The sequence below is a fragment of the Chlorobium ferrooxidans DSM 13031 genome (genome assembly GCF_000168715.1).
GTDB classification, from domain to species: domain Bacteria; phylum Bacteroidota; class Chlorobiia; order Chlorobiales; family Chlorobiaceae; genus Chlorobium; species Chlorobium ferrooxidans.
The window spans coordinates 57672-115342 of record NZ_AASE01000007.1 but is presented as its reverse complement, the minus strand read 5'-3'; the positions used below and the strand labels follow the sequence as shown (position 1 = coordinate 115342).

The following is a 57671-nucleotide window of genomic DNA, read 5'->3' as shown; positions in this document are numbered from 1 at the left end:
TGCCGTCAATTTTCTCCCCTCTGTCCGGTAGTTGCCGAAATTAATTATCGTTATAAACCGAAAGGTTTTAATGAAATGAACGTCAAACCGGAAAGAGGTGTTAAGAGTTACAGATTTCACCGATAACGCAAGCAACAGAAGCAGGCTGCAATGAGAGCGAAAATTTATCATTTTCTGATAGTCGTGCTGGTTTTTGGCGCATCTCCGCTTCAGGCAGCAGAAACGTTGACATGGCAGCAGTGTGTGAGTGAAGCCCGGTCGGCTCATCCCGACCTCTATTCCGCTCTTGCAGTTATCCAGCAGGCTGAAGCTGACAGGCGTATTACCGCCGGTGCTCTCTTTCCCCAGCTCAATGTTACCCTAAGCTCCCAGGAGAGAACCGGCACAGCAAAAGCATCACGCTCCTCTTCATCATTCAGCTACTCTCTGGCTGCACAGCAGTTGCTTTTCGACGGCAACAAAACATCGAAACAGATCAGGAGTGCTCTTGAATCGATCAATGCGGCAAAATACAATTACCGTTCCGTGTCGGCCGATCTGCGCTTTGCTCTCCGGTCTGCCTATACTGAACTGCTCAAAGCGCAGGATTTTGTTGCTCTTGCCCGGGAGATAGCCGAGAGGCGCCGCAATAATGTCCGGTTAATCAATTTGCGTTATCAGGGCGGCAGGGAACATATCGGATCGTTTCGACAAGCTGAAGCTGATCTGGCACAGGCAAATTTTGAGGTATCCCAGTCAGAACGGGCGCTTCTTGTCGCCCAGGTAAAACTCGCTTCTGCGCTTGGACGGGATCAGCATAATCCGATCAGGGTTGTGGGGGCATTTACCGTTCCGCTCTCATCTCTCGGAAAACCGGACATGGCCATCCTGGCCAGAAACAATCCGCAATTCCAGCAGCTTGATGCCCAAAGCAAGGCTGCCCGTTATGATCTTGATGCCGCCCGAAGTGTTTTTCTTCCGCAAATCTATCTCACCTCAACCATAGGACGCAGTGCCACTGACCGGCTGCCGATGGATGCGGTAGACTGGAATTCCGGTCTCACGGTTTCCGTGCCGATCTATGAGGGCGGAAGTGGCCGGGCGAGAGTCTCTCGTGCAATGGCAGTGGTGAGTGAGCACAATGCGGCACAGAAAAGCGGGTATCTGCAGCTTTACGACACCCTTGAAGAGAGCTGGAAGAGCTTTCAGGATGCGCGCCAACTGGTTACCGTACGCAAGAAGTTTCTTGATGCGGCAATGGAGCGCTCCTCTATTGCCAATGCGCAGTACTCGAATGGTCTGGTGACCTTCAACGAGTGGGTGATTATTGAAAACAATCTTGTCAGTGCAAAAAAAGAGTTTCTTAATGCCGGGGCAGATCTCCTGATTGCCGAGGCTAAATGGATACAGGCAAAAGGGGGAGGAGTTGATGGTGAAGAGAAATAAGATCATGGCAGCGGTTCTTGCTGTTATTATTGTTGCCGGGGTCACCGGGTTTCTGCTGTTCAGGGGCGCCAAAAGTTCCGGTCAGCGATTTGAGGAGATCCGTCCCGCACGAGGCAGCATAAGTTCATCGGTATCGACTACCGGTGCGGTTGAGCCCGAGAACCGGGTTAAAATCAAGTCTTCGGTCGGCGGAAGAGTCGAGGAGGTTCTTGTTGATGAAGGTCAACTTGTCAGCAAAGGGACGGTCCTTGCCATGCTCAGTTCAACCGAGAGGGCCGCTCTGCTCGATGCCGCCAGGCTTCAGGGAAAAAGCGAGCAGAGTTACTGGAACAATGTCTATAAAAAAACTGCCGTTATAGCTCCGATGGATGGTCAGGTCATTGTGCGGAGCGTCAATCCCGGACAGACCGTTACAACAAGTGACTCGTTGTTTGTGCTCTCCGACCATCTTATTGTCAAAGCCTATGTTGATGAAACCGATATCGGACGGGTAAAAACAGGCCAGAAGGCGGTTATCGGCCTGGATGCCTATCCTGAAATCCGGGTGAACGGGGTGGTTGAACACATCTACTATGAGTCCCGCCTGCAGAACAATGTGAGTATCTACAATGTTGATGTGATTCCGGATCGTATACCGGAAGTGTTCCGTTCCGGCATGAGCGCCAACATCAGGATTATTGTGCAGGAGAACAGTCGTGCGCTGCTCTTGCCCCTGAGGGCGGTGCAGAGCAGGAACGGCAGTCAGGTGGTCATGCAGAAAAAAAGAGGCAAGGATGGCGGGCAACGCTATACAAGGGTGAAAACCGGTTTGCAGGATGACGGCAAAATAGAGATTCTTTCCGGCATTACAGACAGCTCTGTTGTTCTTCTGCCGGACTCTTCGTTTGTTCTGCCGAAAAACAACGGCGGGACCAATCCCTTTACCCCGCAAAGGAGCCGGAGGTGAGCGTGCAACATCTGCTTGAGCTTGTTGATGTTCACCGGACCTACCAGATCGGGGAGAGCACCGTTCAGGCACTGCGCGGAGTATCAGTGACCATAGAGCAGGGTGAGTTTGTTGCCATTATGGGCGCTTCCGGATCGGGCAAATCCTCCCTCATGCAGATACTTGGTCTGCTTGACACTCCCGACAAGGGCGACTACCTGCTGCTCGGCCAGAATGTCAATACCCTGAGTGAAGATGAACTTTCAGGGCTCCGCAACAATGTTGCCGGGTTTGTTTTTCAGCAGTTTCACCTGCTCAAGCGCATGAGTATTGTGGAGAATGTGCGCCTGCCGCACATCTACAGCGGCATAAAAGGGGATTTCCGCAAGGAGGCCTTAGAGCGGTTGCGCCAGGTTGGTCTTGCGGAGCGAGTTGATCACACACCCAATCAGCTCTCCGGCGGTGAGCAGCAGAGGGTAGCTATTGCACGGGCGCTGGTGCGCGATCCATTGATTATTTTTGCTGACGAGCCGACCGGAAATCTTGACACGAAAAACTCGGCCGAGATCATGAAGATCTTTAAAGGACTTCATGAAGAGGGTAAAACCATTGTAATGGTGACCCATGAAAAAGAGATTGCCGACTATGCCGGGCGGGTCATCACCATGAGAGATGGGGTTATCATATCCGATGAACAGCGTACAGGTAGTGTTCCGGCACGCTCTGCTGAACCTCTCGCGGGCTTTGAAATCCATGGGCCTGCAAAGGTCTCGTTATGGCAGGACGGACGCTTTATCGGTTTTATGGCACAGGCTTTCCAGGCGATTCTTGCCAACAAGATGCGCTCATTTCTTTCGGTACTCGGAATATTTGTCGGGGTAGCCTCAGTGATTGCCATGATGGCACTTGGCGAGGGAGCCAAGGCAGCCATGCAGGAGCAGCTCAAATCCATGGGCTCCAACATGCTCTCTATAAGGGGTGGATCGGCCAAGATCCGCGGCGCTGCCCAGGGCGCAGGCGCTGTTGCCCGTTTTACCGCCATTGATGTGGAAGATATTGCCGAGCTTACCACGCTGGTAAAAAATGCCACAGGGGTCGTCAACGGCAGCGCACGAATGGTCTACGGCAACAAAAACTGGAGTTCAAGCCTGACCGGTGTCGGCTATGATTACGGAACCATGCGGGCCTCAACGCCAACTGTTGGCAGGTGGTTTACCCGTGAGGAGATACAGAAGCGTGACAAGGTTGCCATTATCGGTGTTACGGTGGTCAAGGAGCTTTTCGGAAACACCAACCCGATAGGAGGTACCATAAAGATTAACAGGATTAATTTTACGGTAATAGGGATCGCTCCGGCAAAAGGGTTTTCAGGTCCGCAGGATGAGGATGATGTGGTGCTTATTCCAGTGACGACGGCCATGTACCGGGTGCTCGGCAAGGATTATCTCAGCGGTATTTTTGTTGAAGTTACCTCTCCGGCCCTGATTGAGCAGGCGAAGAGTACGATCAGTGAACTTATCCGGAAAAGGCACCGGCTTCAAGCCGATGACGACTCCTTCAATATCCGGGATATGACCGAGATCCAGAAGATGCTCAGCAGCACGACCCAGACCATGAGTGTTCTGCTCGGTTCCATAGCTGCTATTTCGCTTGTCGTAGGCGGTATCGGCATCATGAATATCATGCTGGTCTCGGTAACCGAGCGCACACGGGAGATCGGGTTGCGCAAGGCGATCGGAGCACGAAAGGGAGACATCATGCTGCAGTTTCTCGTAGAGTCTGTCGGGCTCACCATCAGCGGAGGTTTGATCGGAATAATTGCCGGTATCGGAGTCTCTTTTATGCTTGCCATTTTTGCCGGATGGGCTGTTAAAACCTCGGTTGTTTCGGTTGTTGTAGCTACGGTATTCTCTGCCCTTATCGGTATTTTTTTCGGTCTCTGGCCCGCCCGCAAAGCTGCGGAACTCAAGCCGCTCGAAGCTCTCCGTTACGAGTAGAACTTGCCCGGGATGCATGTATTGTTACAAGTTTTTTCTGATGCTTGAATTTGCTTGACATTATTTTGTGCAGGATTCTGCATCAAAGCGCGTCATACTTTGTGAGGGGAGCTACCTGGCTCTCCGGAATGATTTCAACAACAGGTCCGCTCTTGAGTTAGTTGACTGATGATGATGATGCAGGAACGCAAAGATGAGTGATGATTGAGATGACAGGGACGGGCAGGTTGTTGCTTTGGACAGCGGAGGGGAAGTTGTTTCTCTTCGCTGTTTTTTTTTCGGGTTTCAGGGTTCAAGGCCGTACTCCTCAAGAATGGTGTATACATGGGGGGGAACCAGCCGTTCAAGGTGCTGTGGATAGTTGAATTTTACAAAGTAGTAGTGTTTTATAAGGTGATGGTCCACAGAAAAATGTGCGAATCCAACGCCCCTGGGTCCTGTACGGAACAGGAACTCCGAGATCAGGTGGCCTGCCGCAACCGGGATTTTACGGGTTGTGCGGAACTCTTTTTTTTGGCATTTCATACTTTCGGCAGAGCTTTTTGCCGAAGCCGCTACAAATTTAAAGCACTCCCACTCTCCTGATTCCGGAAAGGTTTCCAGTTCATCAGCGATCAGATTGTTCAGCACAGAGCCTTTTTCGGTGCGGACCAGTACCCACTGTAACTTGCTTCTGTTTTTGAACGGCGCGGCCAGATATCCCACCGTTATATCAGCAAGTCCATTCAGGTAATCGAAACAGCTCAGGCATGAGTGTGGAAAGATTTCCGGGTTGGTCAACTCTTCCGGCAGGCTGAAAAAAGGGATTTTCTCAATGTGACCGTCGAGATGTTTGACGTGTACCCGGTAGTCCGGCATGAATTCAATATGGCGTGCTGTTGCAGGTGATTTTGAAATTCTTTCCAGAATCCACGGCCACTTTTTTTCGTTTGCATTATCGACGCAGGGAATGCCAATGGTATAGATTTCCATATTGCGCAGATAGTCGAATCGCCGATGAAAGTCACGCAGAGCATGAATATGACATGCGGCCCCTATAACGAGGAGCCGTTTCAGCCCTTTGGAGTGAGCCTCTTCAAGGGAGCGGAGCACGGGCGAAAGTACGGGAATACTTCCCTTTGCCTTCAGTATATCTTTTTCGGACCCGGCAAGTACTGGTATTGGATGGAAAAAATCCTCTTCATGACGGTGCAGGGTTACCACACCCTCAACAAGTTTGCTGTTTAAAGCTTTTTCAGCTAATCGGGTTATGATGCCAGACCATTGGGCGTCAGGAACGGCTGTCCGGAGCCGGGCTACAAAGCGTGAACTGGTAATTCCAAAGCGTGACTCCTCCGGATCGAGAGGGTCTCTTTCGCGCCCGAAAAGGGCGGTTTCATGCTCTCCGAGCCATCCGGTATTGAAAACACAGCTTTGCAGGCTTTCTGTGGAGGGCCATTTTTTTATTGAGCAGAGCCCGCATGAGCTGCAAAGAGGTTTCGGCATAGATGTGCTCAAAAAAAAACACCCCGCAGATTGATTGTGCGGGGTGAATGGTTTATACCTTACAGTGAGCTTTTCATGAGTCAGGCCATGGAGAGTGCCTTGTTGACCTTCTGGGCCGCATCGCGAAGGCCGTTGGCTGAAATGAGATTCAGCCCTGAGTCATCCAGCATTTTCTGGGCTATTGGGGCGTTGGTGCCCTCAAGGCGCACAATGACCGGCAGATGCAGGCCGATTTTTGTAGCAGCTTCAATAATGCCGCCCGCTACACGGTCGCAACGGACAATTCCGCCGAAAATATTAACGAGTATTGCTTTGACATTTTTGTCGCTGAGAATGATCTTGAACCCCTCCTCTACCGTCTGGGGGCTCGCCGAACCACCTACATCAAGGAAGTTGGCAGGTTTTCCTCCGGCAAGCTGGATCATGTCCATGGTTGCCATGGCAAGGCCTGCGCCGTTGACCATACAGCCTACATTGCCGTCAAGGCGTACATAGTTGAGATTGGATTTTGAAGCTTCAACTTCAAACGGATCCTCTTCGCTGATATCGCGCAGTTCAATAAACTCTTTATGGCGGTAGAGTGCATTGTCATCAAAATTGATCTTTGCGTCAAGGGCGAGTACCTTGCCCTCTTTGGTAACAACGAGCGGGTTGATTTCAGCAATCGCCGCATCAATCGAGGTGTAGGCCTTGTAGAGTGCCGATATAAAGTTGACCGCATTGCGGAACTGCTCACCTTCAAGTCCAAGGAAAAATGCAGCCTCACGTGCCTGGAATCCCTGCATGCCGTAAAGCGGGTCAATCTGGATTTTCAGGAGTTTTTCCGGGGTCTCTTCGGCAACTTTCTCGATCTCCATACCACCCTCGGTCGAAACCATCAGAACATTTTGCGATGTCGAGCGGTCAAGGGTAATACCGACATAAAACTCCTTTTCAATATTCATACCCTCTTCAACAAGCAGCCTTCTGACCTCTTTTCCCTCCGGTCCGGTCTGATGGGTGACAAGTGTCAGTCCGATCAGCTGCTGGGCAATTTCAAATGCCTCTTCTGCTGACTTGGCAAGTTTGACTCCTCCGGCTTTACCTCTGCCACCTGCATGAATCTGTGCTTTTACAACAACCACCGGACAACTCAACTCCTCAAAGAGCTGCTCGGCAGCGGTTTTTGCTTCCTCCGGGGAATAGGCAACAATTCCTTTCGGTACGGCAACCCCGAATTTTCTCAGGATATCCTTGCCTTGATATTCATGAATGTTCATATTTTTAGGTCTTGGGTTACGGACAATAGTTCACACGAGTAATGCAGGGAAATCGAAAATTGCGCAAAGAGCAATAGTATAACGAAAATTACGTTTACGGTAAAACCTGTGAACGCTCAACACATCAATATTTACACAAATAGTATGCTCGATTTTACCTGGTGTATGGAACTTGCGTTCCGTGAGGCGATCAAAGCGTTTGAAAAGAAGGAAGTTCCTGTCGGAGCGGTGATCGTTGACAGTAACGGTCATGTTATCGGAAGGGGATACAATCAGGTGGAATCACTTTGTGATGCAACCGCGCATGCTGAAATGATTGCCCTGACCTCGGCAATGGCTACGATAGGAAACAAGTACCTTGAAGATTGTACTCTGGCCGTTACCATGGAGCCCTGCCCCATGTGTGCGGGAGCTATTGTCAATGCAAAGGTGGGGAGAGTTGTTTTCGGGGCCTATGACCCGAAAATGGGTGCATCGGGTACGGTCATGAATATAACAGGATGTCAGCAGCTTAATCATCAACCGGAAGTTTACGGAGGGATTATGGAGAACAAGTGCCGAACCCTCCTTCAGGATTTTTTCAGGGAGCTGCGTAAAAAGCCCTAATCATCATCATGATCCTGCGAAATATTCTCCCTGATAATGTTTTTCAGGGAGCTTGCAAGGTGGGAAACGATATCCTGGGCTATACCACTTCCGCTTGATGGCTGAACGGTGTCAAGGCTTTCGATCCCTGCCTGTTTGACCGCTTTGCTGATGGTAACCGATAAAAGGGGGTTGCACTCCCTGACGATCTCCTTGAGCATGAATGAAGCCTCAAACATGCTCTGCTGAATAACCTCTTTTTCGTCTTCTTCAGTTATAACCTGACAATGACGGGTGGCGATGATTCCTGCAAGGCAGGTAAGGTAGGTGTTGGTTGCACCGGCCAGGAAAAGGTTCATAAAAAAAGGGGTCAGCAGGTTGCCTGCAGGCAGCAGTGAAGAGAGGGTGTTGCTGAACGCTGACTGGATAATCGGTTTGATATGGGCAGGTATCTCCTCCTTTTTAAAGTCGGCAAGCGGAAGATACTCATAGACGGAACGGACCAGCAGGATAAACTCTCTGAGATGCTGTTCGCGGTTGTGAATAAGATAAATGGCCCAGACCATTTTAATGTTATTCAAAAGGGTGGTCGTTGTGCCGTAAGAGGTGTTCTGGGCGAGGGCGCCTACAAAAAAATTTTTGGTCGCAAACTGCTTGATATCGTTGAGCGAGTCGACTTCGAGGAATTTGAGATTGGTGCGGACCCATCGAAGGTCTTTCAGCTTCCTGGACGCATCAGGATGCTTTGAGTGAACAGGCATCCGTTTTGCCAGATAACCGGAATAGGCGTCCATCTGCCTGGAATTTTCATTATCCGGCAGATCGGGTTTGATTGGAAGCGAAAAGAGCCGGACCCCGCTGTAGAGCGTCGTGGCGAGAAGCGCACAGCTGAAAAGAAGAAAAAGTGTTCCCGTATTGGGGTAGAGCGCATCGAGAAGCTTTGCCGCACTGCTCAACTGATTGACCGTAAAGACAACCAGAAGGAGTATGACCGCAAGAAGGGCGGTAAAGAAAAAAAATGAGGCTTTTCTTTTCATGGCAGCTGCATGTTCTACTCTTATTCAGGCCTTCGCAGGAAATTGTGATCGCACTGGATGCGGCCCTCTTTTTGCAACAGCTTCTTTATGCCAAAGGTTCCGGTTCCGGCAGCCTTATGGCGTGGTCACGACTGAACTGATAGTCAAGAAAAATATCCTCAGCTTTTGGAATCTGCCACTTGCCATTATCGAGGCGGTTTGTTGTCTCCTTCAGCCGGTAGGTGGTGTGCCCGCAGGTCCAGCAGTCATAGTTGGCCATTCCGGTACAGAGGCAGGTCTTTTCTTTGACAACTATCGGTTCGCCGGGCTTTCTTTCTGCAAGAGCGCTGTAGTATGCATCGATATAGCTGCATTTCCCGCCGTTTTCAAGCAGGTATCCGAGTCCCTCGCAGTTCGGTTTTATGGCATAGCGAAGGGTTGGAGAGTTAATGAGCATCCTCATCGGATAGCCTGTGGTTGAGGCCATATTGATGACAATATCCTCTTCTCGCGCGTTGAGATAGTGTTGCTTTACCTCATTTGGCAGGCCGGACTCTTTGGTGATGGTAAATCGTGTGGCAACCTGTACGGCTCCGGCACCCATCCTGAGGTAATCGACGGCATCGGTACCGGTAAAGATCCCTCCGGCAGGGATAACCGGAATGTTCAGCGCCTCTTTTTTCATGAAGTCGAGTACTTCAATGAAAATTGTCTTGAGATCAAAGGTATGCCAGTCATCGGGTCCAAAGCCGAGGTGACCTCCGGCAAGCGGACCTTCAACAATAATATAGTCCGGCAGTCGGTTAAGGCGTACCGCCCGTTTCAGGAAAATGGAGAGCGCCCTTACCGAGGAGATGATCAGGCCGATTTTTACATCCCGGAACCGGGGATGATCCTGGATCAGATCAAGCGTGCGGAGGTTGAGGCCCGCAGCGAGAGTGAGTCCGTCAATACCGGCATCCATGGCAGCCGAAAGTCTGACCTTCAGTGTCTCGGAGGCGTTGTTCATGGTCAGCTTTTCCATGCAATTAAGAAAAATCGCCCCATTGCCGGTTTTTTTTGAGACCGTATGTTCTATATATAATTTTTGTGCTTTGGCTACCTCTTCAAGATCGAAGAGGACTTCCGATTTGTCGGGATTATTGATGAATCTGGCGTATTTTTTGCGTTTCTGACTGACAAATGAAGTTTTCAATATCCTGTCGCAGACATAGCCGTTTTCGGCATCGGAAATATGTCCGATTCCGCCGAGTTTCTCAGCCACAAGCGCAAGTTCGGTTGTGGAAATATTGACCCCCATGCCACCGATAATGATTGGCACATACTCTTTTCCGCCTAACTGTAATCTGAAATTGTCTACGTTCATTGTCTTTTTATCGGTATAAATAGCATTTACAGATCCTCTTTGCCCCTGAGGTCAGGGTGTCGGCAATACGAAACCCACAAACAGCCGCAAAAATTAAAATTATTTAAGATATCATATTTCGTTTTATAAATCTACTGACAATTCTCTAAATCACCCCTTCTCCGGTAACTATCATACGCCTTCCCTGCTATTCTTTCCTTCCCGGAGAGGATGAAGTTTGAGAAAAGAGGTGGAGAATATTAAATTGCAGGCCATAACAGAGAGCATCTCGGATTTCCGGCATCAAAAATATTCTGAAAGGGGGAAAGAGCAATATGATTAAACTCGTCTTGTTACGTCATGGTGAGAGCCAGTGGAACCGTGAAAATCGCTTTACCGGCTGGTATGATATTGATCTTTCCGAACAGGGAAGAAAAGAGGCGGCCAATGCCGGCAAATTGCTCCGGGAAGCAGGATTTGTTTTTGATGTTGCCTATACCTCTGTCTTGAAACGTGCCATAAGGACGCTCTGGACAGTACTTGATGAGATGGATCTGATGTGGATTCCTGTCTTCAAGAGCTGGAGGCTCAACGAACGGCACTACGGCGCCCTGCAGGGTCTTAACAAGTCGGAGACCTCCCAGAAGTATGGTGATGAACAGGTTCTTGTATGGCGTCGGAGCTATGATACCCCTCCTCCTGTGCTTGAAAAAAGTGATGAGCGTTATCCTGGATCAGATCCCCGTTATGCAGCGCTTGCTGAAGAACAGATTCCTTTGAGTGAGTGTCTGAAGGATACGGTGGAGAGGTTTCTGCCGTTGTGGCATGAAACCATAGCGCCTGAAATTCGCAAAGGGAAAAACGTTATCATTGCAGCGCATGGAAACTCCCTGCGAGCCCTGGTCAAATACCTTGACCACATCTCCGAAGAGGATATTGTCGGCTTGAATATTCCGACCGGGATTCCTCTGGTCTACGAACTCGATGATGAGCTCAAGCCCCTGAAAAGCTACTATCTCGGTGATCAGGAGGCCTTGAAGAAGGCTGTAGCAGCAGTTGCCGGTCAGGCAAAAGCATAGCCTTTCCGGGAGTGATGCGATCGTGGAATATTTTGTTAAATAACTTATATTCTGCACTCTGAATTGTTGATCGCCTTTTTTTTGAAACTATTTGAAAAGTTGTGCCTGAAAATATGAATGTTACAAGAAAAGCGGGGCTCTATGATCCTCAGTTTGAGCATGACGCCTGCGGTGTTGGATTTGTTGCCAACATCAAGGGTGTCAAGTCCCATAATATTGTAGAGCAGGGACTGCAAATCAACGAGAATCTGAAACATCGCGGAGCATGCGGGTGTGAAAAGAATACCGGTGATGGCGCAGGAATTCTTATCCAGGTTCCCGACAAGTTTCTGCGCAGGGTCTGTGCGGAAAAAAATATTGAACTTCCGGCGGCAAGCCAGTACGGAGTGGGGATGGTATTTCTTCCTCCGGATATATCGCAGCGTCGTGCTATAGAAGATATCTGTCGTTTGATGATACAGGCTGAAGGGCAGAAGTTTCTTGGTTTCAGAAAAGTCCCGACCGTCAATGATACGCTCGGCGCGACCGCCCGCTCTGAAGAGCCTGTGGTCAAGCAGCTTTTTGTCGGCTGGGGCAAGGATATCACCACCGAGCTTGAATTCGAGAGAAAGCTCTATATCATCCGCCGCCGCATTACCAAAAGGGTTAAATACACCGCAGGGCTTCTCGGCAGCAGTTATTTCTATATATCAAGTCTCTCCTGCCGCACGATGGTCTACAAGGGGATGCTGCTTCCCGAGCAGGTCGGGGAGTTCTATCCCGAGTTGCACGACCCCGACATGGAGAGCGCTATCGCAATGGTACACTCCCGTTTCAGCACCAATACCTTCCCGAGCTGGGATCGCGCGCATCCTTACCGCTATCTGAGTCATAATGGCGAAATCAATACGCTCAAAGGCAACGTCAACTGGATGAAGGCCAGGGAGAAGAATGTACAGTCACAGGTGTTTGGTGATGCCCTTGAAGATATAAAGCCGGTTATTCTTGAGGACGGCAGCGACTCTGCCATTCTTGATAATTCATTTGAGTTTCTTGTGCTTTCAGGCCGTTCGCTTGCCCATGCAGCGATGATGTTCATTCCTGAACCATGGTCAGGAAACCAGAGCATGTCTGAAGAGAAAAAAGCATTCTACGAATACCACAGCTGCCTTATGGAGCCGTGGGACGGGCCAGCGTCGGTAACCTTCACCGACGGTGTGCAGATCGGTGCGGTACTTGATCGTAACGGACTTCGCCCGTCACGCTACTATATTACCAGGGATGACCTTGTTATCATGGCTTCCGAGGTCGGTGTGCTTGATATCGCGCCGGATCGTATTCTCAGGAAAGACCGGCTCCAGCCTGGCCGCATGTTCCTTGTTGATACCGCCCAGGGCCGCATTATTTCCGATGAAGAGATCAAGAGTACGGTTGCTTCCGAGCACCCTTATGGCGAGTGGATTGAGCGGAATGTTATTGATCTTGATGCCCTTCCGGATCATCCCCAGTTGAAAAATCCCGATGAAGAGAAGTACAGTCTTACCGCCCGTCAGAAGGTTTTCGGCTATACCCAGGAGGATATCGCCCTTCAGATAAAGGCGATGAGTGAAAAAGGGGTGGAGCTTGTCGGATCAATGGGTAACGATACCCCGCTTGCTGCGCTTTCCAATAAGCCGAAGATGCTCTATGACTATTTCAAGCAGCTCTTTGCCCAGGTGACCAATCCTCCTATTGACTCGCTCAGGGAGGAGCTTATCACCTCGACAACGGTCATGCTTGGAACCGAAGGAGACCTGCTTGAGCCAACTGAGGTTAATTGCCGTCGAATAAGGCTGCCGCATCCTATCCTGACCAATCAGGCTCTCGAAAAGATCCGTGGTATTGATAAGCCGGGTTTCCGTGCCATTACGCTCCCTATTTTTTACAATGTAGAGCGTGGAGGAAAGGGTATAGAGTCGGCCATGCAGGATATCTACCGTCAGGCTGAAAAGGCTGCCGGCAAGGGCGTCAATATTATTATTCTCTCCGACAAGGGTGAGATTGAGCAGAACCGCGCACCGATTCCGGCACTTCTTGCCGTTTCAGGTCTGCACAACTTTCTGATCAATGCCGGTATAAGAACAAATATCGGCCTGGTTCTTGAATCAGCCGAGCCGAGAGCCGTTCATCATTTTGCCATGCTTATCAGTTATGGCGCCGGAGCCATCAACCCCTACATGGTTTTTGAAACGATTCGTTCAGAGGTTTCGATGGGCCATATCAAACTGGAGGAGAAGGTTGCGGCCAAAAACTATGTCAAGGCGGCCGTCAAGGGCGTGGTGAAGACCATGGCTAAGATGGGTATCTCCACTATTCAGAGCTATCGTGGCGCCCAGATATTTGAAGCGGTCGGTCTCAATACCCAGCTTGTTGATGCCTATTTTACCCGTACACCTACCCGAATTGAGGGTATCGGGCTTGATACGGTTGCCGAAGAGGTCCGCAGGCGTCATGAAACGGTTTTTCCGCCAACCGGAAACAAGGTTGATCGTGGTCTCGAAGCCGGAGGAGAGCGGAAATGGCGTTATAACGGGGAGTATCACCTGTTCAGTCCCGAAGCGATCCATGTCCTGCAGCACTCCTGCAGGACGGGAAACTATGAGCTCTTTAAAAAATACGAAAACCTTATTGACGACCAGAGCGAGCATCTTTGCACGATCCGGAGTCTGATGGATATCCGCTTCAGCAAGCAGCCTGTGCCGCTTGATGAGGTCGAACCGGTTGAAGCCATACTCAAAAGGTTCAAGACCGGCGCCATGTCCTTCGGCTCTATCAGTCAGGAGGCTCATGAAACCCTTGCCATTGCCATGAACAGGCTGGGAGGCAGAAGCAACACCGGTGAGGGCGGAGAAGATCCTCTGCGTTTTAAAAAGGATGCAAATGGCGACTCAAGAATGTCCGCTATCAAGCAGGTGGCTTCCGGAAGGTTTGGTGTTACCAGTGAGTATCTTGCCAGTGCCAATGAGATCCAGATCAAGATGGCGCAGGGAGCAAAGCCCGGAGAGGGCGGCCAGCTTCCCGGTTCTAAAGTCTATCCCTGGGTGGCAAAGGTTCGTCACTCAACCCCCGGCGTCGGTCTTATCTCCCCGCCGCCCCATCATGATATCTACTCGATCGAGGATCTTGCCCAGCTTATCCATGACCTGAAAAATGCCAATCCCGAGGCGCGTATCAATGTCAAGCTGGTTTCAACCGTAGGTGTTGGCACGATTGCTGCAGGTGTTGCAAAGGCTCATGCCGATGTGGTGCTCATCAGCGGTCACGATGGAGGAACCGGTGCCTCGCCTGTTTCAAGCATCATGCATGCAGGTATGCCCTGGGAGCTCGGTCTGGCTGAGGCCCATCAGACCCTTGTACTCAACAACCTGCGAAGCCGTATTGTTGTTGAGACAGACGGCCAGCTGAAAACCGCAAGGGATATTGTTATTGCCGCCATGCTTGGCGCAGAGGAGTTCGGTTTTGCCACAACCACGCTTGTGGTGATGGGGTGTATTATGATGCGCTGCTGTCAGGATGACTCCTGTCCGGTTGGTGTTGCCACCCAGAACCCTGAACTTCGCAAGCATTTCACGGGCAAGCCGGAGCATGTTGAAAACTTTATGCGTTTCCTTGCCGAGGGAGTACGGGAGTATATGTCGCGTCTCGGTGTACGCACCCTTAATGAGCTTGTCGGACGCACCGAACTGCTCAGCATGAATAAAACGGTCGATCACTGGAAAGCACAGGGTATTGATCTGTCCAGGATGTTCTATCAGGCAGAGATCGGCGAGAATGAAACCCGCTACTGCACCATCGATCAGGAGCACGGCCTTGATGAGAGTCTTGACCGGACCACCCTGCTCTCGCTTTGCGAACCGGCGATCAAACGAAAGGAGAAGGTCTCTGCTGTGCTGCCGATCCGCAACACCAACAGGGTTGTCGGCACCATTGTCGGTTATGAAGTGACGAAAGCCTATGGCTCAAAGGGTCTTCCTGACGATACGATTCACTTGAAATTCACCGGATCCGCAGGCCAGAGTCTTGGTGCATTCATCCCCAACGGAATCACCATTGAGCTTGAAGGCGATGCCAATGACTACGTTGGAAAGGGTCTCTCGGGCGGTCGTATTGTGGTTTATCCGTCAAAAGGATCAACGTTTGTTCCGGAAGAGAATATCATTATCGGTAACGTAGGCTTTTACGGGGCGACCTCCGGAGAGGCATTTATCCGGGGTATGGCCGGAGAGCGGTTCTGTGTTCGTAACAGCGGACTGAATGCGGTTGTTGAAGCAATCGGTGATCATGGTTGTGAATATATGACCGGCGGAGCTGTGGTTATTCTCGGAAAAACCGGACGAAACTTTGCCGCAGGAATGTCGGGCGGTCTGGCCTATGTTTATGACGCTGACAATACTTTTGCTGAAAACTGCAATCATGAGATGGTCGGACTCTCCACGGTTGATGACCTGATGGAGCTTGCGGCTCTTCAGAGCATGATTGAGAGGCATGTCGAGTACACGGGCAGCGACCTGGGTCAGTCGATTCTTGATGACTGGGAGACCAGCCGCCAGCGCTTTGTCAAAGTCATGCCGCATGATTACCTGCGGGCGATGGAGGCAATGAAAGAGGTTGAGGCGGCCGGCATTACAGGCGATGCGGCGGTTATGGCGGCATTTGAAAAAAATATTCATGATCCATCGCGCGTTTCAGGCAATTAACAGCGGAAAACGGCGGAACTTGAAAAGTTTAAACTATCGATATGGGTAAAGTTAAAGGTTTTATGGAGTACCAGAGAGCGTTGCCTGCCGACAGGGCGCCTCTGGAGAGAATAAAAGACTGGCAGGAGTTTCACAAGGAGATGCCGGACGTGGAGCTGCAGAAGCAGGGCGCACGCTGTATGGATTGCGGTACCCCTTATTGCCATACCGGAATCATGCTGAGCGGGATGGCGTCAGGATGCCCCATACATAATCTTATCCCCGAGTGGAATGATTATATCTATAACGGTTTCTGGCATGATGCCTATGACCGGCTGATGAAAACCAACAACTTTCCCGAGTTTACCGGAAGAGTCTGTCCGGCTCCCTGTGAAGGCTCCTGTGTGCTTGGCCTTATCGAGCCGCCGGTAACCATCAAGAACAATGAGTATGCAATTATAGAGCATGCATTTGCCGAAGGGTGGGTAGAGCCGAAGAAAATTGCTCACAGAACCGGTAAACGGGTTGCGGTTGTCGGATCAGGCCCTGCCGGACTTGCCTGTGCTGACCAGCTCAACAAGGCAGGTCACAGCGTTACGGTTTTCGAGCGTGACGACCGGTTCGGAGGCCTTATGATGTACGGAATTCCCAATATGAAGCTCGACAAGAAACTTGTTGTTGAGCGTCGTATTGATCTTATGAAGGCTGAGGGGATAGCATTCATGGAGAGTACCGAAGTCGGTGTTGATTATCCTGCTGACAAGCTGCTTGAAGAGTTTGACTCCGTCGTACTCTGCACAGGAGCAACAAAACCCCGTGATCTGAATGTAGAGGGGCGCGAATGTAGCGGTATTCATTTTGCCATGGATTTTCTTCGTTCAAGCACCAAAGCCGTGCTTGACGGCAGCGCGCCAACCCTTTCGGCGGCAGGCAAAAATGTTGTTGTTATCGGCGGCGGTGATACGGGCACGGACTGTGTTGCCACCTCACTGCGTCAGGGTTGCAAGAGTGTTATTCAGCTTGAGATCATGCCGAAGCCGCCGCTTGAGCGTCAGCCTGACAATCCGTGGCCGGAGTGGCCCAAAACCTTCAAGGTGGATTACGGTCAGGAGGAGGCTGCAATGGTTCAGGGTGAGGATCCGAGAAAATATGCAATAATGACCAAGAAGTTTCTCTCCGGAGATGGCGGAGCACTCAAAGCCGTTGAAGTATCCCGGGTTGAGTGGGTAAAGCAGGAGGGCCGATTTGTACCGCTGCCGGTTTCGGGAACGGAGCAGATTATTCCCGCCGAGCTGGTACTGCTTGCAATGGGCTTCGTCGGACCTGAAGAGCACCTGCTCCAGCAGCTGCAGGTTGCTCGCGATGAGCGCACAAACATCAGGGCCAGTGAAAAAACATTTCTGACCAATCGGGAGGGGATTTTTGCTGCAGGTGATGCCCGTCGCGGCCAGAGCCTTGTTGTCTGGGCTATTTATGAAGGAAGGGCTGCTGCGCGTGCATGTGATCGTTTTCTGATGGGTACCACAAGCCTGCCGTAAACGATCGGGCGGCTTCCGGTGTTGTATGTGTCATTCCTCTACTGGATTTAACAAATGTTTTAACGGCTCAGCGATATGGAACAGCAAAAACTCAGGGATCTGCTTGAAACGCTTCATCGTGAACTTGAAGGGGTGGACTCTGTTGATGAGACAACACTGAACGTGCTTTCAAATCTCAGGGAGGATATCGGAAAGCTTGTAGATGAAAATGGATCAATCCGGGAGTCTGAATCCCGGGCGGATCGCATGAATGAAGCAATAGAGCATTTCGAAGCCGACCATCCCAAACTGAGTATGACGATTCAGCATGTGCTTGACAGTCTGGCCCGAATGGGATTTTAAAGCACAACCTTATTAATATTCTTGACGGCGCAACTATTCCATGACCAGAGAAAAAGAACCGGGTAGAGGGAAGCCGAGAGGCGGAAACGGTGAGGGTGAAGTGTTATGTTCATTCTGTGGCCGGAGTGCGCATGAGGCAAACAGCATGGTTGCCGGTCCGAGAGCATTCATCTGCGATCGCTGCATAAAAACATCCTATGAGATCCTCCGCAAGGAGCTGAGTGCCATTCAGCAGAGTGAACGGGTGGCGGAGCAGCCCTTCCAGCCCCGTCTGGTCAGCCCGAAAGCCATCATGGACTCTCTTGACAAGTATGTTGTCGGGCAGGAGATCGCCAAAAAATCGCTCTCTGTTGCGGTATACAACCACTACAAGAGGATTGAGTCACAGGAGTGGATGCATGATGAGGATGATGAGGTTGTCATCGAGAAAAGCAATATTCTGCTCATTGGTCCGACCGGTACAGGAAAAACGCTGCTTGCCCAGACGCTGGCCAACATGCTTGAAGTGCCGTTTTCAATTGTTGATGCCACTTCGCTTACCGAAGCCGGATATGTTGGCGACGACGTGGAGACCATCCTTGCCCGACTGCTTCATGCTTCGGATTTTAATCTCGAACGCGCAGAGCGGGGCATTATCTATGTTGACGAAATCGATAAAATAGCCCGCAAATCAGCCAACGTCTCCATCACCCGCGATGTTTCGGGTGAAGGGGTTCAGCAGGCTCTGCTGAAGATTCTCGAAGGGGCTGTTGTGGGTGTTCCGCCAAAGGGCGGCCGCAAGCATCCTGAACAGCAGCTGATCAATATCAATACCAAGAACATCCTCTTTATCTGCGGTGGCGCGTTTGAAGGACTCGACCGGCTGATTGCCAAACGGGTCTCGAAGTCCTCGATGGGGTTCGGCTCCAAGGTCAAGAGCAAGCAGACCGGTTACGACCCGGAAATTCTCCGCTACGTCACCCAGGATGATCTGCATGAGTATGGCCTGATTCCTGAATTTATCGGCCGACTGCCGGTGATCTCAACACTCGACCTGCTGGATGAGAAGGCGTTGCGCAACATTCTTGTTGAACCAAAGAATGCCATTGTCAAGCAGTACAAAAAGCTCTTTGAAATGGACGGCGTTGAGCTTGAATTTACCGAAGAGGCGCTTGACAAGGTGGTCTCCATTGCCATTGAACGTGGAACCGGAGCCAGGGCCCTGCGTTCGGTGCTTGAGAACGTCATGATCGATATCATGTTCGAGCTCCCTTCAATGAAAAATACCCATAGATGTCTCATTACGGCTGACACCATAGAGAACAAGGGCGCGCCGGAGTATTTTTCGGATGACAAAAAACAGAAAAAAATCGCCTGAAATGAGAGAACGGGCTTTCATTCCCTTTGCAATTGATGAATGAAAGCCTATATTTACAACCTTTCAAAGAGGACGATTAGCTCAGTTGGTTAGAGCGCTACATTGACACTGTAGAGGTCAGAAGTTCGAATCTTCTATCGTCCACATATCCCATCCTCAAAGCCTGCACTTCGCAGGCTTTTTATTTTCCTGCGACACATCCCGCGTTACCCTGGGAGCCGGGAACGCCGAGCTCCAGCTCGGCATTTCGTTTTTAAGTCCCGTAGGGACGAAACCTTGGTAGCCAAAAAGCGCATACCCCACCCCCATCTTTTTTCTGGTTTTCCACGCAAAGTGTTCCGAGAAAAGTGATGTCGTCTGAGCATAAGCAGCTTAGAAATCAGGAGGAAAACCGTCGTCATTCACTGTGCCACTGAGTTTTACTGGTACCTAAATCAGAAAGGTTGAGCAGTTGGTAATGCTTGAGGGATTTTTCGAATGCGTTGCAGGCCTTCATCTGCTCAATCACCCGATCCAGGTCGCTGTAGTCGAACGCGGCGGTCCATTGCTGGATTTTCTGCATGGCGGAAATGAATGGTTCTGGTTTTCCTTGCCGCGACAGCACGCGCAGGCAGTCCAGATATTCCTCTCTGAATAACGTTGGGACAATTATTTTGCATGCATTGACTACAGACAATTCAGCGTTCATGACGAGGCGTGCCAGTCGGCCATTTCCATCAATGAAGGGATGGACTTCCGAGACGATGAACATTGCAAGCAATGCCCTTGCCATGCCGGGTTGAACCGATGGCAGGATCTTGCTGCCTTCAATCAGTGTTCCGCGTACGTTTCCCGGTGAAACGAACGTGGTGTTTTCTGCAAAATTCTCACGGTCTTTGAAATCACCGGGAGCCGCTTCCGGACGTTCTTTCATCAGATCAGCATGGCGTTGCCGCAACTGATGCAAGACAGCTTCTCCTGGTGCCATCGATTGGTTTGACCATCCGGGATCGATAGCTTGCCGGAATACACCGAGAATATCGTGAGAGTCTTTCGGGCGTTGGTCGATAATTTTCCCTTCAAGTACAATTCGCCGAGCTTCAGAGAGATCGAATTCCGTACCCTCGATGAAGTTGCTGAAATAGGATTCCAGAAACGCAAAATTGAAGCGCGCGCTTCCGGTTGTGGTTGGTGATGGTTTTTGCATGAGAGGCATTGCTCGCAATGTGGCGGCCAACGTTTCAAAAAGGGCCAAACGACGAGCGTCAAAAGGTGTACCTGCGGCCAGTGCTTGTCCTGCTGCAGTGGCGAGTCGGGCACTTTTGGTACCGAGAATGCTTCCGATGAGGTCATGCAACACGCTGAATTCCTTCTCAAACTCCAGGGTGGCTGCATTAGTGCGAGCTTCTTCCCTGATGCGGTTGAGAGCTTCAGGGCCTCTTGATTCGTAAATACTGATCAGTCGTTCTTCGACGGCAACACGACCCATGGCTTTTCTGATCGCTCCACGACTCTGGGTGAGGTTTTCCATCAACATGCGTGCTTGAGAGGGAAAAAATATGTTTCGTCCGGACATTGGCTGGTCACCTTGAACGTTACCGTGTCCCTTGACCAGAAAGACTTGTAATCCCGGCAAATCGACAACCCTATTGTAGCTGTAGCTGAGGTGCATCACGCCATCGACGGGCATACCTCCACTGAAGGCACTTCGATAGCCGATTACCGCACCAGGGAAAAGAGCAGCGAGGAGTCGTATTCTGTGCAAAGCAATAATTGCCGGCCACTCCTTTTCAGGGCTGGCGCTGAGAACGCCAGAGACAATTCGCTTAAACCGGCCGGTTTTCAGGTGCCGTTGTGCAGCTCTTATCTCAGCATCATTGAGTTCTGCATAAAGGATCAGAGAGTCATCGACTGTCGTGTTTTTTCGCGATCCCTTCATTATTTTGTTCGGAATGTCGTGTTATTCGTCCTAATGTGTCGGATTTGTCGCAAATATTAACTTAAATAAATCCTTGAGAAATGGCAAATGTGTCTTGCTACATTCGAGAGGCTGTAGATGCAAGTGTAATAAACCCGTTCGATGAAGACTCTGCCCGGAAGCTGATGAAGTATGTTCCTTTCCGGGCTGGATTTGTTGCCTGTTTTATCAAGCATTATTGACGGCCTTGCCCTGTCATTTTATAGTTGAAAGGCACTCATTCCCATGAATATTGGTAAGTCGATTGAGAGCAGGGCGAACATCGTCTGTGCTATCCATACAATGCATCAATTGTATTAAGTAACGAATAGTGTTGCTTTATTCGATTGAATCATGTAATTACCGGTATGTTTATTTCGGACTACATTGACGCTTTGCAAGCCAAAGGCGTATTCTGTTTCAGTGGCGTTGAAGCTTCTGACGCGCTGGGATCAGGCGTTATCTCTACCCGTGCGGCCTTGCGTCGTCTGCGGCATAAGGGTGAAGTTGCCATGCCGTACCGGGGATTTTATGTTATCGTTCCCCCGGAATACCGGAAGACGGGATGCTTGCCCGCAAACCAGTTTATTCCATTTTTGATGGAACACCTGAAAGAACCCTATTATGCAGGCATGCTTACCGCTGCCGAACACTACGGTGCAGCTCATCAACGCCCTCAGGCTTTTCAGGTTCTCCTGCAACATGCTCGACCGGATATCAGTTGTGGGGATGTGAGGATTGATTTCATCATACGCAAGAACGCAGCGCTTATGCCTGTGCAGGATTTCAAGACACCTCGCGGTTATGTTAAAGTATCGACCCCTGAGGTCACAGCATTTGATCTAACCGGGTATCCGCATCATGCAGGGGGTCTGGACAATACGGCAACTGTTTTATCTGAACTTGCAGAATATCTTGACGGCGGGAAGTTGGCTGAAATAGCAGCACTCTCTCCAATAGCATGGTCTCAGCGATTGGGTTACTTGCTGGATTTGATTGGTGAAGCCGGATTAGCCGATGGATTGGCTGAATATGTTGCAGGTCGCAAACCTGTGCCGACTCCGCTCTCCCCGTCACAACCTTACAGTGGCGTTCGAATGGTGGCTCGCTGGAGGCTAATGCCAAATGAAAAGGTAGAACCGGAAATATGATCCCTCTTGATTATATAACCGCATGGCGAGTCAATGCTCCATGGCCTCAGTTATCTCAGATTGAGCAGGATCTGATTATCTGTCGTGCCCTGGTTGAACTTTACACACACCCGATTGTAGCGAAAAATCTGGCTTTTCGTGGTGGAACTGCCTTGTTCAAGCTTCATCTACCGCCAGCGAGATATTCAGAGGATATTGATCTGGTGCAAATGCAAGCGGGGCCAATCGGTCCGATCATGGATGCTGTACAAGAAAAGATCAATCCCTGGTTGGGTATTCCTAAGCGGAAACAGTCAGAAGGAAGGGTAACGCTGATCTGGCGTGTGGAATCAGAAGAAGGATTGCCATTACGGCTCAAAGTGGAAATAAACTCAAGGGAACACTTCACGGTACTTGGATATCAACAGTTTGAATTCAGAATGGCATCCCGCTGGCATACCGGCTCAGCATTAATCTCAAGCTATCGTATCGATGAATTGCTCGGTACCAAGCTGCGGGCGCTCTATCAGCGAAAAAAAGGGAGAGATTTGTTTGACTTGTGGCAAACAGCCAAAACCCTTGCAGTTAATCCTGAAACGGTTGTCTCCTGTTTTTTGCAGTACATGGAGTATGAAGAACATCAGATATCCAGGGCTGAATTTGAGATGAATCTGTTCGAAAAGCTTGATGACTCTCGTTTTCTTGATGATATCTCACCCCTGCTGACAACAGGGAACTCATGGGATTCCAGGGCGGCGGCACGGTATGTTCTGGATTCTCTCGCACCTTTAATGCCGGGGGATGCATGGCAGAAGACAAAAGAAAAGATGATTATCCTATAAAAGAGGGGTTGATGACTGATCCTGCCATGACTGATGCTGTGGTCCCACAACAGCATATTATGCGAATACAGTCATCGTATTAGATTGAGTACTATACCACAGGGGGCAAAACAGGAGGGCAGGGAAGTAATTGTTTTTTATTTTTATTCATAGATTTTGATAAAAAATCTGCGACGCAGATGCGACATGAAAATTTATTTAACCCTGTAACTCCTTTTATATAAATGCTATATAGCCACAGTATGATATTTACACTGTAGAGGTCAGAAGTTCGAATCTTCTATCGTCCACATCCCTTCCTCAAAGCCTGCCAACCCGCAGGCTTTTTTTATCCCCCCGCAAGAGTTCTTTTCCCGATCGCTTAGGCAAGCGGAAATCCAACAGTTTATTACTGGAGCTTTCATGGAATGAGTTGCTTGAATCAACCTCGCCGCCATTGCGATGAAGTATGTAAAACCTCAGCCAAGATCGAATCGATCAAGCTGCATGACCTTGTTCCACGCTGCCAGAAAGTCGTGTACAAACTTTTCCCGGGAGTCGTCACTTGCGTAAACTTCCGCCAGTGCCCTGAGCTGGGAGTTCGAACCAAAAACCAGGTCTACACGAGTGGCGGTCCACCTGAGTTCCCCTGTTTTGCGGTCACGACCTTCAAATATGTCATGGGCTTCAGAGACCGCCTTCCACATCGTGCTCATATCGAGCAGATTGACAAAAAAGTCGTTGGTGAGCGTTTCTGTCCGTTTTGTGAAGACGCCATGCGGTGACTGCATGAAGTTGGCATTCAGGACGCGCATTCCTCCAACGAGCACGGTCATCTCGGGAGCGGTCAGCGTCAGCAGTTGCGCCTTGTCAATCAGAAGCTCCTCTGCCGATAATGAAAAGCTGGTTTTCAGGTAGTTGCGGAACCCGTCTGCAGCTGGTTCGAGTACGCCGAAAGAGTCTACATCGGTCTGTTCCTGTGACGCATCCGTGCGCCCGGGTATGAACGGTACGATCACCTTGTATCCGGCATTTTTTGCGGCTTTTTCAATACCTGCACATCCACCCAGGACAATCAGGTCAGCGAGCGAAACCTTTTTCCTCCCTGATTGAGCATTGTTGAACTCATTGCGGATTTCTTCAAGTATCTGCAGCACATTCTGCAGTCTGAGAGGCTGATTAACTTCCCATTCCTTCTGCGGGGCGAGCCGGATGCGTGCACCATTGGCTCCTCCGCGCTTGTCGGAGCCGCGGAACGTTGACGCCGATGCCCATGCTGTCGAGACCAGTTCCGAAATCGAAAGACCAGATGCAAGAATCCTCTTCTTGAGATCGATGATCTCCTCCGCATCTATCAACTCATGATTGACAGCAGGCACAGGATCCTGCCAGATCAGATCTTCCTCCGGGACCTCTATACCGAGATAACGGGAGCGTGGGCCCATGTCGCGGTGCGTCAACTTGAACCATGCCCGAGCGAAAGCGTCAGCAAACTCGTCGGGATGTTCATGGTAACGTCTTGCGATTGGTTCGTAAATCGGGTCCATGCGCATCGCCATGTCTGCAGTGGACATCATGGTCTTGACCCGTCTTGAAGGATCGTGTGCGGCTGGCGCGAGTTCTATATCGACCAGATTTTTCGGCGTCCACTGCCATGCGCCTGCAGGGCTTTTCGTGAGTTCCCATTCGTGGTTGAACAGCATATCGAGATAGCCCGTGTCCCAGTGGGTCGGGTTTGTCGTCCAGGACCCTTCCAGACCGCTGGTCATTGTTTCGTCCCCCTTGCCGCTGCCGAACCTGCTGATCCACCCAAGGCCCTGTTCTTCGATGCCGGCACCCTCTGGTTCGGGTCCCATAAGCTTCGGATCACCTACGCCATGACATTTTCCAAACGTATGTCCGCCGGCGATGAGCGCTACCGTCTCCTCGTCGTTCATTGCCATGCGTGCGAAAGTTTCGCGAATGTCCCTGCCTGAAGCGACCGGATCGGGTTTGCCTTCCGGTCCTTCCGGGTTGACATAGATCAGGCCCATCTGCACTGCTGCGAGGGGTTTTTCGAGTTCCCGGCCGCCGGAATAACGTTTGTCGCCAAGCCATTCGGCCTCTGAGCCCCAGTAAATGTCTTCTTCGGGCTCCCAGACGTCCTCACGGCCGCCACCGAAACCGAAGGTCTTGAATCCCATCGACTCCAGCGCGCAATTACCAGCCATGATCATGAGGTCGGCCCATGAGATTTTCCTGCCGTACTTCTGCTTGATAGACCAAAGAAGTCTGCGTGCCTTGTCGAGGTTGGCATTGTCGGGCCAGCTGTTGAGGGGGGCGAAGCGTTGTGAGCCGGACCCTGCGCCGCCCCTGCCGTCGCCTGTACGATACGTGCCGGCACTGTGCCACGCCATACGGATAAAGAGTCCGCCATAGTGACCATAGTCAGCCGGCCACCAATCCTGCGAATCGGTCATCAGCGCATAGAGATCTTTCTTCAGTGCTCCCAGGTCCAGTTCCCTGAATTTCTCGGCGTAATTGAACCCTTCATCCATCGGATTGCTCAGGGAAGAGTGCTGATGAAGCATTTTGAGGTTCAACTGGTTTGGCCACCACTCCCGGTTTGTCTTGCTGCCTGTGGTAGCGATTCTGCCCGTTTTACCTGTTACCGGGCACTTGCTGTGTTCATTCATAATGGATCTCCCATTGGTAGTGTGGAGTAATGATCAATGCATCTCTTATGGAATAGTTTTCCGCTACCCATTCTGCTGATCAGGTGAACGTGTTGCAGCTTTCGCCTCATTTTTAAGTGTACTACTTCTGTAACGCTGCGAAAAGCCTGTTAGTGCCGAAACGTCCAAGGTGATGTCGCAATTAAAAAGATAAAAACAGAATAAAAGAAGTTGGATTGTAGACGGTTCAGTTTTCAATTATTGACACTTCTTTCATGACATTCAGTTCTACGGTAAATAGCTTTTTTGAGTCAATGGGACATGACTTCGGAAAACCAGATCCATCTGCTTCTTGAAAAAAAGTTTTGCTGCGCCTAACTCATTAATGCCTGGCACCCGCAGGCTTTTTTTATTTCCCATTGAAACAGAAGCAGCAAGAAGGGAGGCCTGGAATCAGTAACACGAAATTCGTTGAGTAAGGGGCAACTCAGATGGCTGGCGGTCATTGGTGCATTGATGACCTTGTGCAGGACACCATAGCCGCTGAAGATGAGCTGCATCAGGCGGTCAGCAACAGTGAAGATTGATACAACTCAAGTAAGTTTGCTGAATATGACGTATATTTGCCGATGCTCTAACAATTTAGGAACTTATAGAACTATGGGTTGTAAAGAGCGGTCTTATGCCGATCCATCTAATTATTAGTTATGCATTTCCGGAGATCATATGATGAGCCTTTCGTATCTCGAATATAGAATTGAAGAGATTGTTAGAAAAACGGTTGCAGGGTCTTTTCCTCTCGATTGGAAAGAAGATCCGATCACCCATCAAATTCTGAAAGAATTCCGGAGCAGTTTTCATTCATTGTCTATTTCAGAGGGGCGAATTCCAACCAATATCAATTGGGAAGTCTACAAATTTCATGGGAAACGGGAAACCGCCCACGGCGACATTGGCTTACTTTTTCAGTTTCATCTTCCTCAGGGTGGATTTATCGAGGGTGCTGGATTTATTGAGGCAAAGTTGAGGGGCAGGGAGACATCGAAATTTTTGCAGGTGCGGCATGAGCAGGTAACGCGAATTTTGGCAAGATCACCGCATAGTATGTTGATGCTTTATGACTACAACCCTGTCGCTGTCGTTGATAACACAACGGCCTTTGATGATGATATTGAATACTACATGCTCAAACGGCATGGTTTCCGATCACGCGCATCTGTGACCCATGCTCCAGTTTTACCGCTCTCCGTTGCCAGTGCTATCAACCACTACGATGACTCATTGTATCAATTTTGTAATTCACTGTCGAGTCAGATAACAAGACGGTATTTCCAGATGCGTGATCTTGATTTTTCGAGTTCTGCGGTTAAGGCCGTCAAGGGATTTCCTTCAGATATTGGCAGTCCAAATTATGTGATGGTGATAAGAGTAATGCCTCAAAATCTTGGTAAAATAGATGGGGAAAACTCTGAAGGTTTGATTAACACCAATATGTATTTCAGAATTGAGTAGGCATAGAATAACCTGTCATTCGAAAGGGAAAGCCCAGAAGCGGGCGGCCCCTCAATTTTTACATTATGTGTAATAAATTGAACAGATAGATAAAATGAAATTCGCACTTATAAATGGTGATAAAGCTGAAGCTACAAAAGGAGCAAAGGGATTCTGTCCGAGTTGTGGTGCAGAATTAATTGCTAAATGTGGAGAGGTTAAAGTTAATCATTGGGCACATAAGGGGGGGCGTAGCTGTGATCCATGGTGGGAAAATGAAACCAACTGGCACCGCTCATGGAAAGGAAATTTTCCTGTAGATTGGCAAGAAGTAATACATTGTGACGGTAGCGGTGAAAAGCACATCGCAGATGTAAAAACACAAACCGGATATGTGCTGGAATTTCAACACTCCTATCTAAATCCAGAAGAACGCCGTTCACGTAATGCATTTTATTCTAAACTTGTTTGGATCGTTGATGGGACTAGACGAAAAACGGACAAACTACAGTTTGAAAAAGCAATAAAAGAAGAAAGCGTTGCTGTATTTAAAGAACCACTTATATTACGAGTACACTTTCCAGAGGAATGCAGGTTATTGAAAGAATGGCATGATAGCAACGCGCTTGTATTTTTTGATTTTCAAGAAACGAAAGAAATAAATCAGTCAAAGCTATGGTTTCTATTTCCTGAGATAGCAACTAGCGAAGCCTATATATCGCCATTTTCGAAGCAAATATTTATAGAAATGCATAACGAAAATAAATTCGAAGAAATGGTAATAAATATAATTTTGCCGATTCGCAAAGAACTGATGAACGCTATGCAAATTAGGCGCAAAAATATTGAATATGGTCATCCAAGTAGTGTGTCTGGATTTGAGCGGTATAAGGCAAATAAGCAACGAGGGCGAGGACGTTTATAGATAAATTAATGTAAAAAATAAAACACAACAAGGCGCCAAAACCGACGCAAAAAATCTGTGCGGTTGAACTTAATCGTTATATAACAGAGGATAAACAATATGAGTAACAAAATACTATATTTTCCGTATATCAACGTTCCCGATACAGCGTGGTTTAGTCGAATGCTTTTATACTGGGACGAAGTTGGGGCTATCATCCCTTATGATTTTATTGATAATCCAGAAAAATTAAATTGTCATACGAGAAGTTTGGTTACAGAAGAATTAATTCAGCAAATCATTCCCAGTCAATATCTATGGAAAATTCCAAACTTCCGTAATGCATTCACTCATTACCTTACACAATTTGATGCAAGTATTCTTGATAAAAGAAGGAGCGCTTTTATTGATCAACGAATGTTTAAAATTCATATTGAAAAAATGGAAGGCATTGAAAGCGATTTGGTCGACCTTAAGTTAGCCAAACGAATTGATTATGCTTGGTATTACGTGGAAAAAGATACAGCAATTGAATTTATGTCTTATCTTGCAGCTACTCTTGGTAAAATTAGTGAGTTAGATTTTGCCCCAACAACAGACGATATAAGTTATTTGAATAAATTTCTTTCATCTAGCGGAAGCGTAATTGCTACGGAAAGAATATTAGAAAAATTGCGATTAGAAGTTTTGAGCGATATTCTTCCAGCCCCTACTCGTAGGCTTTCGGCATTTGAAATAAAAAATTTTAAAGATTCACATCATAATGACTTGAAATCTTTTAGAAATAATGTTGAAAGAGAGCTTATTACAATAGCCGATATAAACGACCCGGAATTAAAAAAACGTAGAATTGAATTATTTAAGGAAGAATCTGCTGACCAAATTGAATTGATTATTGATGCAATGAAAAAGAGTGGATTTGGGAATATAGGATTAAGTAAAGTAGGTGCAATAGTTTCTGCAGTCCCTGGTGTAAGTTCATTAGTTGGATTAGCAAATGCAGTTCTTGATGCTTTTAGAAAAGAAGATATTTCAAGAATAAATCCAAATTTTTTGTATGCAGCATTTGCACAAAAAGAATTATTAGTAAAAAGTTAGCTGTTGTATAACAAGTTCTTCAAGCCGACAGTTTTGACCGTAGCGGTCTTTGTATGTTTATAAAGTTGCATTATAAAAACAAGTTACTCTTTGAGTATGGTTAATATGATGAATTAATAAATAATTATCGACATTCGTTATCATAGCTGCATTGCTGTGTTGGGCGACTGCTTAAAAAAAACGTCGTTACCCATCAATCACGAAGGACAACACTGTATGCCAGACCTAAAGCATACAGATTAATCAATTTTCACTCAAAGACTTACGAGAATGCTTTTGAAGGCAGTTCTTGCGAGGGCTAGGCCGTCATGCAACCCAGCTTGAACTTGATATCAATTCAATGACAGAAGCGTTTGCTGTTTTTGTGCAGCTCTGGTTTGCCCATACCCCGAGTATCGGCGAGAATGAAAAAGATGCAGCAAGAAGGGAGGCCTGGAATCAGTAACAGAAATTCGTTGAGTATGTGGCAACTCAGATGGCTGGCGGTCACCGGTTTATCGATGATCTGGTGCAGGACACCATAGCCGATGAAGATGAGCTGCATCAGGCGGTCAGCAACAGTGAAGATTGATACAACTCAAGTAAGTTTGCTGAATATGACGTATATTTACAGACATTCGAGCTATTCAAGAACTTTTGGAGTTACGGGTTGTAAGCAGCGTTTTTATACCGATCCATATAAGACCCTGAAATAAAAAGAGATTTATGGTATAAGCGGCTTAAAATATAGAAATTAACGGTGTTTTATATGGTTTTGAATTTGCGGGTTATATGAGTTAGAATTAACAAATTTGCAGTATAGGCGAATCCATCTAATTATTGTTAGGGCCCACATGAAAGCGGCTGCGGAGCACACAAGGCTTCTTGAGGTAATGGAGTGGATAGACGTGCGCACGACGAACTTGTCGCTGCCTGCCGATGAGCGATCCTTGGTTGCCGTCGGTTGCTTTGACGTCGCAATTGAACATCAGGCCGCGATTGCGCTCCTGCATTCGTCGGAACTCCATGGCTCAGAAATGGCGCTTCTTCGGGTGCTCGCCGAGTCCCTCGTTCGCGGAATGTGGCTTCTCCAATGTGCCACTGACAAAGAGTTGCAGAAGTTCAAGAAGGGGAAACTCGATAAGAGCTTCGCTGAACTTATTGGAGAGATTGAAGGCAAGATCGGTACACCCAACGGTGTTCTGTCACGTTTCAAGGAAACGGCGTGGTCCGCCCTGAACGGCTTTACGCATACGGGATTCCATCAGGTATCACGTCGGCACTCGGGAGGGAGAGTCGAGGGAAATTATTCCGAGGAAGATCTTGCTAATGCTCTCGATGTGGCGGGAGCGCTTGGGCTCATTGCAGGAGGTCAAGTCATTGGCATGTCCGGCCGACAGGAACTTCTGCCCGAATACTTTACGCGTTTGGAAGCTTATGCGAAGCGTGAGCCCTAACCCTACAGTTGAGCGGACCTGCGCAAAACGCCGCGCAGACCGCTCACTTTCACGTTATGCATCACAAAAAAGGAGGATATATGTCTGGAAATCCAATCGACAAACTAAATGTCGCGTTTGACAAATACGATCAGAAACAAACTGAAATCAAAAATGAGGTCGAAAGGAAAAAAACTGAGCATGAAATATATTTAGAAAATTTCAAGCAAAAGTGTGCAGACGTCATCAGGCCAACCATGGAGGAAATGGGCAATATTATCAAAGGAAGAGGTCATCGGTTTGAAATAAAACAGAATGACGAAAGTATCGATCATGATAAAAAAACAACAGCTGCAAGGATAGATCTTGAAATATATCCAGAAGGAAAACAGCCTGATTACATCAATCGAAGTTTCCCACATATATCTTTTATTGCTGGCACGTACGACAACAAAACTTATACCCACGTTAGCACAATGATGCCCAGTCGAGGTGGTTCAGCTGGTAAGCGATATGAGTATGAACTGCCTAAAATCACAAAAGAAGTAGTACAAGAAGAAATCGTTAATTTGATAACTGAATGCTTTACGAAATAACAAATACATAACAAATGGGTCAACCTGACCGCCGGGAGCAACGTTGCGCTAATCGCGTATAGTTCAGTGGCGGCGGCAGGTTACTCTTGGCGTTATGCATTGTCACTTGCTTTGGGAGGTACCAAATGACTGGTAATGAAATACTTGCATTAATTGCTGCTTTCGCCAGCGGCTCTGTGGGTACTGGCATCCTATCGAATGTACTTTATGATGGCGTAAAAAATGTGTATGCCATTTTGCCAATCACAGACGCTAGAAAGAAGGCGATTTCAAAGAGATGGAATGGCAACTTTACTCAGGGTGGAAAAAGCTATTCGATCAATCTAAACCTTAAGGTGAAGAGAAAACTAATAGTTGGTTATGGGCAATACACAGATGGCACCCAACAGATATCTCTTGTGGTTGCGGGAGGATTTTATCGAGATGACCATTTGCATCTTAGTTACAAGAATAAAGATGTCTCCGTATTTCAGCATGGCCTTATCGTTTTATATGTCCCCCATAATCCCCAAAAACTTACTGGAAAATTTGTGGGGATCGGCCGTGATAGCAATCAAATTGTTGGTGGGGACATTGAACTCAATGTATAACCCTAGGTTCAATACGGGCATCCGCCTGTCTGCCCGCATGCGGGCGAACAAGCGGATGAGCAGTGCTCCGTGCCATCAAATAAACTTTTCGTCGCGGAGCACTGCTCATCCGCGAACACGTTAGGCGTCACGGACGTGAGCCTGTAAAACGGGATCACTTGGCTGTGGCAAAAATGATTCTTTAACTCATCCGGATTACCGCTTCTTCGGGCAGAATGGTCAGGGACCATGTCTGCATGGATTTATCCGGATTTTTTGAAGCAAACGCTGTCGGGGGTGAGCAGTACCATGCTGTCGGAAATAATGAATAAACCCTTTCGGGTATACAAGTGGCTTATTCATTTGAATTTATACCCGTTCAGGTATCTATATGGCTATGAATGATCTCTCTGAATTTGTTCGTGGACAGACGAACGTCTTTGAACCATGACCCAACCGGAACTGCTCGCAAAAGCCGGTACAGGGCTTCATTTTATTCGCGATCTTGAGCAGGGGAAGAAAACGTTGCGCATGGATAAGGTCAATCAGGTGCTGAGCCTGTTCAGATATGAACGAGGTCCTGTCGAGCAGGAAAGGTGTGGAACCGTCTGATCGACAACAGTTTTCCTGACAAGAGGATGCAAACAGTCTACAGGCAACTCATTGTGGCTAAATTTTGTCAACTCAATCTGATCGACTGAGACTCCTTTTGCTGATTCGGTTCAGGATCGGAGCAATCCTTGTTTCGAATCTTCTGTCGTCCACATCCCTTCCTCAAAGCCCGCCACCCGCAGGCTTTTTTTATTTCCCATTGAATCAGAAGCAGCAAGCAGGGATGCCTGGAATCAGTACCAGAAATATGTCGAGTATTCGGCTCCCGGATGGCGGTTGGTCATTATTGTTGCGGTTCGGATGACGTGTTATTTCCCCTACAGACAGGCAAAATGATGAGATATTTGCCATAAAAGCCAAAAAAAGAGCAAAGTTATTTTATCGATTACAGGCTAACTGAAATAATTTATTCACGTTTTTAAACTATAAATGTTACTTTTTTGTTGGAGTGATAAATAACTGTAAAGTATTATATATAAATAATATACGGATATGATTTTTATATATAAAAAATATATAAAATGACGAAAAAAGAGTAGATGAAGAGCCGGAAAAGTATTGTTTTCAGTATTGAAAAAGCACGTATTGAATCCGAAAAGAGCGCTATCGTGACGATGAAACAGAGTGAGCATACGTGTGGATTGTCTGAACGCAAACTTGTATGATGGTTTATAATCGCCGTAGTCCTGTTCAAGGTTCAATGAAAGTATGCCTCTCTATTTGGTTGTATGGTGAGTTATTGGTGTAATATGGCAGGAATTGGTTTTTCAGCACGATGTGAAGAAGATCAGGTCATATGAATTCGCACAGATTACATTTTATCCGGCTCGGAAAGCATCTCAAGTCAGTCAGGCTTCCCGACAGGTTTTGTGCGATCGACGCTCTTTCTGATGTTTTTTCATTCGGGAAGCTGTGCAGATTATGCGTTTCTCTCCTGCTTCTTATAGGCCTCACCGGTAACTCTGTTTTGGCCAAAACTGCTGCAGAGGTTTTTGCGCAGGTATCAGAGTGTGTTGTGGTGATTCACAACTATGATAACAGCAACAAATTGCAAAGTCTGGGCAGTGGTATTGTAATCTCCTCCGGCCATGTTATTACCAACTATCATGTTATTGAAAAAGCAGGTCGTCTGACGGTTCTCTATCAGGGAAAAGAGTATCCTGCAAGACCGGGTTATACCGATCGCTTCCGTGATGTCTGCTCACTTGATGTATCCGGTCTTGAAGCATCAAAACTCATTCCGGGTGATACCAATCAGCTCAAGGTTGGCTCAAAAGTCTATGCCATAGGCGCACCCCAGGGTTTGGAACTTACCTTTTCTGACGGCATTATTTCCGGTTTGCGGGATGTGGACAAAGGTCACTATATCCAGACCACGGCACCGATATCACTTGGTTCAAGCGGCGGCGGCCTCTTTGATGAAGAGGGCAGATTGATAGGCATTCCGACCTATTTTTTCAAGCAGGGTCAGCAGTTGAATTTCGCACTGCCGGTTGAGTGGATCATAGACCTGCCTAACCGCCATGCTGTTGCCAATCAGGTAAACAGAGTGGATTCGGACTGGACCTATCAAGTCAATTCGCTTGAAGAAAAGCAGGATTGGGGCGGAATGATTGTTCTCTGTACAAAGTGGACCACGCAGGTCCCTTCAAGCAGCGACGCATGGGGGTATTTGGGGTTTGCTCATCTCCAGAAAGGAGATTTGGCCCTGGCTATAGATGCCCTGCAGAATGCGATCAGGATTCGTCCTGATTATGCGCACTACTGGGCTGATCTCGGGATTGCCTATGGGCGGGAAGGTGAGACCGTCAGGAAAATTGAGGCCTATCGTCAGGCTGTACGAATAAACAATGACTTTGCTCTCGGCTGGATCAATCTTGGTATTGCCTATGTCCAGAACGGAGATTTTGACAAAGCTGTAGATGCTTACCAGCAGGCGGTGCGTATTAACCCTGATGATGCATCTGTCTGGTTCAATACAGGGCTTGTCTGTCGTGATGCGGGTCAGGCAGCAAAGGCGGTCGATGCTTTTGAACATGCAGTACGCATAGCCCCTGAAAATGCCCAATACCGGCTGAAATTAGGTGAAGCATACGGGTTGATTGATCAGAGGGCCAGACAGATTGAGGCATATAATGAGGCTCTGCGTATCAAGCAGGATTATGATGATGCATGGGTAAGCCTTGGTGTTGTCTATGGCATTGCCGGCAGAGAGGCTGAAGAGCGGGAGGCTTATCTGAAAGCGCTTCGCATCAATCCGGGTCATAATGCTGCCCTGTTCAACCTCGGCAAGGATTACCTGGAGCACAATAACCGGGAGGAGGCCCGGGAGATCTATTCCCGTCTCAAGCGGCTCAACCCCGAGCTTGCCCAACTGTTTTTTACTGACTTCAACAAGCTGATGTTCCCGAGGAGAATCCTGTAAGCCCCCCTTATTTTCAGGGTATAGCCGCCTGGATTCATTCTGGCCTGTAATAAAGAAGTGATATTGTCGTCTTTCTTTATTACTTTAATCTTTAAAGCGTTTTGATATGAATCCGGACAGCTAATCTCCTTTGCAGATGAACGCGCACGAAAAACAACTTTTTGATTGCGCAATTTTTCGGTCAGCTGGAACTTCTTCTGATCAATCCAGCTTGATCTCCTGTCTGAAACAGCTCTCTTTCCTGTTGCTTTATGCAACGTTTTTCATAATCTCTGCACCCCTTCCGGCAAAGGCCAAAAATGCAGCCGAGGTATTTGCGGAGGTTTCAGGCAGCGTCGTGGTCATTCATAACTATGATAAAAGTGAGAAGCTGCAAAGCATTGGCAGCGGTGTTATACTCTCTTCCGGTAAAGTGGCTACCAACTATCATGTTGTCGAGCCGACAGGAAAACTTACGGTTATTTACAAGGGGAGGGAGTATCCTTCCAAACTTCTCTATTTCGATCGATTCAGGGATGTCTGTTCACTCAGCGTTCCGGGTCTGCCGGAATCGAAACTCCTCCTGGGAACTACCCGCGAGTTGAAGACAGGCGACAAGGTCTATGCTCTTGGAGCTCCTCAGGGGTTGGAATTGACCTTTTCTGACGGCATTATATCGGGCTTGAGGCCTGTAGATAAGGGGTTTTATATCCAGACTACCGCGCCGATATCAGCAGGATCGAGCGGGGGCGGGCTGTTTGATGAAAATGGACGGTTGATAGGTTTGCCAACCTATTTTTTCAAACAGGGCCAGCAGTTGAATTTTGCCCTGCCGGTCGAATGGATTCTCGACCTCCCAAACAGGATTGCAGTGCAGAACAACACTATTTTATCCGCCGATCTTGGCAATGTGTATCAAGTCAATGCACTGGAGGAGCGACAGGATTGGGGGGGGATGATATTGTTTTGCAAGAACTGGATAAAACAGATGCCGGGAAGTGGAGAGGCCTGGGGATATCTGGGCTTTGCCTACCTGCAGCGAGGGGAGTTATCGCTCTCTATTGATGCATATACCGAAGCAATCCGGCGTCGTCCGGACTATGCGCAATACTGGGTTGATCTCGGGGTTGCCTACGGACGGGAGGGGCAGAAGCAAAAAAAGATTGAAGCCTACCGTCAGGCAGTCCGGCTAAACAGTGAATATGCTGTCGGATGGTTCAATCTCGCCATGGCCTATGTCCAGAATGGTGAAACAGACAAAGCCATAGCGGCTTATCAGCAGGCGGTACGCATTACTCCTCGTGACGCATCTGCATGGTATCGTTTAGGGCTGGTCTTCAGTGACGGGGGGCAGTTCGACAAAGCGGTCAAGGCTTACCTTCAGGCAGTGCGCATCACTCCGGAAAATGCCAACTATCTCCTGAGTTTAGCCAGAGCTTATGGTCATGCTGCTCAGCCATCCGAAGCGTACGAGGCCTACAAGTCGGCCCTGCGCATCAACCCGGATTATACTGATGCATGGGTTTATCTTGGTATTTCTTATGAGAATGATCACCGGAAAGAGGAGGCTTTGCATGCCTACACGGAGGCCCTGCGCATCAATCCGGATCACAATACAGCGCTTTTTAATCTGGGCAGATTCTATCTGGAAACCGGTTCTGTTGAGAAAGGAATGGCGGTTTATGGCCGTTTAAAGCATCTTAACCCCGAGATGGCGCAGCTGTTTTTTAATACGTTCTACAAATTCATGTTTCCAAAAAATGCGTTGTAGCATGGTTAACTATCGGAGGGAGAGCAATGCGTAAACTTCTTGTCAGGCTGGTTGCTGTCATCATGGCAGTATGGGTGTCGTCGGTGATGCCATCTCTTTTGACTGCTGATCCTCTCCCCCCGGAGTTAAGGGTTGATTACGCAAATTTCAATACCATCTCTCTGGTATTGAAAAAATTCGGCTGGCTGGAAACGGAGTTTCAGAGTGACAATCTGCCTGTACGCTGGGTTTTCAGCGAGGGAAGCAACCAGGGAGTGGATTTTCTGGAAACAGGAGTAACAGATATTGCCTCTACATCTGCGATAGCCTCGGTGCTGAACAAGGCAAAGGGACGCAGGATCAAGGCGGTATACATCTTTTCACATCCGGAGTGGGCGGCCTTTCTTGTTACCCGGGATTCTCCAGTTAACAGCCTTCAGGATTTAAAAGGCAAAAAAATAGCGGCTACTCCGGGTACCGACTCCTACCTTTTCCTGCTGCGGGCATTGCATGACGCCGGTATAAGGCCAAGTGACGTTGTTATTGTGTCCAAGCCGCCAAAGGAGGGGCTTGAAGAGCTTCAGGTGAAGCGTGTAGCCGCGTGGGTGGGTTCAGATTATTATTGCTCTCAAAGCCAGCTGGAACGAGGATCACAGGAGATCTATACAAAAAGCGAGCTCCTTGGTTCAGGATATTTAACAGTTACCGAGTCATTTGCAGCAACATATCCCGATGTTGTTGCACGGGTTATCAAGGTCTATGAGAGTGCGCGCAAGTGGTCGATCCGCCACCCGGATGACCTTGCCGTTATCTGTTCAGACGCCTGGCAAGTCTCTCTGCCTGTTGCCAAACTGGTCGTAAGCCACATTGACTTATCCCGAGCCATTCCGGATACACAGGACATCCGGAATTTGAAGAAAATCGTGCCGGTTCTGATTGCTGAAAACCTGCTCAAAAAGAGTGCACAGCCAGCTGCTTTGGTTGATGATCTGATTGATACCAGTTTTGCCGCAAAACTGATCAATCAAGCGCTCATTAATTGAACGATTTCGGTTTTCGGGCGTTAATCTGATCATGGTAACGCCCGAATTCAACCCGAACCTCTTTCAAAAGATGCTCAATCATTCTCCCGTTCCCTGCTGCTCCGATGGCATTTTACACAGTTCTGATAGTTATAGATGCCCTCTTCACGATGCTCTGCGGCTATCCTGGATGGTGAGTGCTCATGGCAGTTATAGCAGGTATACTTTTTGTAGTTGCCTGATTCGGGATGGCAGGTGGCACAGCTTGCCCTGTGGTCACTGTCGAGCACAAAATATTTGTTGTGATTGAATGTTGCCGGTTTCCATCTTTTTGTGCTGTGGCATGAAGAGCAGTTCGCCTGTGATGAGCGGTGCATCGTGTCATTCGGCTGGTCGCTCTTGTGGCATGATATGCACGTTTTACCGTTTGTTCCGCTCACCCTGCTGTGGTTAAAGGTAGCCGGTTTCCACTTTTTGGTGGTGTGGCATTCCGAACAACCCGCAGTGTATTTCCGATGCAGATCGTCATTCGGTCTGTCGCTCTTGTGGCATGAGATGCACTGACCGGCAGTTCCGCTGCCGGCCTTGCCGTGACTGAAGGTAGCCGGTTTCCATTTACCGGTTGTATGGCACACTCCGCAGTTTGCCTGTGAAGAGCGGTGCAGATTGTCATTCGGCTTGTCAGATCGGTGGCATGAGATGCACAGGTTTCTGTCCGCAGCACTCAGTCTGTTGTGAGAGAAGGTAGCCGGCTCCCATTTACCGGTTGTATGGCATGCTCCGCAATTTTCAGGCGACTGACGATGCAGTTTGTCGTTCGGCCGGTCACTCTTGTGGCAGGTAATGCACTGGTAGCCATTTTTAGCGTTCAGCTTGCTGTGGCTGAAGGTTGCGGGTTTCCATTTTCTCGTGCCATGGCATTGTGCACAACCAAGATTCATGGTGCGGTGCAGATTATTATCGGGCTTGTCGCTTTTATGGCACTCTATGCACTGTGAGGCAAATACCGTGTTCAGCATGCGATGATCGAATATTGCCGGTTTCCAGTGCTTTTTGCCATGGCACTCCGCACAATTGCCTTTTGTATAGCGATGCCGGATATCGTCCGGTTTGTCAGTTCTGTGACAGGCGATACAGTTTTTCAGCAGCAAAGGAGATATCTCTTCATGCCTGAACGGTTTAAAGGCTTTGGCGGCATTTTTCCCCTTGTGATCGGTATGGCACTCATTGCACGAAGCGGGATTAAGTCCCTTGTGAAAAAGAACCTTGCTGCTGTCCGGAGGGAGCAGTTTGCCGGCTACGTTTTTAACGCTGATATCGTTCTGTTTGTGACAGCTTATGCACTGCACGGCTCTGGCCCCGCGAAACGGTGTGTGACAGCTCAGGCACTCTCTGTTGAGCGTCTGATGGCCTCGCATCAGAGGGCCGGGAGTAATCAGCACCTCGGGGAATGCTACAACAAGAGCGCCGAGAATAATGGCTGTAGCGATAAAAACAAAAAGTGGTTTCAACGGTTTACCTCCAGTTCCAGAAGAAAAATATGGTAAGGATATGGGTCAGGGTCAGTGCGATCAGAAAAGAGACCATCGGCATATGCACGGTCCGCCATTTCTCAAGTGTTTTTACCGTCAGGGTATCCCAGTACTGCCGCTGCTCAATGTTTTCTTCAACATCACCACTGATCCCGAGTTGCTGCATTTTAGCCTTCACCTCTTCCTTGACCTTTTTAAGCAGATGTTGCCCGACATGGCCGCTTGCCGTCACGATCATCATGAGTGTCGTTGCCGTCCATGGTATAATGGCATTGAAGTGAACGCCTGAATGGACAAGAATCATCAGTGTGCCGATCCATCCGGAATGACAGTGAAGCTTAAGAAAAAACTTCATGGGGCCATTCTGGATCAGCTTCTTTTTTCGCACAGAATAGATAAATGAAAAGGCAAGAGAGAGGGTGCCGGCAATTCCGAGATATCTGCCTATCCAGACCAGATTCAGGGCATGCAGAAGAGAGTCAAGCGCTATGGCTGCCAGAATCAGCAGCAGGTAAGAGATCGTGAGTGGTATGGTGCGTTGTACAAGAACTGATTTCCACATTATTCTGTAGCGTTAATCAAGAATGACTGTTTGTTTCCTGGCTGTTATATTTCGCCTGCTTTTGGTATCTGGAACGTCAGCGTGAAGGTCGTTCCTCTGTTTTTTTCACTGACCAGTGTTACCATGATATTCTGCAGGTCGGCAAGTTTTTTTACAATCGACAGTCCAAGGCCGAATCCTCCCGTGCTTGAGCTTCTCGACTCGTCAACCCGGTAAAAGCGTTCAAAGACCGCGTGCAGTTTCTCTTCCGGGATTCCGATCCCCTGATCGGTTACGGTACAGAGTATGGTATTATCTTTTTGTTCTGTACCGAGCGTTATCGAAGAGCCCTCGGGAGAGTATTTGATGGCATTGGTGAGAATATTCTCGAAAATCATATCAAGCATTGCCGGATCAGCTGCGACTTTTATGTTGTCAAGCAGATCAGCTGTGATTGAAATATTTTTTTCATATGCAGATGGCTGAATTCTGGCTATTACATCCTCAAGGTGAGGGGTAAGCATGAGCAGCTCTATATTGGGTTTCATCTTGCTGCTCTCGTTTCTGGCGAGCATAAGAAGCTGGTCGATGAGTCTTGCCATGCGGTTTAACTCCATCAGGCAGAAGTGAATTCGGCTCTCGTAGTGCTCCCGCTCTCTGGGTTTCCGGATTAGCACTTCAAGCGTTCCTTTTACGGCAGCCAAAGGTGTTTTCAATTCATGTGAAGCGTCAGAGGTAAACTGTTTTTCACGCTGGAATGCATCCTGCATCCGGTCAAGCAGGGCATTGATGGTTGAGGACAATCGGTACAACTCGTCATGATGATAGGGCAGCACAATTCGCTCATGCAGATTCGACTGCGTCATCTTTTCTGCGGTTTCAATAATCTTTTCGACAGGGCGAATGCTTTTTCCGGCAATCAAGCGAGTGAGAGCAAAGAGCGTGAGAATAATGACGGGAAAGGCAAAGAGAAAAATGTTCTGCAGGTCGTGCAGCACTCGCAGGGCGTTTTTAAGCGGGAGTGCTACAATCAGGTATCCTTCAGTGGTACCGTCAAGATTCACCAGCGGCACCTGTGCCTGGCGTACCAATGAACTTCCGAAACTGGTATTGAAATAGTCTGTGCCTTTCCGGTTCGGATCGAATGAAAGAACGCACCAGGACAAGGTTTTTGATTTATTGAGAACCTCCCCCTTTGTGTCGACTATCTGAATAAATTCGGTATCAAGATTTGTATTCTCATTACTGCTTTTATTCTTCCCGTCATCGGCATCATCTTCGTTTTCTTCGTTCATGAGATTGTCATGGTCATTGGTGTCAAGGTTCCGGATGCTTTCAAAATCCTTTACAATGGCATAACCCTTGAAATGATAGGTGGAGACATTCGCATCCGAGAGTACTTCCAGAATCTCTTTTTTGATTTCGTCATCAAATTGTTTGTAGACGATACTCTCAACCGTGAAGTAGATGATCATAAACACGATGGCAATCAAAAATCCTGTCGCTGCGGTATAATAGAACGCAATACGGTTGCGCAGACTGAACTCCGGTACTTTTTTCAGGGAGCCGGGTCTTTTATTCCGGTTGGATTGAATTGAGGTGCTCATGGCTTTTGATCAGGATTCCCGCACGATATAACCGACTCCGCGAATGGTTTGAATAATGTTGCCGCATCCTGCACTCTCCAGTTTGCGGCGCAGAAAGGTGATATAGACATCGATGACCGAGGTATCGGAATCGAAATGGATATCCCAGACATGCTCGATAATGCGGCTTCTTGTACAAACCCGGTCCTTGTTACGGATCAGGTATTCAAGCAGGGCGAACTCTTTCGGCGTCAGTGTCAGTTCGGTTGAGCCGGAGAATACCTGATGCGTTACCGGATTGATACTCAGGCTTCCGACACTCAACGACTCTTCTACCCGGTTTGTCGTTCTGAGCTGCACCCTGATGCGGGCCAGCAGCTCTTCAAACTCAAAAGGCTTTTTAATGTAGTCATTGGCTCCGGCATCAAGACCGAATACAACATCCTCAAGGGTATCTTTAGCGGTCAGAAAGAGGATGGGAACGGTGCTTCCTCCTTTTCGGACCTGACGGCATACCTCTATGCCGCTCAGGGCGGGGATCATCCAGTCGATGATGAGCAGGTCATACTCGTTGGTCATGGCCATATCGAGGCCGGTTTTGCCATCATGGGCAAGATCAACGGCAAAATACTCCTCTTCAAGTCCGTCCTTGAGAAATCTGGCTATTCCAGGCTCATCTTCAATGATAAGAAGTCTCATAAGTTTTAATATTGTTAGTCGCGTGTACCATTTTTCTGACTGGAAGCTTCTAATAGTGAAGCAAGCACTTCGTTTTCGTTTTTGCTGTTGTCGCGAGCGATCTCCTCAATCGTTAATGCCGGATTCTTTACAACAATACCGTTTTTTACCAGTTTTTCAATCAGGAGACCGGGAGAGGTTTTCAGAACGAGGGCAACGGTGTTCAGTGATGATGTTTCAAGTGCCTTTGCTGCATTCCTGCCGGCTTGTTCTTTTCCACCCTCTTTTTCATCTTCACCGAACAGAGGAAGAAGGGAGGCTATGGTGACAAGAAGCGCTGTGGCTATGATGGCTATTGCCGGTTTCTTAGAGAAATATCCGGTGAATTGTTTCCAGTTGGAGAGAAGATGCAGAAGAACTCCGCCGACAAGGAGCCAGCTCAGCCACTTGTGGACATCCTCAACCATTCCGATTTCAATGTCAAAAAAGATCAAAAGACCGGTAACTGCTGAAATGGTAAATGCTCCGGAGGCAAGGGGTGTTGCCCAGGATTTCATGGACGCTTTCATCGTATCAGACAGATGTGTAGTTGAGTGAACAATCAGTTTCAAGTGTACCAATGTAGGCCGGTGATTCTTAAAGAAGTCTATGGCAAAACTTAAATTTAACTTAAAAAAACGGTTACTGTTGTTTATCCCCATTCAGAACGAACTGCTCCTGAAATGAGTTGAGTGGAGGTGAGCAGAAGTTTACGGTTTTATGTTTTTGCTCACAGGAGAGCAGTTGACTCCGCGAAGTTGTTTATGACATCAACCTGTAGCGTTTCATTCTATGCATTTTGATTGTGATGCACTCTGTGTCCAGGAAGGTACGAACGTTAATCTCAGCGCGCTTCCGACGCTTGTCAAACCGCTCTACAGCTCCAGAGAAGAGTATAAGGAGATGCTTGCCCTGCAGGTTGAGCATCTTCGAAAACTTCAGAATGTTCATTATGCTGACAACCGTTTTTCCCTGCTTCTGATTTTTCAGGCAATGGATGCAGCCGGCAAGGATAGTATTATCCGGCATGTCATGACGGGAGTAAATCCCCAGGGGTGTCAGGTGTTCAGTTTCAAGCACCCCTCCGCAGAAGAGCTTGAACATGATTTTCTCTGGAGAAGCAATCGTTGTCTGCCCGAGCGGGGCCATATAGGGATATTCAACCGTTCCTATTACGAAGAGGTGCTCATTGTGCGGGTTCATCCTGAAATTCTCTCAGCAGAGGGGATCGCAGATGAGGTTATCAGCGGAGGAAAAATCTGGGAGCACCGGTACCGGTCAATAGTTGATATGGAAACGCATCTCTACCGAAACGGGACAAGGATTGTCAAGTTTTTTCTTCATCTCTCAAAAGCTGAGCAGCGAAAGCGCTTTCTCAGCCGGATAGATGCTCCGGAAAAGAACTGGAAGCTCAGTATGGCCGACATTGAGGAGAGGAAGTACTGGGACGGGTATATGAAAGCCTATGAGGCATGTCTTGGAGCCACCAGCACAAAACATGCCCCCTGGTATGTTGTTCCGGCTGATGACAAGGAAAATGCCCGGCTGATTGTTTCCAGGGTCATTCTTGATACGCTGGAATCCCTTGATTTATCCTATCCACTATCCAGCGAATCTCGACAGAAGGAGTTGCTCGATATTCGCGAACAGCTCAAAGCGGAGGAGGATGTGTGAATTCCGGGCCTCAGGTTGATCCTCAAAATTGATCTGCAAGCTGTTCAGCTTCCCCTTTCAGAGCCTTACGGCAATGCCTCTTTCATGGAGGTACTCCTTTGCTTCACGGATTGAGTGCTGGCGGAAGTGGAAGATAGAGGCTGCCAGTGCCGCATCGGCGTGGCCTTTGGTAAACCCGTCATAGAGATGTTCAAGGCTTCCGGCACCACCGGATGCGATGACCGGTATATGTACCGAGGTAGAGACCCGTGCGAGTATCTCATTATCATAACCCTCTTTGGTGCCATCACGGTCCATGCTGGTAAGCAGAATCTCACCGGCGCCGAGTTCCTGGACTTGTTGCGCCCATTCAAGTGCTTCAAGACCAACCGGATTTTTACCGGAATGGGTATGGACGATGTACTCCGTGCCTATTTTTTTAATATCAATAGCAACAACAACGGCCTGTGACCCGTATTTCTCGGCGATCCGCGTGATCAGTTCCGGATCGTTGACTGCGGCAGTGTTTACCGAGACCTTGTCCGCTCCGTGAAGAAATACCTCCCTGGCGCGTTCTACGGAGTTGATGCCACCGCCAACGGTAAGCGGAATAAAGATTTCACCGGAAACTTTCAGTACCTCTTCAAGTGTTGTTCTGCGTGATTCGAGTGATGCTGAAATATCAAGAAACACCAGTTCGTCAGCCAGTTCATTATTATAGAACCTGGCCTGTTCAAGGATGGAACCGGCATCTCTCAATCCTTCAAAATTAATTCCTTTGACAACCCTGCCGTCCCGAACGTCGAGACAGGGTATAATCCGCTTGGCTAACATGGTTCTCTTGCTGAGTGCTGTTGTTGAAACTGTGACACAAGAAAACTATAAAGATTGAACTCTTCAACAATATTTTAATGATTATATTTCCGCACACTAAACCCGGAAGCAAAAAAAGATGGAGAAGTAATGAAATTTCCTGTTTGTGAATACGCTCAGTCAGAGGAGGGGTTTTACTCTCAGTGCGCATCATGTCCTATCGATTCGGCATCTTCAGGCTGTGCACTTGATGAACTTGAAGATGGCAACTATCTCTTTGAAGGTCAGACTCCTCACGGAGGAGTAAAGGCGCTGTTTTTATTTAAAAATAATGAAGGCGACAAGGTGCGAAAGCGGGATGCCGTTCATGTGGAGATCCATGAGTTTGATCATGAGGAGCAGCTTATTGCGGTTCTTTACGGCATGGTTGACCCCCAGGGGATGATCTACCTGAAAAAATCGGGACCTGAAAGAGCGCACAGTCAGGAAAATATCCAGTAATCCGGTATCCAACTCATGCCCTTAAATAAACTTTATTTTGACGGTGGTGAAGAGATCCGCGACCTTACCATTGTTGGCGGAGGACCTACCGGCATTTTTGCCGCATTCCAGTGCGGAATGAACAATATAAGCTGTCGTATTATTGAAAGTATGCCGCTTCTTGGAGGGCAGCTTGCCGCCCTCTATCCCGAAAAACATATTTATGATGTAGCCGGGTTTCAGGAAGTTCCTGCAGCGGGACTTGTCGAGAGCTTGTGGAAGCAGACTGAACGTTATCATCCGGAAGTCATTCTTGGTGAGACGGTCACCCGGTACAGGAAACTTGCCGATGGAACATTTGAAGTAACGGTTGGATCAGGCAGGGTCTTTTTGTCAAGGGCTCTTTTGATTGCTGCAGGTCTCGGTGCTTTCTCTCCACGCAAGCTGCCTCAGTTGCATGATATTGATCATCTTGAAGGCTCATCGGTATTTTATGCGGTCAAAAATGTCAGTGACTTTGCCGGTAAAAGGGTTGTGATTGTCGGGGGTGGCGATTCTGCGCTTGACTGGACAGTCGGCCTCCTGAACACTGCGCACTCCGTCACACTGGTGCACCGGATGCCTGACTTTCAGGGTCACGGGAAGACGGCAAGGGAGGTACTTGAGGCAAGGGAAGAGGGACGGGTTGATGTCTATCTGAACACCGAGGTTACGGCTGTTGATAGCGAGAACGACCAGCTTACTGCAGTTCATGTCCGGACAAAGGGCGGGAAAACCCATATCCTTGAAGCTGATTGCCTGCTTCTTCTGATTGGCTTCAAGTCCAATCTCGGGCCGCTTGCCGAATGGGATCTTGAGCTTATGGACAATGCGCTGGTTGTTGACAGTCATATGAAGACCTCCATTGACGGCCTTTATGCCGCCGGAGATATTGCCTATTACCCCGGCAAGCTGAAAATTATTCAGACCGGGTTGAGTGATGCGGCCATGGCTGTGCGTCACAGTCTTACCTATATAAAACCGGGCGAAAAGATCCGCCACACCTTCAGCAGTGTGAAAGCCGCAAAGGAAAAGAAGAATGCCCCTGAAAATGGATGAATCCGTTTTTCCGATAGAGTCGCCCTTTCACTCCTGGATGCTGGCCATCCGTCCGAAAACACTTCCGGCTGGTGCGGTGCCGGTTCTGCTTGGCTCGGCACTTGCGGCTGCTGACGGCCGGTTTCAACTCCTTCCGGCTCTTGTTGCGCTCATCTGTGCTCTCGGCATTCAGGTGGCGACCAATTTCATCAATGAGATCTATGACTTTCGCAAGGGAGCTGATACGGCTGAACGACTCGGTCCGACAAGGACTGTGGCCGCAGGGCTTATCAGCGAGAAAACCATGATACGGGTCTCTCTCTCTCTTGTTCTTGTTGTATTTCTGCTTGGTCTTTTCCTGGTTTATACAGCCGGATGGCCGATACTGGTGATCGGTTTATTCTCTCTGCTGTTTGCCTGGGGCTATACCGGAGGCCCGTATCCGATAGCCTATTCAGGTCTCGGCGACCTCTTTGTTTTTATTTTTTTCGGGCTTGTCGCGGTTGGCGGTACCTACTATGTCCAGTCGCATGAGCTTGCCATGCCGGTACTGCTTGCCGCAGTAGCTCCGGGAGTTTTCTCGGTCAATATTCTTCTGGTCAACAATATCCGCGATATTGATACTGACCGCAAGGTTGGCAAAATGACGCTTCCTGCCCGTATAGGTGCCGTTTACGCACGTCGTCTCTATGTTACGCTAACCGTTATAGCCTATCTTGTTCCTTTGTTACTCTATCTGGAAGGGTACTCTCTTTTTGGTCTCCTCTCATGGCTCTCACTGCCGCTGGCCTTCCGCATGAAGAGGGAGCTCTACAGGAGCGAGGGGAGGGAGCTGAACCATGTACTGGCAGGTACCGGAAAGCTGATGACGCTTTTCGGTATTCTGCTTTCCCTTGGTATTCTCATTCAATACTAACTCCTCGTTCAGTCATGCATTCCGAAACCGTAACCATAGCACTTGTACAGGCCCGCGCAGATAGTGATCCCTCTGCAAATCTTGCGAATGCATGCCTGCAAATAAGGGAGGCTGCGGCAAAGGGCGCGAGGATAATCTGTTTGCAGGAGCTCTTCACAACGCGCTATTTCTGCCAGACAGAGGCGTATGAACCGTTTGGCTTTGCTGAATCGATTCCCGGTCCTTCAACACTGGTTCTGCAGGAGCTTGCCCGTGAGCTTGAGGTTGTTCTTGTTGCCTCACTCTTTGAGAAGAGAGCCCGGGGACTCTATCACAACACCGCAGCGGTGATTGATGCTGATGGAAGTTATCTCGGCAAGTACAGAAAGATGCATATTCCTGATGATCCCGGATTTTACGAGAAGTTTTATTTTACTCCCGGCGATCTGGGTTACAAGGTCTTTAAAACCCGATATGCTACAATCGGTGTTCTGATCTGCTGGGATCAATGGTACCCTGAAGCGGCAAGGCTTACGGCACTCAAGGGTGCGGAGATTATTTTTTATCCTACAGCCATAGGATGGGCGGCTGATGAAGAGTCGGAAGCGGTGCGCCGTTCGCAGCAGGCGGCATGGAAAACCATGCAGCTGAGTCATGCCGTGGCCAATGGCGTTTTTGTTGCAGCGGCTAACCGGGTTGGAACGGAAGGTGATCTGGAGTTCTGGGGCAACAGCTTTGTCTGTGATCCCTTTGGGCAGATCATTGAGGAAGCGGCTCATCAGGATGAAACCATTCTCTTTGCCGAGTGTGACCGCAGCAGGATAGGATTTTACCGTTCGCACTGGCCTTTTCTGCGTGACCGCAGAATTGAAACCTATGGAGAACTTCAGAGCCGGTACCTTGAGGAGTGACCGGGCGGGCTTGCATGAACTACTATTTCTCTCTTATCTGACATTATGAACATATTCGCTACGGTTGTATTTTTTGCGCTGCTCACGACTTTTCTGCTTAAACTTGTTTCCGAACTGCTCAATCTCAAAGCATCGGAAGCGCCGGTTCCCCAGGAATTTACCGGCCTGTTTGATGAGGAGGCAAGCCGAAAATCAAGGGAGTATCTTCGAGCCACAACGACGCTCTCTTTATGCAGCGCGGCCTTTGATCTTGCCCTTCTCCTCCTCTTCTGGTTCAGCCGGGGATTCAATCTGCTCGACAACCTTCTGAGGGGTTTCGGATATGATGCGGTTGTTACCGGAGTGCTCTATATCGGCATACTGCTTCTCGTGCAGTCACTCCTTGATCTGCCGTTCAGTATCTACAGAACATTTGTTATTGAGGAGAAATTCGGCTTTAATAAGACCACTCCATCCGTTTTTGCGGCTGATCTTTTTAAAACCCTGCTGCTTGCCCTTCTTCTCGGGACCCCTCTTCTCTATGCTGTGCTCTGGTTTTTTGAGACGACAGGCCCCCTTGCCTGGCTCTGGGCCTGGTGCGGCGTGACAGTGCTCTCCCTCCTGCTCCAGTATGTGGCACCAACATGGATCATGCCACTTTTCAACAAGTTTGTTCCGCTTGAAGAGGGTGAACTCAAGCGTGCTATCATGCACTATGCCGAAACAGTGCATTTCCCGCTTGCCGGAATTTATGTTATTGACGGGTCCCGCCGGTCAGCCAAAGCAAATGCTTTTTTTACCGGTTTCGGTAAACGAAAGAGAATAGCCCTTTTCGATACGCTTATTTCAGGGCATCCGGTTGATGAACTGGTTGCTGTGCTTGCCCACGAAATAGGACATTTCAAGAAAAAACATATTATCATCAGCATGGTGCTTAGCATCGTCAATCTTGGCGCGCTTTTTTTTCTGCTCTCGCTTTTCATGAATAACCGCCAGCTTTTTGATGCGTTTTTCATGACCAATCTCTCCGTGTATGGAAGTCTGATTTTTTTTATGCTGCTGTACACTCCGGTGGAGCTGATACTCTCTGTTTTTTTGCAGGTTCTTTCAAGAAAACATGAGTATGAGGCTGATTTTTATGCGGTTTCGACGTTTGATAAAGGTGTGACTCTCGGTGATGCACTCAGAAATCTCTCCCGAAGCAATCTTTCAAATCTTACACCGCACCCCTTCTATGTATTTCTGAACTATTCACATCCTCCGGTTGTCGAGCGTATCAGGCGTATCAGAGCGCATGCGGCTGCTCTTCAGTCAACCTCCCTGAACTGATTATCTCTTATGGCTGATCCGACCTATTATATGCCTCCCGAGTGGGCTTTTCATAAAGCGACCTGGCTCTCCTGGCCTCACCGGCTTGAGTCATGGCCGGGAAAGTTTGAACCGGTACCCGCCGTGTTTGTTGAGATTGCTTCATGGTTGAGCTCTTCCGAAGAGGTGCATATCAATGTGCTCGATGAAGCAATGGAGCGGGAGGTGCTTGAACTGCTTCGGAACTCACGTCATGAGCAGCTTCGTCTGGATCGTGTTTTTCTGCACAGGATTCCGACCAATGATGCATGGTGCAGGGATCACGGGCCGAACTTCGTCTTCCGCGAGAGCGGATTTCGTACCGAGAAAGTTATTCTCGACTGGGAGTACAACGCCTGGGGGGGGAAGTATGAACCCTATGATGATGACAATGCGGTGCCGGAACGGATTGCCTTCCAGGAGCAGCTTCCGCTGGTTTCAACCGGTATTGTGCTGGAGGGGGGATCTATTGATGTCAATGGCAAGGGTCTGCTGCTGACTACCGAAGCGTGTCTGTTGAATCCAAACCGGAATCCGTTGATGAGCCGAGCCGATATCGAGCGGGAGCTCGGCAACTATCTCGGCATACAAAAAGTACTCTGGCTTGGCGATGGAATTGCCGGAGATGATACCGATGGCCATGTTGACGATATGGCACGGTTTGTCAATGAGAATACCGTGGTGATCGCCGTAGAGGATGACCCGGCTGACCTGAATTACGAACCGCTCCAGGAGAACTACCGGTTGCTGCAGAGTTTTACGGATATTGAGGGTAACCCTCTTCAGGTCGTGAAACTTCCCATGCCCTCTCCGGTCTTTTTTGACGGGGAGCGCCTTCCTGCCAGCTATGCTAATTTTTATATCGCCAACAGTGTGGTGCTTGTGCCGACCTATCGCTGTTCACGCGACGCCTCAGCCATTGAGCTGCTGCAGAACTGTTTTCCCGGCAGGCGGGTTGTCGGGATTGATTGTTTTGATCTGGTATGGGGACTGGGGGCGATTCACTGCATTACCCATGAAGAGCCGGCGTTGCCGGTGTAGCTGTAGCCTTTGTACTTTGCAAAAAAAGCGGCCCGGAGCCGCTTTTTTTGTTCATCAGAATATAGCATTTCCCGAAGGTGCTCTTCAGGCGAGGAGAGCGGCAAGGCTGTTACAGTTCTCCTTGACCTCGGCTGCGGATTTCTGGAGAGCTTCGAGTTCGCTCGGGGAGAGGTTGATCTCAAGAATCTGCTCAACGCCGTTTTTGCCGAGTTTGACCGGTACACCGCAGTATACATTATCAATGCCGTACTGGCCTTCAAGCGCTGTGGTACAGGGAAGAATCCGCTTGCGATCCTTGACAATAGCCTCAATCATCTCCACGGCAGAAGCTGCCGGTGCATAGAAAGCCGAACCGGTTTTCAACAGGTTGACAATTTCGATGCCACCGTTTCGTGTGCGTTCAACAATCGCGTCAATTTTATCCTGGGGAAGCAGTTCGGTCAGAGGGATACCTGCAACATTGGTATATTTTACGACAGGAACCATGGAGTCACCGTGACCGCCAAGCACAAAGGCATTGATATCCTGCATCGAAACATTCAGCGCTTCAGCAATAAAGCTTCTGAAACGGGCGGCATCAAGAACGCCGGCCATACCGATAACACGCTCTTTGGGTAGTCCGCTGGTTTTTCTGGCAACATAGGTCATGACATCAAGAGGGTTTGACACCATGATGATGATCGGGTTCCTGGAGTATTTCATCACCTGGATGGTCACGTCACGGATGATCGCGGCATTTTTATTCAGAAGATCTTCGCGAGTCATTCCCGGCTTTCTTGCAAGACCGGCAGTAATAAGAATAATATCAGAATCGGCTGAATCTTTATAGTCATTTGATCCGATAACGCAGGTGTCGAAAAGTGCTACGGCGCCTGACTCATACATGTCAAGAGCTTTGCCCTGCGGGATACCTTCCACGATGTCAATCAGTACGACTTCTTTTGCGAGTTGTTTTTCTGCAATGCGAAGTGCCGCTGTAGCCCCGACATTTCCGGCTCCGATAACGGTGATTTTCATAAAGAATCAATGATTTAAAGGTGTAAAGGAAGAGATGCTGAATGATGTTTATGCTCCGAAGATCGAGCAATCAGGTTGAGCATAAAAAAAGCCGCCTTGAAGAAAAAGACGGCTTTTAAATATAAGCTTATTTTGCAGCAAGCAAAATCAGCAGGGGATGATGTTGACCTGTTTTTTGTTGTTCCTTCCGTTGCGGAAGGTGACAACGCCGTCAACAAGTGCAAATATGGTATGATCCCTGCCTAATCCGGCATTTGAGCCTGCATTGATAACAGTTCCTCTCTGGCGGACAATGATTGTGCCAGCACTGACCGTTGAGCCGCCGGCAGCTTTTACGCCGAGATATTTAGGATTACTGTCGCGTCCGTTTTTGGTTGAACCGCCACCCTTTTTATGTGCCATGGGAAAAAGAAATTAACGTTAAAAATCCTGAACTGTTTTCTTAGATAGAAATAACTTCAATCTGGGTCATCTGCTGACGGTGACCGTTTCTTGACTGGTAGCGTTTTCTGCGTTTTTTCTTGAAAACAATAACCTTGTCATCCTTGACATGATCAAGAACCTTGGCCTGAATGCTGCCTGCAGGATTCAGATTAGTATTGATACCGTCAATCTCAGCCATGGTTTTGATTTCCATGGTATCGCCGATTGCGGCTTGTTGTTTGGGCACAAAGAGCTTGTCGCCCTGTTTTACCAGAAATTGTTTATCGGAAATCTTGATCAACGCCTGCATCTTGCTCGTATTTTAGTGATAAAGGACTGAAATATAGTATTAATTCCCTCATATTCAAACATGAGCAGCGCTAAAATCCATATATCCTGCGACACTTTCTGAAGGTCCTGCTTTCTCCGGCAGAGTGCCCGTTTTCAGGAGTCTGGATGAGGTCGCCGGCAGGAACTTCAAGCGCTGAACAGGAGAGTATTTCCCTTTTCTGAAAGAGGTTGTTGTCGTTTGTTTATTTAGATGCGCTGAAGTAGCTTCTTCTTTTCGAGAGCGGTATTGTTTTGGCTGGTAACCGGGTAACTATTCAATCGTCGATGGGTTCTCTATGAGCAAAGAAAAGGGTACACAGAAAGAGCACTCTCCCATGATGCGCCAGTATCTGGAGGTCAAGGAGCGGTACCCTGAATTTCTGCTGCTTTTCCGGGTAGGGGACTTTTACGAAACCTTTTTTGAGGATGCCCGTCTGGTTTCCGGTGCACTCAATATTGTACTGACAAAGCGCTCCAACGGCTCGTCGGCTGAAGTGCCTATGGCAGGTTTTCCCCACCATGCCAGTGAGGGCTATATTGCCAAACTGGTCAAGAAAGGGTTCAAGGTTGCGGTGTGTGACCAGGTTGAAGACCCGGCAGAGGCAAAGGGGATTGTCCGCCGGGAAATCACCGATATTGTCACCCCCGGCATCACCTTCAGCGACAAGATACTTGATGACCGGCACAACAACTATCTCTGTGCCGTGGCCTTTCTCAGGGAGGGCCGCGCAACTATCGCCGGAGTTGCCTTTATTGATGTGACCACCGCTGAGTTCAGCATTGCCTCCATGGAGCCTGAGGGAGTCAGGGAGTTTCTGCTTTCACTCCATCCATCCGAAATTCTCATTTCCGCCTCAGAGCGCGCCCGGTTTGAGCAGCTGAAACAATCCTGTTCACAGGAGCTGCTCATTACCGAGCTTGATGCCTGGATGTTCGGTGAAGAACAGACCGGTGAGGTGCTTTCACGCCACTTCAAAACCCACTCCCTTAAAGGGTTCGGTATTGAGGGGAACCGTGCAGGCCGTGTTGCTGCAGGAGTTATTCTCCAGTATCTCGAAGAGACCCGGCAGAACCGCCTGCACTATATCACCCGGATCAGCGAGCTGCATGGCGATGATCATATGACGCTCGACTTGCAGACAAAGCGTAATCTTGAGATCATCTCCTCCATGCAGGACGGTACGCTCAACGGCAGTCTGCTCCAGGTGATGGACCATACCTGCAACCCCATGGGGGCGCGACTCATCCGCCGGTGGCTGCAGCGACCGCTGAGAAAAATTGAGGATATCCAGCTCCGGCTCGATGCGGTTGAGGAGTTGACCGGGTGCAGGGAGATGCGGGAAGGGCTTGGTGAAAAGCTTTCAGCCATCAATGATCTGGAGCGTTCACTTGCGCGGATTGCCACCTTTCGCACCATGCCGAGAGAGGTTCGACAACTTGGCATTTCGCTTGCCATTATTCCCTCACTTCAGGAGCTGCTTCAGGAGGCGGCAAGCGCAAGGCTTCGCTCCCTTGCTGCCAGACTGAATCCGCTGCCCGAACTTGCCCGGCGCATTGAAGAGGCCATAGATCCCGAATCCGGAGCTTCCATGCGGGACGGGGGGTATATCAGGAGCGGTTTTCACGCGGAGCTTGATGATCTCCGCTCCATCTCTTCGACGGCCAAGGATCGCCTTATGGAGATTCAGCAGCAGGAGCGCCTCAACACCTCGATCTCCTCGCTCAAGGTACAGTTCAACAAGGTATTCGGCTACTACATCGAAATAAGCCGTGCCAACAGCGACAAGGTGCCACCCTATTATGAGAAAAAGCAGACCCTTGTCAATGCCGAACGCTACACCATACCGGCCCTGAAGGAGTATGAGGAGAAGATTCTCAATGCCGAAGAGAAAAGCTTTGCGCTTGAGGCCCGTCTCTTTCACGACCTTTGTGCTGAAGTGGCAGGGCAGGCTTCCCTGATTCAAACCAATGCCTCGGTCATTGCCGAGCTTGATGCACTCTTTTCGTTTGCCTTAGCTGCCGTTCAGTACGGTTACTGTAAACCGGAAATGAGTGATCACCGCAATCTTGAGATCATCAATGGACGCCACCCGGTGCTTGAGCGGATCATGAGCGATGATGAACCCTATGTGCAGAACGACTGTCTGTTTGATGAAAAACAGAAGATGCTCATCATCACCGGCCCCAACATGGCCGGAAAAAGCTCCTTTCTCCGGCAGACCGGCCTCATCGTCCTGCTGGCGCAGGCGGGCAGTTTTGTGCCTGCCGAACGTGCTGAAATCGGTCTTGTTGACCGGATATTTACCAGAGTCGGCGCTTCGGACAATCTTGCCTCGGGGGAGAGCACCTTTCTTGTCGAGATGAATGAAGCGGCCAGCATTCTTAACAATGCCACAGCAACAAGTCTGCTTCTGCTTGACGAGATCGGTCGAGGTACCAGCACCTTTGACGGCATGTCGATTGCCTGGTCGATGAGCGAGTATATCGCTCACGCAATCGGCGCCAGAACGCTCTTTGCGACCCACTACCATGAGCTTGCCGAGCTTGAAAACCGGATTCCCGGAGTTGTAAACTATAATGCAACGGTTGTGGAGACCGCTGACCGGGTGATTTTTCTGCGCAAGATTGTTCGGGGCTCCACCGATAACAGCTACGGTATCGAGGTGGCAAAAATGGCCGGGATGCCGGCGGAAGTTATTGTGCGGGCAAGGGAGATTCTTGCCGGAATGGAGAAACGTGATATCGAGATTCCACTTGACCGCCCGCCGACGGTGAAAAGCATGCAGATCAGTCTTTTTGAAGAGTCCGACTCGCGGCTCCGCAGGGCGCTTGAGATGCTTGATCTTGACCGGCTCACTCCGATTGAAGGGCTGCTTGAACTGCAGAAGCTCCAGGATCTGGCACGCTCAAGCGGAGGCTTTTGATGAAGGATAGCGGTGGAGTTGAGAAAAAGGTACTGCTGATTTTCATCCAGGCCGACAGCGGTGTTGACGGAGCCTCATTGCTCGACAGCGCTACCGTAAAACAGAGTTTTTTAAGTTCGCTCAAGGAGCGTGCGCTCAGCAATATCATCCGCAGGGCACAGTTCGCCATTCCTCCGCTTTCGCTGATGATTCTCAGTTCACAGCAGGTTGAGGGAGTCAGCCAGACCATCTGTGACTTGCGCTTCGAGCAGCTTCCGCTTGATCAGCACTGGGATCTGGCAGGCATCAGTGTTCAGACCGGCGCGGTGAAACCCGCCTTTGATCTTGCCCGTCATCTTCGCTCAAAAGGGATCAAGGTGGTGCTTGGCGGACCATACGTGACTATTTTTCCTGAAAATTGCCGCAGTCATGCCGATGCAATTGTGATTGGAGAGGCTGACGAGATCTGGCGGGAGGTTCAGGAGGATCTTCGACGCGGAGCACTGAAGCCGGAGTACCGCGTTGAAACTTTTCCCGATCTTTCAGCGGAGCGCACCGTAAGCAAAAGCGCGCTTGATATCCGGAGCTACTTTACCACCAATGTGGTGCAGACCACGAGAGGGTGCCCCTACAGCTGTGACTTCTGCAATGTGCATGTCATGAACGGTCACCGCCTCCGTCACCGTCGTGTTCGTGATGTGCTCAGGGAGGTCGAACTCTTTCTCAAAGAGGACAAGCGGATCTTTTTCTTTCTTGACGACACCGTCAACGCTGACGAGGCCTATGCCCATGAACTTTTCACCGGGCTCATTCCTTTCGGGATAAAATGGGTGGGTCAGGCGACCACTGCGCTCGGTGAGCAGCCGAAGCTGCTTGAGGCCTTTGCCCGTTCAGGGTGCGGAGCCCTGCTTGTCGGCATCGAGAGCATTGAGGATGGCAGCAACCATGCCCATAAAAAATTTCACAACCCGGCCATGCGTCAGGTTGAGTGCATTCAAAATATCCGAAAAGCGGGTATCTGTGTATACGGCAGCTTTATCTACGGTCTTGACGGCGATACCCTCGGGCTGCCCGACAGGATAGAGGCCTTTATTGAGGAGACCGGTATTGATGTGCCCGGTATCAACCTTCTGCGGCCGATTCCCGGAACCGGTGTTTTTGATCGTCTGGCCAATGAAGGACGGCTCCTGCACGCAAGGGATGATCACGATGCTTTCAGATTCTCATGGGGTCAGGAGATGCTCTACAAGCCTTTGCGAATTTCTCTTGAAGAGTTCATTCCAAGCTATACCTCACTCACCAAACGGGTTTTCACGGTAGAGAACGCCATCAAACGGGCCATACGTGCTCCCCAGCTCCGCTCAGCCGTGCTCATGTTCAATCTCCTCTATGTCCACATGTACGGCCTCTCCCGTAAAGACCTCCACCGTCAGTTGCGCGAGCTTGAGTCCTGATGAATAGCATCATAAAAGAATCCTTCTCATTCTGCTTTTGATTTTTGAACATCTCGACGTTGTGTAACAGTTCTGATAGCCCCCTTTCTTCAGGCCGAATATCGTACTATATTAGGATTGAAGAAGCAACGAACAGGGGAAGCGATGCATATTACTAACGACATCAAACCGGTCACCTATCTCAAGGCAAAAGCTGCTGATCTCCTCGATCAGATCAACGAGACGCATCGTCCGGTGATTATTACCCAGAATGGCGAGCCGCGAGCTGTTCTTCAGGACCCGAAAAGCTATGAAGAGATGCGCAATGCTCTCGGATTGCTGAAACTGCTGGCCCAGGGTGAAGAGGATGTCCGAAAAGGTAACATACGACCGCAAGAGGAGGTATTCAGCGATCTTGAACGTTTGTTAAGAGAGCAGACACCATGAGTGTAGTCTATAAGGTTTTATGGACTCACGCTGCTGAAAGGGATCTCGGAGATATTACAGCTTTTATTGCGAGTGACAATCCACAGAATGCTTTGCATGTTCTGGAAAAAATCAGAAACAAAGCGGCATCGTTATATAGCTTGCCCGAGCGAGGCCGAATAGTTCCGGAACTTCATTCGAATGGTATTTTTATCTATCGGGAGCTGATTATCTCTCCGTGGAGGCTGTTGTACCGGATTGCTGAGAGCAACGTTTATGTCATGGCGCTCCTTGACGGCCGCCGTAATGTTGAAGATATTCTGCTGAACCGTCTCGTTCAGTTGTAACTGCTTTTACTCAAATGCCCGGGAAATATCATCGCAACGGTTTTTAAAGAATAATTTTTACCTGTGAAACAAAAGACAATTATGCTGCTCGGCAGCGGGGAGCTGGGAAAGGAGTTTGTTATTGCCGTCAAGCGTTTGGGGCACCATGTGATTGCCGTTGACAGCTACAACGATGCTCCGGCGCAGCAGGTGGCAGACGGGCGGGAGGTGATCGACATGCTTGATGGTCTCGCGCTGGATGCTATTGTTGCCAGACACCAGCCCGACTTGATCGTGCCGGAAATAGAGGCGATCCGGACCGAGCGCTTTTACGACTATGAAAAAGAGGGAATACAGGTTGTTCCGTCAGCCCGTGCTGCCAACTTTACCATGAACCGGAAAGCCATTCGTGATCTTGCCGCAAAAGAGCTTGGACTTCGTACGGCAAACTATCGTTATGCAGCGTCGCTTGAAGAGCTGCATGCAGCAGTGGGGGAGGTGGGGATTCCCTGTGTGGTCAAGCCGCTGATGAGCTCGTCGGGCAAGGGGCAGTCAACCGTGAAAAGTGAAGCTGATATTGAAAAAGCCTGGAGCTATTCGCAGAGCGGCAAACGCGGAGATATAGCTGAAGTGATAGTGGAGGCCTTTGTGCAGTTCCATACTGAAATAACGCTGCTTACTGTTACGCAAAAAAACGGGGTGACGCTTTTCTGTCCCCCGATAGGTCACCGTCAGGAGCGGGGTGACTATCAGGAGAGCTGGCAGCCCTGCATGATCAGTGATGCCCATCTG

The 57671-nt window shown here is 48.9% G+C and carries 48 protein-coding genes, 1 tRNA gene and 1 pseudogene (1 of these 50 only partly in view); 35 read left to right on the top strand and 15 right to left on the bottom strand.

Features of this window, described 5'->3' with window-relative positions:
- The first annotated feature begins 150 nt into the window (after positions 1-150).
- Genes CFERDRAFT_RS05605 through CFERDRAFT_RS05595 form a run of 3 tightly spaced genes read left to right on the top strand, consistent with a single transcriptional unit; the run spans position 151 to position 4347 of the window.
- Positions 151-1425: a TolC family protein gene (locus tag CFERDRAFT_RS05605; protein ID WP_006366237.1), complete on the top strand. Its 1275-nt coding sequence runs from the start codon at positions 151-153 to the stop codon at positions 1423-1425.
- Positions 1409-2371, top strand: coding sequence for an efflux RND transporter periplasmic adaptor subunit (locus CFERDRAFT_RS05600; RefSeq protein WP_006366236.1), 963 nt, complete (start codon positions 1409-1411; stop codon positions 2369-2371). Before CFERDRAFT_RS05605 ends, CFERDRAFT_RS05600 begins: the two co-directional genes overlap by 17 nt.
- Positions 2372-2373: 2 nt before the next feature.
- Positions 2374-4347 carry a MacB family efflux pump subunit gene (locus CFERDRAFT_RS05595; protein WP_040433243.1) on the top strand — a complete coding sequence of 658 codons (1974 nt, stop codon included), beginning with the start codon at positions 2374-2376 and terminating at the stop codon, positions 4345-4347.
- 285 nt (positions 4348-4632) lie between these two features.
- Here the strand turns inward: CFERDRAFT_RS05595 and CFERDRAFT_RS05590 are convergent, their stop codons facing one another.
- Entirely contained in the window at positions 4633-5832 is a 1200-nt protein-coding gene (locus CFERDRAFT_RS05590) for a Coenzyme F420 hydrogenase/dehydrogenase, beta subunit C-terminal domain (protein ID WP_006366234.1), read from the bottom strand.
- 80 nt (positions 5833-5912) lie between these two features.
- Complete coding sequence (sucC, locus tag CFERDRAFT_RS05585; protein ID WP_006366233.1) at positions 5913-7091, bottom strand: ADP-forming succinate--CoA ligase subunit beta; 1179 nt, start codon at positions 7089-7091, stop codon at positions 5913-5915.
- A 144-nt stretch (positions 7092-7235) separates the two neighbouring features.
- Between sucC and CFERDRAFT_RS05580 the strand changes: the two genes are divergently transcribed.
- Entirely contained in the window at positions 7236-7697 is a 462-nt protein-coding gene (locus CFERDRAFT_RS05580) for a nucleoside deaminase (protein WP_006366231.1), read from the top strand.
- Here the strand turns inward: CFERDRAFT_RS05580 and CFERDRAFT_RS05575 are convergent.
- Both CFERDRAFT_RS05575 and CFERDRAFT_RS05570 read right to left on the bottom strand, forming a co-directional pair.
- Positions 7694-8713 (bottom strand): hypothetical protein, encoded by a 1020-nt coding sequence (locus CFERDRAFT_RS05575; protein ID WP_006366232.1) that lies wholly within the window; start codon positions 8711-8713, stop codon positions 7694-7696. The genes CFERDRAFT_RS05580 and CFERDRAFT_RS05575 overlap by 4 nt on opposite strands.
- Positions 8714-8798: 85 nt before the next feature.
- A complete protein-coding gene (locus CFERDRAFT_RS05570) occupies positions 8799-10058 on the bottom strand; it encodes a nitronate monooxygenase (protein ID WP_006366230.1) in 1260 nt (419 codons plus the stop codon).
- Positions 10059-10372: 314 nt separating this feature from the next.
- Here CFERDRAFT_RS05570 and gpmA point away from each other — a divergent pair, with 314 nt between their 5' ends.
- From gpmA to CFERDRAFT_RS05540, 6 genes are all read left to right on the top strand, one after another.
- Positions 10373-11116, top strand: a complete 744-nt coding sequence (gene gpmA / locus CFERDRAFT_RS05565) for a 2,3-diphosphoglycerate-dependent phosphoglycerate mutase (RefSeq protein ID WP_006366229.1) — start codon at positions 10373-10375, stop codon at positions 11114-11116.
- A 113-nt stretch (positions 11117-11229) separates the two neighbouring features.
- Positions 11230-15831: a glutamate synthase large subunit gene (gene gltB, locus CFERDRAFT_RS05560; RefSeq protein WP_006366228.1), complete on the top strand. Its 4602-nt coding sequence runs from the start codon at positions 11230-11232 to the stop codon at positions 15829-15831.
- A gap of 41 nt (positions 15832-15872) precedes the next feature.
- Entirely contained in the window at positions 15873-17348 is a 1476-nt protein-coding gene (locus tag CFERDRAFT_RS05555) for a glutamate synthase subunit beta (RefSeq protein ID WP_006366227.1), read from the top strand.
- Between the two features lie 75 nt (positions 17349-17423).
- Positions 17424-17690 carry a DUF4404 family protein gene (locus CFERDRAFT_RS05550; protein WP_006366226.1) on the top strand — a complete coding sequence of 89 codons (267 nt, stop codon included), beginning with the start codon at positions 17424-17426 and terminating at the stop codon, positions 17688-17690.
- 40 nt (positions 17691-17730) lie between these two features.
- The gene (gene clpX, locus CFERDRAFT_RS05545) at positions 17731-19047 is read left to right on the top strand and encodes an ATP-dependent Clp protease ATP-binding subunit ClpX (protein ID WP_006366225.1); all 1317 of its coding nucleotides are present in this window, start codon (positions 17731-17733) and stop codon (positions 19045-19047) included.
- 70 nt (positions 19048-19117) lie between these two features.
- Positions 19118-19191 (top strand) — tRNA-Val (locus CFERDRAFT_RS05540).
- 253 nt (positions 19192-19444) lie between these two features.
- Here CFERDRAFT_RS05540 and CFERDRAFT_RS05535 read toward each other — a convergent pair.
- Positions 19445-20965, bottom strand: coding sequence for a Fic family protein (locus CFERDRAFT_RS05535; RefSeq protein ID WP_040433241.1), 1521 nt, complete (start codon positions 20963-20965; stop codon positions 19445-19447).
- Positions 20966-21351: 386 nt separating this feature from the next.
- On the opposite strand from CFERDRAFT_RS05535, the gene CFERDRAFT_RS05530 reads away from it, so the two are divergent.
- Both CFERDRAFT_RS05530 and CFERDRAFT_RS05525 read left to right on the top strand, forming a co-directional pair.
- Positions 21352-22134, top strand: a complete 783-nt coding sequence (locus CFERDRAFT_RS05530; RefSeq protein WP_040433240.1) for a type IV toxin-antitoxin system AbiEi family antitoxin — start codon at positions 21352-21354, stop codon at positions 22132-22134.
- A complete protein-coding gene (locus CFERDRAFT_RS05525; protein ID WP_006366223.1) occupies positions 22131-22955 on the top strand; it encodes a nucleotidyl transferase AbiEii/AbiGii toxin family protein in 825 nt (274 codons plus the stop codon). Before CFERDRAFT_RS05530 ends, CFERDRAFT_RS05525 begins: the two co-directional genes overlap by 4 nt.
- A 458-nt stretch (positions 22956-23413) precedes the next feature.
- Here the strand turns inward: CFERDRAFT_RS05525 and katG are convergent, their stop codons facing one another.
- Positions 23414-25609, bottom strand: coding sequence for a catalase/peroxidase HPI (gene katG / locus CFERDRAFT_RS05520; protein ID WP_006366222.1), 2196 nt, complete (start codon positions 25607-25609; stop codon positions 23414-23416).
- A gap of 705 nt (positions 25610-26314) precedes the next feature.
- Between katG and CFERDRAFT_RS05515 the strand changes: the two genes are divergently transcribed.
- From CFERDRAFT_RS05515 to CFERDRAFT_RS05470, 11 genes and pseudogenes are all read left to right on the top strand, one after another.
- A complete protein-coding gene (locus tag CFERDRAFT_RS05515; RefSeq protein WP_006366245.1) occupies positions 26315-27100 on the top strand; it encodes a hypothetical protein in 786 nt (261 codons plus the stop codon).
- A gap of 94 nt (positions 27101-27194) precedes the next feature.
- The gene (locus tag CFERDRAFT_RS11695) at positions 27195-28004 is read left to right on the top strand and encodes a competence protein CoiA (protein ID WP_006366244.1); all 810 of its coding nucleotides are present in this window, start codon (positions 27195-27197) and stop codon (positions 28002-28004) included.
- Positions 28005-28103: 99 nt separating this feature from the next.
- On the top strand, positions 28104-29081 hold the full coding sequence (locus tag CFERDRAFT_RS05505) for a hypothetical protein (RefSeq protein ID WP_006366243.1): 978 nt from the start codon (positions 28104-28106) through the stop codon (positions 29079-29081).
- A 289-nt stretch (positions 29082-29370) separates the two neighbouring features.
- Positions 29371-29526: a hypothetical protein gene (locus CFERDRAFT_RS12350; RefSeq protein ID WP_156778009.1), complete on the top strand. Its 156-nt coding sequence runs from the start codon at positions 29371-29373 to the stop codon at positions 29524-29526.
- Positions 29527-29914: 388 nt separating this feature from the next.
- A complete protein-coding gene (locus CFERDRAFT_RS05500) occupies positions 29915-30517 on the top strand; it encodes a DUF6988 family protein (protein ID WP_006366221.1) in 603 nt (200 codons plus the stop codon).
- A gap of 56 nt (positions 30518-30573) precedes the next feature.
- Positions 30574-31092 carry a hypothetical protein gene (locus CFERDRAFT_RS05495; RefSeq protein WP_232209766.1) on the top strand — a complete coding sequence of 173 codons (519 nt, stop codon included), beginning with the start codon at positions 30574-30576 and terminating at the stop codon, positions 31090-31092.
- A gap of 125 nt (positions 31093-31217) precedes the next feature.
- Positions 31218-31682: a hypothetical protein gene (locus CFERDRAFT_RS05490; RefSeq protein WP_040433238.1), complete on the top strand. Its 465-nt coding sequence runs from the start codon at positions 31218-31220 to the stop codon at positions 31680-31682.
- 376 nt (positions 31683-32058) lie between these two features.
- Positions 32059-32273, top strand: a pseudogene (locus tag CFERDRAFT_RS05485) (transcriptional regulator).
- 796 nt (positions 32274-33069) lie between these two features.
- The gene (locus CFERDRAFT_RS11690; protein ID WP_006366219.1) at positions 33070-34698 is read left to right on the top strand and encodes a tetratricopeptide repeat protein; all 1629 of its coding nucleotides are present in this window, start codon (positions 33070-33072) and stop codon (positions 34696-34698) included.
- A gap of 244 nt (positions 34699-34942) precedes the next feature.
- The gene (locus CFERDRAFT_RS11685) at positions 34943-36448 is read left to right on the top strand and encodes a tetratricopeptide repeat protein (protein WP_232209765.1); all 1506 of its coding nucleotides are present in this window, start codon (positions 34943-34945) and stop codon (positions 36446-36448) included.
- Positions 36449-36474: 26 nt separating this feature from the next.
- Positions 36475-37470, top strand: a complete 996-nt coding sequence (locus CFERDRAFT_RS05470; RefSeq protein ID WP_006366217.1) for an ABC transporter substrate-binding protein — start codon at positions 36475-36477, stop codon at positions 37468-37470.
- Positions 37471-37544: 74 nt separating this feature from the next.
- Here CFERDRAFT_RS05470 and CFERDRAFT_RS05465 read toward each other — a convergent pair whose 3' ends face one another.
- The 5 genes from CFERDRAFT_RS05465 to CFERDRAFT_RS05445 are packed head-to-tail and all read right to left on the bottom strand — an operon-like array spanning position 37545 to position 42355.
- Positions 37545-38960, bottom strand: a complete 1416-nt coding sequence (locus tag CFERDRAFT_RS05465; protein WP_006366216.1) for a cytochrome c3 family protein — start codon at positions 38958-38960, stop codon at positions 37545-37547.
- Positions 38961-38964: 4 nt separating this feature from the next.
- On the bottom strand, positions 38965-39543 hold the full coding sequence (locus tag CFERDRAFT_RS05460; RefSeq protein WP_006366215.1) for a hypothetical protein: 579 nt from the start codon (positions 39541-39543) through the stop codon (positions 38965-38967).
- 44 nt (positions 39544-39587) lie between these two features.
- Positions 39588-41129: a sensor histidine kinase gene (locus tag CFERDRAFT_RS05455; RefSeq protein ID WP_006366214.1), complete on the bottom strand. Its 1542-nt coding sequence runs from the start codon at positions 41127-41129 to the stop codon at positions 39588-39590.
- A 9-nt stretch (positions 41130-41138) separates the two neighbouring features.
- Positions 41139-41807, bottom strand: coding sequence for a response regulator transcription factor (locus CFERDRAFT_RS05450; protein ID WP_006366213.1), 669 nt, complete (start codon positions 41805-41807; stop codon positions 41139-41141).
- A gap of 14 nt (positions 41808-41821) precedes the next feature.
- Positions 41822-42355 carry a DUF4405 domain-containing protein gene (locus CFERDRAFT_RS05445; protein WP_040433236.1) on the bottom strand — a complete coding sequence of 178 codons (534 nt, stop codon included), beginning with the start codon at positions 42353-42355 and terminating at the stop codon, positions 41822-41824.
- A gap of 262 nt (positions 42356-42617) precedes the next feature.
- On the opposite strand from CFERDRAFT_RS05445, the gene CFERDRAFT_RS05440 reads away from it, so the two are divergent.
- Complete coding sequence (locus CFERDRAFT_RS05440; protein ID WP_006366211.1) at positions 42618-43499, top strand: ADP-polyphosphate phosphotransferase; 882 nt, start codon at positions 42618-42620, stop codon at positions 43497-43499.
- Positions 43500-43556: 57 nt separating this feature from the next.
- On the opposite strand, the gene hisF is transcribed toward CFERDRAFT_RS05440, so the two are convergent.
- Positions 43557-44312 carry an imidazole glycerol phosphate synthase subunit HisF gene (gene hisF, locus CFERDRAFT_RS05435; RefSeq protein ID WP_006366210.1) on the bottom strand — a complete coding sequence of 252 codons (756 nt, stop codon included), beginning with the start codon at positions 44310-44312 and terminating at the stop codon, positions 43557-43559.
- Positions 44313-44441: 129 nt separating this feature from the next.
- Between hisF and CFERDRAFT_RS05430 the strand changes: the two genes are divergently transcribed.
- The 6 genes from CFERDRAFT_RS05430 to CFERDRAFT_RS05405 are packed head-to-tail and all read left to right on the top strand — an operon-like array spanning position 44442 to position 50021.
- Positions 44442-44792 (top strand): hypothetical protein, encoded by a 351-nt coding sequence (locus CFERDRAFT_RS05430; RefSeq protein ID WP_006366209.1) that lies wholly within the window; start codon positions 44442-44444, stop codon positions 44790-44792.
- A 15-nt stretch (positions 44793-44807) separates the two neighbouring features.
- Positions 44808-45869, top strand: coding sequence for an NAD(P)/FAD-dependent oxidoreductase (locus CFERDRAFT_RS05425; protein WP_006366208.1), 1062 nt, complete (start codon positions 44808-44810; stop codon positions 45867-45869).
- On the top strand, positions 45862-46764 hold the full coding sequence (locus CFERDRAFT_RS05420) for a 1,4-dihydroxy-2-naphthoate polyprenyltransferase (protein WP_040433235.1): 903 nt from the start codon (positions 45862-45864) through the stop codon (positions 46762-46764). Before CFERDRAFT_RS05425 ends, CFERDRAFT_RS05420 begins: the two co-directional genes overlap by 8 nt.
- Positions 46765-46778: 14 nt before the next feature.
- Complete coding sequence (locus CFERDRAFT_RS05415; RefSeq protein WP_040433233.1) at positions 46779-47654, top strand: carbon-nitrogen hydrolase; 876 nt, start codon at positions 46779-46781, stop codon at positions 47652-47654.
- Positions 47655-47699: 45 nt separating this feature from the next.
- Positions 47700-48962, top strand: coding sequence for a M48 family metallopeptidase (locus CFERDRAFT_RS05410; protein ID WP_006366205.1), 1263 nt, complete (start codon positions 47700-47702; stop codon positions 48960-48962).
- Between the two features lie 9 nt (positions 48963-48971).
- A complete protein-coding gene (locus CFERDRAFT_RS05405) occupies positions 48972-50021 on the top strand; it encodes an agmatine deiminase family protein (protein ID WP_006366204.1) in 1050 nt (349 codons plus the stop codon).
- An 84-nt stretch (positions 50022-50105) separates the two neighbouring features.
- Here CFERDRAFT_RS05405 and mdh read toward each other — a convergent pair whose 3' ends face one another.
- The 3 genes from mdh to rplU form a co-directional block, all read right to left on the bottom strand.
- A complete protein-coding gene (gene mdh, locus CFERDRAFT_RS05400; RefSeq protein ID WP_006366203.1) occupies positions 50106-51038 on the bottom strand; it encodes a malate dehydrogenase in 933 nt (310 codons plus the stop codon).
- 147 nt (positions 51039-51185) lie between these two features.
- Positions 51186-51440 carry a 50S ribosomal protein L27 gene (rpmA, locus tag CFERDRAFT_RS05395; protein ID WP_006366202.1) on the bottom strand — a complete coding sequence of 85 codons (255 nt, stop codon included), beginning with the start codon at positions 51438-51440 and terminating at the stop codon, positions 51186-51188.
- Between the two features lie 40 nt (positions 51441-51480).
- Positions 51481-51771, bottom strand: a complete 291-nt coding sequence (rplU, locus tag CFERDRAFT_RS05390) for a 50S ribosomal protein L21 (protein ID WP_006366201.1) — start codon at positions 51769-51771, stop codon at positions 51481-51483.
- A 316-nt stretch (positions 51772-52087) separates the two neighbouring features.
- Here rplU and mutS point away from each other — a divergent pair, with 316 nt between their 5' ends.
- The 5 genes from mutS to purT all read left to right on the top strand — a co-directional run.
- A complete protein-coding gene (gene mutS / locus CFERDRAFT_RS05385) occupies positions 52088-54715 on the top strand; it encodes a DNA mismatch repair protein MutS (RefSeq protein ID WP_006366200.1) in 2628 nt (875 codons plus the stop codon).
- A complete protein-coding gene (locus CFERDRAFT_RS05380; RefSeq protein WP_006366199.1) occupies positions 54715-56148 on the top strand; it encodes a B12-binding domain-containing radical SAM protein in 1434 nt (477 codons plus the stop codon). The genes mutS and CFERDRAFT_RS05380 overlap by 1 nt, the downstream gene beginning before the upstream one ends.
- A gap of 144 nt (positions 56149-56292) precedes the next feature.
- Positions 56293-56574, top strand: coding sequence for a type II toxin-antitoxin system Phd/YefM family antitoxin (locus tag CFERDRAFT_RS05375; RefSeq protein WP_006366198.1), 282 nt, complete (start codon positions 56293-56295; stop codon positions 56572-56574).
- The gene (locus CFERDRAFT_RS05370) at positions 56571-56900 is read left to right on the top strand and encodes a type II toxin-antitoxin system RelE/ParE family toxin (protein ID WP_006366242.1); all 330 of its coding nucleotides are present in this window, start codon (positions 56571-56573) and stop codon (positions 56898-56900) included. The genes CFERDRAFT_RS05375 and CFERDRAFT_RS05370 overlap by 4 nt, the downstream gene beginning before the upstream one ends.
- 63 nt (positions 56901-56963) lie before the next feature.
- Positions 56964-57671: the 5' portion of a formate-dependent phosphoribosylglycinamide formyltransferase gene (purT, locus tag CFERDRAFT_RS05365; RefSeq protein ID WP_269479151.1), read on the top strand. The gene runs 471 nt beyond the window's last position; only the first 708 of its 1179 coding nucleotides appear in the window; the start codon lies at positions 56964-56966; the stop codon falls past the right edge of the window.

What these genes read in the sequence shown, in the direction of transcription:
- CFERDRAFT_RS05605 (WP_006366237.1), top strand. Translation starts at nt 151, where the DNA reads ATGAGAGCGAAAATTTATCATTTTCTGATAGTCGTGCTGGTTTTTGGC.
- CFERDRAFT_RS05600 (WP_006366236.1), top strand. Translation starts at nt 1,409, where the DNA reads ATGGTGAAGAGAAATAAGATCATGGCAGCGGTTCTTGCTGTTATTATT.
- CFERDRAFT_RS05590 (WP_006366234.1), bottom strand. Translation starts at nt 5,832, where the DNA reads ATGCCGAAACCTCTTTGCAGCTCATGCGGGCTCTGCTCAATAAAAAAA.
- sucC (WP_006366233.1), bottom strand. Translation starts at nt 7,091, where the DNA reads ATGAACATTCATGAATATCAAGGCAAGGATATCCTGAGAAAATTCGGG.
- CFERDRAFT_RS05580 (WP_006366231.1), top strand. Translation starts at nt 7,236, where the DNA reads ATGCTCGATTTTACCTGGTGTATGGAACTTGCGTTCCGTGAGGCGATC.
- CFERDRAFT_RS05575 (WP_006366232.1), bottom strand. Translation starts at nt 8,713, where the DNA reads ATGAAAAGAAAAGCCTCATTTTTTTTCTTTACCGCCCTTCTTGCGGTC.
- CFERDRAFT_RS05570 (WP_006366230.1), bottom strand. Translation starts at nt 10,058, where the DNA reads ATGAACGTAGACAATTTCAGATTACAGTTAGGCGGAAAAGAGTATGTG.
- gpmA (WP_006366229.1), top strand. Translation starts at nt 10,373, where the DNA reads ATGATTAAACTCGTCTTGTTACGTCATGGTGAGAGCCAGTGGAACCGT.
- gltB (WP_006366228.1), top strand. Translation starts at nt 11,230, where the DNA reads ATGAATGTTACAAGAAAAGCGGGGCTCTATGATCCTCAGTTTGAGCAT.
- CFERDRAFT_RS05555 (WP_006366227.1), top strand. Translation starts at nt 15,873, where the DNA reads ATGGGTAAAGTTAAAGGTTTTATGGAGTACCAGAGAGCGTTGCCTGCC.
- CFERDRAFT_RS05550 (WP_006366226.1), top strand. Translation starts at nt 17,424, where the DNA reads ATGGAACAGCAAAAACTCAGGGATCTGCTTGAAACGCTTCATCGTGAA.
- clpX (WP_006366225.1), top strand. Translation starts at nt 17,731, where the DNA reads ATGACCAGAGAAAAAGAACCGGGTAGAGGGAAGCCGAGAGGCGGAAAC.
- CFERDRAFT_RS05535 (WP_040433241.1), bottom strand. Translation starts at nt 20,965, where the DNA reads ATGAAGGGATCGCGAAAAAACACGACAGTCGATGACTCTCTGATCCTT.
- CFERDRAFT_RS05530 (WP_040433240.1), top strand. Translation starts at nt 21,352, where the DNA reads ATGTTTATTTCGGACTACATTGACGCTTTGCAAGCCAAAGGCGTATTC.
- CFERDRAFT_RS05525 (WP_006366223.1), top strand. Translation starts at nt 22,131, where the DNA reads ATGATCCCTCTTGATTATATAACCGCATGGCGAGTCAATGCTCCATGG.
- katG (WP_006366222.1), bottom strand. Translation starts at nt 25,609, where the DNA reads ATGAATGAACACAGCAAGTGCCCGGTAACAGGTAAAACGGGCAGAATC.
- CFERDRAFT_RS05515 (WP_006366245.1), top strand. Translation starts at nt 26,315, where the DNA reads ATGATGAGCCTTTCGTATCTCGAATATAGAATTGAAGAGATTGTTAGA.
- CFERDRAFT_RS11695 (WP_006366244.1), top strand. Translation starts at nt 27,195, where the DNA reads ATGAAATTCGCACTTATAAATGGTGATAAAGCTGAAGCTACAAAAGGA.
- CFERDRAFT_RS05505 (WP_006366243.1), top strand. Translation starts at nt 28,104, where the DNA reads ATGAGTAACAAAATACTATATTTTCCGTATATCAACGTTCCCGATACA.
- CFERDRAFT_RS05500 (WP_006366221.1), top strand. Translation starts at nt 29,915, where the DNA reads ATGAAAGCGGCTGCGGAGCACACAAGGCTTCTTGAGGTAATGGAGTGG.
- CFERDRAFT_RS05495 (WP_232209766.1), top strand. Translation starts at nt 30,574, where the DNA reads ATGCATCACAAAAAAGGAGGATATATGTCTGGAAATCCAATCGACAAA.
- CFERDRAFT_RS05490 (WP_040433238.1), top strand. Translation starts at nt 31,218, where the DNA reads ATGACTGGTAATGAAATACTTGCATTAATTGCTGCTTTCGCCAGCGGC.
- CFERDRAFT_RS11690 (WP_006366219.1), top strand. Translation starts at nt 33,070, where the DNA reads ATGAATTCGCACAGATTACATTTTATCCGGCTCGGAAAGCATCTCAAG.
- CFERDRAFT_RS05470 (WP_006366217.1), top strand. Translation starts at nt 36,475, where the DNA reads ATGCGTAAACTTCTTGTCAGGCTGGTTGCTGTCATCATGGCAGTATGG.
- CFERDRAFT_RS05460 (WP_006366215.1), bottom strand. Translation starts at nt 39,543, where the DNA reads ATGTGGAAATCAGTTCTTGTACAACGCACCATACCACTCACGATCTCT.
- CFERDRAFT_RS05455 (WP_006366214.1), bottom strand. Translation starts at nt 41,129, where the DNA reads ATGAGCACCTCAATTCAATCCAACCGGAATAAAAGACCCGGCTCCCTG.
- CFERDRAFT_RS05450 (WP_006366213.1), bottom strand. Translation starts at nt 41,807, where the DNA reads ATGAGACTTCTTATCATTGAAGATGAGCCTGGAATAGCCAGATTTCTC.
- CFERDRAFT_RS05445 (WP_040433236.1), bottom strand. Translation starts at nt 42,355, where the DNA reads ATGAAAGCGTCCATGAAATCCTGGGCAACACCCCTTGCCTCCGGAGCA.
- CFERDRAFT_RS05440 (WP_006366211.1), top strand. Translation starts at nt 42,618, where the DNA reads ATGCATTTTGATTGTGATGCACTCTGTGTCCAGGAAGGTACGAACGTT.
- hisF (WP_006366210.1), bottom strand. Translation starts at nt 44,312, where the DNA reads ATGTTAGCCAAGCGGATTATACCCTGTCTCGACGTTCGGGACGGCAGG.
- CFERDRAFT_RS05430 (WP_006366209.1), top strand. Translation starts at nt 44,442, where the DNA reads ATGAAATTTCCTGTTTGTGAATACGCTCAGTCAGAGGAGGGGTTTTAC.
- CFERDRAFT_RS05425 (WP_006366208.1), top strand. Translation starts at nt 44,808, where the DNA reads ATGCCCTTAAATAAACTTTATTTTGACGGTGGTGAAGAGATCCGCGAC.
- CFERDRAFT_RS05420 (WP_040433235.1), top strand. Translation starts at nt 45,862, where the DNA reads ATGGATGAATCCGTTTTTCCGATAGAGTCGCCCTTTCACTCCTGGATG.
- CFERDRAFT_RS05415 (WP_040433233.1), top strand. Translation starts at nt 46,779, where the DNA reads ATGCATTCCGAAACCGTAACCATAGCACTTGTACAGGCCCGCGCAGAT.
- CFERDRAFT_RS05410 (WP_006366205.1), top strand. Translation starts at nt 47,700, where the DNA reads ATGAACATATTCGCTACGGTTGTATTTTTTGCGCTGCTCACGACTTTT.
- CFERDRAFT_RS05405 (WP_006366204.1), top strand. Translation starts at nt 48,972, where the DNA reads ATGGCTGATCCGACCTATTATATGCCTCCCGAGTGGGCTTTTCATAAA.
- mdh (WP_006366203.1), bottom strand. Translation starts at nt 51,038, where the DNA reads ATGAAAATCACCGTTATCGGAGCCGGAAATGTCGGGGCTACAGCGGCA.
- rpmA (WP_006366202.1), bottom strand. Translation starts at nt 51,440, where the DNA reads ATGGCACATAAAAAGGGTGGCGGTTCAACCAAAAACGGACGCGACAGT.
- rplU (WP_006366201.1), bottom strand. Translation starts at nt 51,771, where the DNA reads ATGCAGGCGTTGATCAAGATTTCCGATAAACAATTTCTGGTAAAACAG.
- mutS (WP_006366200.1), top strand. Translation starts at nt 52,088, where the DNA reads ATGAGCAAAGAAAAGGGTACACAGAAAGAGCACTCTCCCATGATGCGC.
- CFERDRAFT_RS05380 (WP_006366199.1), top strand. Translation starts at nt 54,715, where the DNA reads ATGAAGGATAGCGGTGGAGTTGAGAAAAAGGTACTGCTGATTTTCATC.
- CFERDRAFT_RS05375 (WP_006366198.1), top strand. Translation starts at nt 56,293, where the DNA reads ATGCATATTACTAACGACATCAAACCGGTCACCTATCTCAAGGCAAAA.
- CFERDRAFT_RS05370 (WP_006366242.1), top strand. Translation starts at nt 56,571, where the DNA reads ATGAGTGTAGTCTATAAGGTTTTATGGACTCACGCTGCTGAAAGGGAT.